58 protein-coding genes and 2 pseudogenes (2 of these 60 cut by a window edge) are annotated in these 56,057 nt (G+C 64.4%); 38 read left to right on the forward strand and 22 right to left on the reverse strand.

Annotated features, from left to right (window positions below; genetic code table 11):
• From QA609_RS07370 to QA609_RS07385, 4 genes are all read left to right on the forward strand, one after another.
• Positions 1 to 929, forward strand: the 3' portion of a protein-coding gene (locus QA609_RS07370; protein ID WP_278302016.1) for an MFS transporter. The gene continues 244 nt to the left of window position 1, outside the view; 929 of the gene's 1,173 nt are visible here — the last part of the coding sequence; its start codon lies beyond the left edge, outside the window; its stop codon occupies positions 927 to 929.
• A gap of 148 nt (positions 930 to 1,077) precedes the next feature.
• Positions 1,078 to 2,088 (forward strand): tripartite tricarboxylate transporter substrate binding protein, encoded by a 1,011-nt coding sequence (locus tag QA609_RS07375; RefSeq protein ID WP_278301952.1) that lies wholly within the window; start codon positions 1,078 to 1,080, stop codon positions 2,086 to 2,088.
• A gap of 51 nt (positions 2,089 to 2,139) precedes the next feature.
• On the forward strand, positions 2,140 to 2,655 hold the full coding sequence (locus tag QA609_RS07380) for a tripartite tricarboxylate transporter TctB family protein (protein WP_278301953.1): 516 nt from the start codon (positions 2,140 to 2,142) through the stop codon (positions 2,653 to 2,655).
• A gap of 1 nt (position 2,656) precedes the next feature.
• Positions 2,657 to 4,135 carry a tripartite tricarboxylate transporter permease gene (locus QA609_RS07385; RefSeq protein ID WP_278301954.1) on the forward strand — a complete coding sequence of 493 codons (1,479 nt, stop codon included), beginning with the start codon at positions 2,657 to 2,659 and terminating at the stop codon, positions 4,133 to 4,135.
• 224 nt (positions 4,136 to 4,359) lie between these two features.
• On the opposite strand, the gene QA609_RS07390 is transcribed toward QA609_RS07385, so the two are convergent.
• Both QA609_RS07390 and QA609_RS07395 read right to left on the reverse strand, forming a co-directional pair.
• The gene (locus QA609_RS07390; protein WP_278301955.1) at positions 4,360 to 4,809 is read right to left on the reverse strand and encodes a CBS domain-containing protein; all 450 of its coding nucleotides are present in this window, start codon (positions 4,807 to 4,809) and stop codon (positions 4,360 to 4,362) included.
• 346 nt (positions 4,810 to 5,155) lie between these two features.
• A complete protein-coding gene (locus tag QA609_RS07395; protein ID WP_278301956.1) occupies positions 5,156 to 5,512 on the reverse strand; it encodes a hypothetical protein in 357 nt (118 codons plus the stop codon).
• A gap of 280 nt (positions 5,513 to 5,792) precedes the next feature.
• On the opposite strand from QA609_RS07395, the gene QA609_RS07400 reads away from it, so the two are divergent.
• Positions 5,793 to 6,116 carry a hypothetical protein gene (locus QA609_RS07400; RefSeq protein ID WP_278301957.1) on the forward strand — a complete coding sequence of 108 codons (324 nt, stop codon included), beginning with the start codon at positions 5,793 to 5,795 and terminating at the stop codon, positions 6,114 to 6,116.
• 450 nt (positions 6,117 to 6,566) lie between these two features.
• On the opposite strand, the gene QA609_RS07405 is transcribed toward QA609_RS07400, so the two are convergent.
• Positions 6,567 to 7,763, reverse strand: a complete 1,197-nt coding sequence (locus QA609_RS07405; RefSeq protein WP_278301958.1) for an MFS transporter — start codon at positions 7,761 to 7,763, stop codon at positions 6,567 to 6,569.
• Between the two features lie 308 nt (positions 7,764 to 8,071).
• On the opposite strand from QA609_RS07405, the gene QA609_RS07410 reads away from it, so the two are divergent.
• The 6 genes from QA609_RS07410 (at position 8,072) to QA609_RS07435 (ending at position 12,508) form a co-directional block, all read left to right on the forward strand.
• The gene (locus QA609_RS07410) at positions 8,072 to 8,194 is read left to right on the forward strand and encodes a hypothetical protein (protein WP_278301959.1); all 123 of its coding nucleotides are present in this window, start codon (positions 8,072 to 8,074) and stop codon (positions 8,192 to 8,194) included.
• A gap of 124 nt (positions 8,195 to 8,318) precedes the next feature.
• Entirely contained in the window at positions 8,319 to 8,729 is a 411-nt protein-coding gene (locus QA609_RS07415) for a heme-binding protein (protein ID WP_278301960.1), read from the forward strand.
• Positions 8,730 to 8,783: 54 nt separating this feature from the next.
• Entirely contained in the window at positions 8,784 to 9,212 is a 429-nt protein-coding gene (locus QA609_RS07420) for a universal stress protein (protein WP_278301961.1), read from the forward strand.
• Positions 9,213 to 9,267: 55 nt separating this feature from the next.
• Positions 9,268 to 10,578: a cytochrome P450 gene (locus QA609_RS07425; protein WP_278301962.1), complete on the forward strand. Its 1,311-nt coding sequence runs from the start codon at positions 9,268 to 9,270 to the stop codon at positions 10,576 to 10,578.
• A 401-nt stretch (positions 10,579 to 10,979) separates the two neighbouring features.
• The gene (locus QA609_RS07430) at positions 10,980 to 11,408 is read left to right on the forward strand and encodes a universal stress protein (RefSeq protein WP_278301963.1); all 429 of its coding nucleotides are present in this window, start codon (positions 10,980 to 10,982) and stop codon (positions 11,406 to 11,408) included.
• Between the two features lie 581 nt (positions 11,409 to 11,989).
• Positions 11,990 to 12,508, forward strand: coding sequence for a helix-turn-helix domain-containing protein (locus QA609_RS07435; RefSeq protein ID WP_278301964.1), 519 nt, complete (start codon positions 11,990 to 11,992; stop codon positions 12,506 to 12,508).
• A gap of 64 nt (positions 12,509 to 12,572) precedes the next feature.
• Here QA609_RS07435 and QA609_RS07440 read toward each other — a convergent pair whose 3' ends face one another.
• Together QA609_RS07440 and QA609_RS07445 are read right to left on the reverse strand one after the other, a co-directional pair.
• A complete protein-coding gene (locus tag QA609_RS07440) occupies positions 12,573 to 13,766 on the reverse strand; it encodes an ATP-binding protein (RefSeq protein WP_278301965.1) in 1,194 nt (397 codons plus the stop codon).
• Positions 13,767 to 13,931: 165 nt separating this feature from the next.
• A complete protein-coding gene (locus QA609_RS07445) occupies positions 13,932 to 14,483 on the reverse strand; it encodes a metal-dependent hydrolase (protein ID WP_278301966.1) in 552 nt (183 codons plus the stop codon).
• Between the two features lie 202 nt (positions 14,484 to 14,685).
• Between QA609_RS07445 and QA609_RS07450 the strand changes: the two genes are divergently transcribed.
• From QA609_RS07450 to QA609_RS07490, 9 genes are all read left to right on the forward strand, one after another.
• Complete coding sequence (locus QA609_RS07450) at positions 14,686 to 14,892, forward strand: hypothetical protein (protein ID WP_278301967.1); 207 nt, start codon at positions 14,686 to 14,688, stop codon at positions 14,890 to 14,892.
• 172 nt (positions 14,893 to 15,064) lie between these two features.
• On the forward strand, positions 15,065 to 16,048 hold the full coding sequence (locus QA609_RS07455) for a carboxypeptidase regulatory-like domain-containing protein (RefSeq protein WP_278301968.1): 984 nt from the start codon (positions 15,065 to 15,067) through the stop codon (positions 16,046 to 16,048).
• A 117-nt stretch (positions 16,049 to 16,165) separates the two neighbouring features.
• Complete coding sequence (locus QA609_RS07460; protein WP_278301969.1) at positions 16,166 to 16,348, forward strand: HVO_0649 family zinc finger protein; 183 nt, start codon at positions 16,166 to 16,168, stop codon at positions 16,346 to 16,348.
• Positions 16,349 to 16,516: 168 nt separating this feature from the next.
• Positions 16,517 to 17,671, forward strand: a complete 1,155-nt coding sequence (locus QA609_RS07465) for an amidohydrolase family protein (RefSeq protein WP_278301970.1) — start codon at positions 16,517 to 16,519, stop codon at positions 17,669 to 17,671.
• Between the two features lie 15 nt (positions 17,672 to 17,686).
• The gene (locus tag QA609_RS07470; RefSeq protein WP_278302017.1) at positions 17,687 to 17,854 is read left to right on the forward strand and encodes an ATP-binding protein; all 168 of its coding nucleotides are present in this window, start codon (positions 17,687 to 17,689) and stop codon (positions 17,852 to 17,854) included.
• 137 nt (positions 17,855 to 17,991) lie between these two features.
• Positions 17,992 to 18,120, forward strand: a complete 129-nt coding sequence (locus tag QA609_RS07475) for a hypothetical protein (RefSeq protein WP_278301971.1) — start codon at positions 17,992 to 17,994, stop codon at positions 18,118 to 18,120.
• A gap of 82 nt (positions 18,121 to 18,202) precedes the next feature.
• On the forward strand, positions 18,203 to 18,598 hold the full coding sequence (gene tnpA / locus QA609_RS07480) for an IS200/IS605 family transposase (protein ID WP_278301972.1): 396 nt from the start codon (positions 18,203 to 18,205) through the stop codon (positions 18,596 to 18,598).
• The gene (locus tag QA609_RS07485) at positions 18,595 to 19,941 is read left to right on the forward strand and encodes a transposase (RefSeq protein WP_278302018.1); all 1,347 of its coding nucleotides are present in this window, start codon (positions 18,595 to 18,597) and stop codon (positions 19,939 to 19,941) included. Before tnpA ends, QA609_RS07485 begins: the two co-directional genes overlap by 4 nt.
• Before the next feature lie 54 nt (positions 19,942 to 19,995).
• Positions 19,996 to 20,865, forward strand: coding sequence for an ROK family protein (locus QA609_RS07490; protein WP_278301973.1), 870 nt, complete (start codon positions 19,996 to 19,998; stop codon positions 20,863 to 20,865).
• Positions 20,866 to 20,887: 22 nt separating this feature from the next.
• On the opposite strand, the gene QA609_RS07495 is transcribed toward QA609_RS07490, so the two are convergent.
• Positions 20,888 to 21,061 (reverse strand): hypothetical protein, encoded by a 174-nt coding sequence (locus QA609_RS07495; RefSeq protein ID WP_278301974.1) that lies wholly within the window; start codon positions 21,059 to 21,061, stop codon positions 20,888 to 20,890.
• Positions 21,062 to 21,623: 562 nt separating this feature from the next.
• Between QA609_RS07495 and QA609_RS07500 the strand changes: the two genes are divergently transcribed.
• From QA609_RS07500 to QA609_RS07510, 3 genes are all read left to right on the forward strand, one after another.
• Positions 21,624 to 21,920, forward strand: coding sequence for a hypothetical protein (locus tag QA609_RS07500; protein WP_278301975.1), 297 nt, complete (start codon positions 21,624 to 21,626; stop codon positions 21,918 to 21,920).
• Positions 21,921 to 21,926: 6 nt separating this feature from the next.
• A complete protein-coding gene (locus QA609_RS07505) occupies positions 21,927 to 22,229 on the forward strand; it encodes a HalOD1 output domain-containing protein (protein ID WP_278301976.1) in 303 nt (100 codons plus the stop codon).
• 423 nt (positions 22,230 to 22,652) lie between these two features.
• Positions 22,653 to 23,432 (forward strand): succinylglutamate desuccinylase/aspartoacylase family protein, encoded by a 780-nt coding sequence (locus tag QA609_RS07510; protein ID WP_278301977.1) that lies wholly within the window; start codon positions 22,653 to 22,655, stop codon positions 23,430 to 23,432.
• Positions 23,433 to 23,771: 339 nt separating this feature from the next.
• On the opposite strand, the gene QA609_RS07515 is transcribed toward QA609_RS07510, so the two are convergent.
• Positions 23,772 to 23,948, reverse strand: coding sequence for a hypothetical protein (locus QA609_RS07515; RefSeq protein ID WP_278301978.1), 177 nt, complete (start codon positions 23,946 to 23,948; stop codon positions 23,772 to 23,774).
• A 245-nt stretch (positions 23,949 to 24,193) separates the two neighbouring features.
• On the opposite strand from QA609_RS07515, the gene QA609_RS07520 reads away from it, so the two are divergent.
• From QA609_RS07520 to QA609_RS07550, 7 genes are all read left to right on the forward strand, one after another.
• The gene (locus QA609_RS07520; protein ID WP_278301979.1) at positions 24,194 to 24,589 is read left to right on the forward strand and encodes a hypothetical protein; all 396 of its coding nucleotides are present in this window, start codon (positions 24,194 to 24,196) and stop codon (positions 24,587 to 24,589) included.
• A 147-nt stretch (positions 24,590 to 24,736) separates the two neighbouring features.
• Positions 24,737 to 26,005, forward strand: a complete 1,269-nt coding sequence (locus QA609_RS07525) for a transposase (RefSeq protein WP_278301980.1) — start codon at positions 24,737 to 24,739, stop codon at positions 26,003 to 26,005.
• Between the two features lie 439 nt (positions 26,006 to 26,444).
• A complete protein-coding gene (locus QA609_RS07530) occupies positions 26,445 to 26,675 on the forward strand; it encodes a hypothetical protein (RefSeq protein WP_278301981.1) in 231 nt (76 codons plus the stop codon).
• A gap of 513 nt (positions 26,676 to 27,188) precedes the next feature.
• Positions 27,189 to 28,499 (forward strand): nucleotide sugar dehydrogenase, encoded by a 1,311-nt coding sequence (locus QA609_RS07535; protein WP_278301983.1) that lies wholly within the window; start codon positions 27,189 to 27,191, stop codon positions 28,497 to 28,499.
• Between the two features lie 534 nt (positions 28,500 to 29,033).
• Positions 29,034 to 30,098: a glycosyltransferase family 2 protein gene (locus QA609_RS07540; RefSeq protein WP_278301984.1), complete on the forward strand. Its 1,065-nt coding sequence runs from the start codon at positions 29,034 to 29,036 to the stop codon at positions 30,096 to 30,098.
• A 367-nt stretch (positions 30,099 to 30,465) separates the two neighbouring features.
• The gene (locus QA609_RS07545; protein ID WP_278301985.1) at positions 30,466 to 30,771 is read left to right on the forward strand and encodes an AbrB/MazE/SpoVT family DNA-binding domain-containing protein; all 306 of its coding nucleotides are present in this window, start codon (positions 30,466 to 30,468) and stop codon (positions 30,769 to 30,771) included.
• Positions 30,768 to 31,205 (forward strand): PIN domain-containing protein, encoded by a 438-nt coding sequence (locus QA609_RS07550; RefSeq protein WP_278301986.1) that lies wholly within the window; start codon positions 30,768 to 30,770, stop codon positions 31,203 to 31,205. Before QA609_RS07545 ends, QA609_RS07550 begins: the two co-directional genes overlap by 4 nt.
• Positions 31,206 to 31,296: 91 nt before the next feature.
• Here QA609_RS07550 and QA609_RS07555 read toward each other — a convergent pair whose 3' ends face one another.
• Positions 31,297 to 31,842 (reverse strand): hypothetical protein, encoded by a 546-nt coding sequence (locus tag QA609_RS07555; RefSeq protein WP_278301987.1) that lies wholly within the window; start codon positions 31,840 to 31,842, stop codon positions 31,297 to 31,299.
• 159 nt (positions 31,843 to 32,001) lie between these two features.
• On the opposite strand from QA609_RS07555, the gene QA609_RS07560 reads away from it, so the two are divergent.
• Complete coding sequence (locus tag QA609_RS07560; protein WP_278301988.1) at positions 32,002 to 32,580, forward strand: hypothetical protein; 579 nt, start codon at positions 32,002 to 32,004, stop codon at positions 32,578 to 32,580.
• Between the two features lie 64 nt (positions 32,581 to 32,644).
• Positions 32,645 to 33,481, forward strand: a complete 837-nt coding sequence (locus tag QA609_RS07565; RefSeq protein WP_278301989.1) for an aldo/keto reductase — start codon at positions 32,645 to 32,647, stop codon at positions 33,479 to 33,481.
• A 78-nt stretch (positions 33,482 to 33,559) separates the two neighbouring features.
• Here the strand turns inward: QA609_RS07565 and QA609_RS07570 are convergent, their stop codons facing one another.
• Complete coding sequence (locus tag QA609_RS07570) at positions 33,560 to 34,054, reverse strand: MaoC family dehydratase (RefSeq protein WP_278301990.1); 495 nt, start codon at positions 34,052 to 34,054, stop codon at positions 33,560 to 33,562.
• 484 nt (positions 34,055 to 34,538) lie between these two features.
• On the opposite strand from QA609_RS07570, the gene QA609_RS07575 reads away from it, so the two are divergent.
• The gene (locus tag QA609_RS07575) at positions 34,539 to 35,939 is read left to right on the forward strand and encodes a regulatory P domain-containing protein (RefSeq protein ID WP_278301991.1); all 1,401 of its coding nucleotides are present in this window, start codon (positions 34,539 to 34,541) and stop codon (positions 35,937 to 35,939) included.
• A 752-nt stretch (positions 35,940 to 36,691) separates the two neighbouring features.
• Here QA609_RS07575 and QA609_RS07580 read toward each other — a convergent pair.
• The 3 genes from QA609_RS07580 to QA609_RS24665 form a co-directional block, all read right to left on the reverse strand.
• Positions 36,692 to 37,213, reverse strand: coding sequence for a sugar-specific transcriptional regulator TrmB (locus QA609_RS07580; RefSeq protein WP_278301992.1), 522 nt, complete (start codon positions 37,211 to 37,213; stop codon positions 36,692 to 36,694).
• A 238-nt stretch (positions 37,214 to 37,451) separates the two neighbouring features.
• The gene (locus tag QA609_RS07585; protein WP_278301993.1) at positions 37,452 to 37,871 is read right to left on the reverse strand and encodes a hypothetical protein; all 420 of its coding nucleotides are present in this window, start codon (positions 37,869 to 37,871) and stop codon (positions 37,452 to 37,454) included.
• A gap of 36 nt (positions 37,872 to 37,907) precedes the next feature.
• On the reverse strand, positions 37,908 to 38,345 hold the full coding sequence (locus tag QA609_RS24665; protein ID WP_343233791.1) for a DUF6516 family protein: 438 nt from the start codon (positions 38,343 to 38,345) through the stop codon (positions 37,908 to 37,910).
• Positions 38,346 to 38,692: 347 nt separating this feature from the next.
• Between QA609_RS24665 and QA609_RS07595 the strand changes: the two genes are divergently transcribed.
• Complete coding sequence (locus QA609_RS07595; protein ID WP_278301995.1) at positions 38,693 to 39,187, forward strand: HTH domain-containing protein; 495 nt, start codon at positions 38,693 to 38,695, stop codon at positions 39,185 to 39,187.
• Between the two features lie 314 nt (positions 39,188 to 39,501).
• On the opposite strand, the gene QA609_RS07600 is transcribed toward QA609_RS07595, so the two are convergent.
• The 5 genes from QA609_RS07600 to QA609_RS07620 all read right to left on the reverse strand — a co-directional run bounded on the left by QA609_RS07600 (position 39,502) and on the right by QA609_RS07620 (position 45,639).
• The gene (locus QA609_RS07600) at positions 39,502 to 40,881 is read right to left on the reverse strand and encodes an FAD-binding oxidoreductase (RefSeq protein WP_278301996.1); all 1,380 of its coding nucleotides are present in this window, start codon (positions 40,879 to 40,881) and stop codon (positions 39,502 to 39,504) included.
• 210 nt (positions 40,882 to 41,091) lie between these two features.
• Positions 41,092 to 41,823 (reverse strand): UTP--glucose-1-phosphate uridylyltransferase AglF, encoded by a 732-nt coding sequence (gene aglF / locus QA609_RS07605; RefSeq protein ID WP_278301997.1) that lies wholly within the window; start codon positions 41,821 to 41,823, stop codon positions 41,092 to 41,094.
• Positions 41,824 to 42,126: 303 nt separating this feature from the next.
• The gene (thrC, locus tag QA609_RS07610; RefSeq protein ID WP_278301998.1) at positions 42,127 to 43,356 is read right to left on the reverse strand and encodes a threonine synthase; all 1,230 of its coding nucleotides are present in this window, start codon (positions 43,354 to 43,356) and stop codon (positions 42,127 to 42,129) included.
• Between the two features lie 561 nt (positions 43,357 to 43,917).
• Positions 43,918 to 45,297, reverse strand: coding sequence for an ATP-binding protein (locus QA609_RS07615; RefSeq protein WP_278301999.1), 1,380 nt, complete (start codon positions 45,295 to 45,297; stop codon positions 43,918 to 43,920).
• A 99-nt stretch (positions 45,298 to 45,396) separates the two neighbouring features.
• A complete protein-coding gene (locus tag QA609_RS07620) occupies positions 45,397 to 45,639 on the reverse strand; it encodes a hypothetical protein (protein WP_278302000.1) in 243 nt (80 codons plus the stop codon).
• Between the two features lie 299 nt (positions 45,640 to 45,938).
• Here QA609_RS07620 and QA609_RS07625 point away from each other — a divergent pair, with 299 nt between their 5' ends.
• Positions 45,939 to 46,538 carry a hypothetical protein gene (locus tag QA609_RS07625; RefSeq protein ID WP_278302001.1) on the forward strand — a complete coding sequence of 200 codons (600 nt, stop codon included), beginning with the start codon at positions 45,939 to 45,941 and terminating at the stop codon, positions 46,536 to 46,538.
• 506 nt (positions 46,539 to 47,044) lie between these two features.
• Here the strand turns inward: QA609_RS07625 and QA609_RS07630 are convergent.
• The 4 genes and pseudogenes from QA609_RS07630 to QA609_RS07645 all read right to left on the reverse strand — a co-directional run bounded on the left by QA609_RS07630 (position 47,045) and on the right by QA609_RS07645 (position 51,945).
• The gene (locus tag QA609_RS07630) at positions 47,045 to 48,172 is read right to left on the reverse strand and encodes a M14 family zinc carboxypeptidase (protein WP_278302002.1); all 1,128 of its coding nucleotides are present in this window, start codon (positions 48,170 to 48,172) and stop codon (positions 47,045 to 47,047) included.
• Between the two features lie 392 nt (positions 48,173 to 48,564).
• Positions 48,565 to 49,842, reverse strand: a complete 1,278-nt coding sequence (locus QA609_RS07635) for a S8 family serine peptidase (protein WP_278302003.1) — start codon at positions 49,840 to 49,842, stop codon at positions 48,565 to 48,567.
• Positions 49,843 to 50,088: 246 nt separating this feature from the next.
• Positions 50,089 to 50,343 (reverse strand): annotated as a pseudogene (locus tag QA609_RS07640) (UDP-glucose 4-epimerase); the annotation flags it as partial.
• A 258-nt stretch (positions 50,344 to 50,601) separates the two neighbouring features.
• Positions 50,602 to 51,945, reverse strand: a complete 1,344-nt coding sequence (locus QA609_RS07645) for a regulatory P domain-containing protein (RefSeq protein WP_278302004.1) — start codon at positions 51,943 to 51,945, stop codon at positions 50,602 to 50,604.
• Positions 51,946 to 52,740: 795 nt separating this feature from the next.
• Here QA609_RS07645 and QA609_RS07650 point away from each other — a divergent pair.
• Positions 52,741 to 53,019 carry a hypothetical protein gene (locus QA609_RS07650; protein ID WP_278302005.1) on the forward strand — a complete coding sequence of 93 codons (279 nt, stop codon included), beginning with the start codon at positions 52,741 to 52,743 and terminating at the stop codon, positions 53,017 to 53,019.
• Positions 53,020 to 53,206: 187 nt separating this feature from the next.
• On the opposite strand, the pseudogene QA609_RS07655 reads toward QA609_RS07650, so the two are convergent.
• Positions 53,207 to 53,368: pseudogene (locus QA609_RS07655) on the reverse strand (UDP-glucose 4-epimerase); the annotation flags it as partial.
• Positions 53,369 to 53,913: 545 nt separating this feature from the next.
• Here QA609_RS07655 and QA609_RS07660 point away from each other — a divergent pair.
• Both QA609_RS07660 and QA609_RS07665 read left to right on the forward strand, forming a co-directional pair.
• Positions 53,914 to 55,224, forward strand: coding sequence for a nucleotide sugar dehydrogenase (locus QA609_RS07660; RefSeq protein WP_278302006.1), 1,311 nt, complete (start codon positions 53,914 to 53,916; stop codon positions 55,222 to 55,224).
• A 1-nt stretch (position 55,225) separates the two neighbouring features.
• A protein-coding gene (locus tag QA609_RS07665) for a glycosyltransferase family 2 protein (protein WP_278302007.1) crosses the window boundary here: on the forward strand, positions 55,226 to 56,057 show its 5' portion. Its footprint extends 245 nt past the window's final position; only the first 832 of its 1,077 coding nucleotides appear in the window; its start codon is at positions 55,226 to 55,228; its stop codon lies off the right edge, out of view.

Consider the following 56,057-nt stretch of genomic DNA (forward strand, 5'->3'; position numbering starts at 1 on the left):
GCACGGCGCTGGCCAGCCTCCTGCTCGCGTTCGCGCCCGCGTTTCCGGCGTTCGTCCTGTTCGCCGTGATCCTCGGGCTGGTCGCGGGGCTGCACTACGCCGTCGCGACGACGCTGCTGTCGCGGACGTACGACGAACTCGGTCGCGCGGTCGGCATCCACTCGATCGGCGGTCCGCTCGCGGGCCTCGTCGCGCCCGTCGCAGCGGCCTGGGTCGGCACCCGGTACGGCTGGCGCCCGGCCGTCGCGCTCGCGCTGCTCGTCGGCCTCCCCGTGTTCGCCCTCTTCGCCCTGCGGGTGCGTCCGACCGAGCCGCGACGGCCCGATCAGCCGATGCGCGACCGGTTCGAGCTCGCGGCGCTTCGTGAACTGGTGACGCGGCCGGCTATCGCCTTCACGCTCGGCATCGCCATGCTCGGAACCTTCATCGTCCAAGGACTGCTCACCTTCCTTCCGACCTTCCTGATCGACTACCACGCCTACTCCGCGACGCTGGCCGGCGTCGCCTTCTCGGCGTTTTTCGTCGTTCGGACCGTCGGCCAGTCGATCCTCGGCGAGTTCTCCGACCGGTACGGGCGCGACCTCGCGATCGGGATCGCGATGCTCGCGGGGACGGTCGGCGTTCTCGGGATGGTCGTCGGACCGGGGCTCGTCACGGTCGGCGTCGCCGTGCTGTTGACGGGGCTGGGCTCGAGTTTCTTCGCGGCGCTCGATCCGCGCTTTCTCGACCAGTTCGGCGACACCGAACGCGGCGCGGGGTTCGGGCTCGTCCGCACGGTCTACACCGTCGTCGGCTCCGCCGGCTCGGTCGGCGTCGGCCTGTTCGCGGACCTGTTCGGCTGGGGCGTGTCGTTTCTGGTCCTCGCCGGCCTGTTCGCGCTGACGTTTTCGGCACTCGTCGCGAACTGGGCGCTCGAGCTTGGCTATTGAGATTTCGAACGGATTTCGGTTCGCGGCAACACCTTGAGTAGTAATCAACAATCTTCGCACTGTTCGGCGACAAATTTATTCAATCATGGTGGTGTTCGAACGGAGACAAAAGTATAATATAATTATAAACAGCACCCGTTCATAGAAGATGATAGAAGATAGTGGACGGCGGGAATTTCTCGCAACGGCTGCCGTTGGAACGACGGTCGGGGTAGCAGGGTGTACCGACGCGCTGACGCCGGACGACAACGGATCCGATTCGGAGGCTGCGGACTTTCCGTCGGACGATATCGAGATTATCTGTCCGTTCGACGAGGGTGGCGGAACCGACCTGACCGCGCGGCAACTGTCCGAACAGCTGGAAAACCAGCTGGATACGTCTTCGTTCGTGACGAACTCGACGGGCGGATCGGGCAGCGTCGGGTTCAGCGAGATCGCCTCCGCTTCCGCCGACGGTCACACGCTCGGGATCCTCACTGTCGAAATCTGCACCGTCTCCCACCTGGATATCGGAGACGTAACCCACGAGGACATGACGCCGATACTGCAGTACAACTTCGATCCGGCGGCGCTTACGGTCCACGAGGACGCACCCTACGACAGTTTAGAGGAGTTCGTCGACTACGCCGAGGACAACCCCGGCGAGATCAGCGTGTCGAACTCGGGGACGGGTGCGATCTGGCACCTCGCGGCAGCGGAGTTCGAGCAGGCCGCCGATATCGAACTCGACCACATCGGGTACGAGGGCGCCGCACCCGCGACGGAAGCGGTTCTCGGTGGCGAGGTCGAGGCGACGACCTCGAGCGCGGCGGAGGTTTCCTCACAGGTCCAGGACGGCGACCTCGAGATGCTCGCGTTCTTCGGGGACGAACGTCATCCGGCCTTCGAGGACGTGCCGACCCTGACCGAAGAGGGCTACGACGTTACGGTCGGTGCCTGGCGGGGCATCGGCGGCCCTGCGGGCATGGACGAGGAGATCGTCGAGACGCTTGAGGACGCGTTCGACGAGATCCACAGCTCCGAGGAGTTCGAGGAGTTCATGGAGAACAACAACTTCCAGCTCGAGCACCGTGACGCGGAGGAGTTCGGGCAGTTCATGGACGAGGAGTACGACCGGTTCGGCGAACTGATCGACGAACTGGGAATCGAAGGCGAGTAACCGGTCGCTCGAGTACGAACCACGGTTATTTACCGATACTGTAGGATCAGAATGGGATTACACGTACCACACACTGACAAACTCGGATCGATTCTCTGGCTACTGTTAGCGGTCGGGATCTTCGTCGTCTCCGCAGATTTGCCTACCGGCACCGGGGAGACCGGAGCGGCGTTTTACCCGCGCGTAATCGCCGTGCTCATCGCCCTCTTTGCCTGTATGCAACTCGGCCGTAGTTTCTACGACGAGGGATACCAAGTTCGCGACGTGTCGAGACAGCAGACACAGCGCGTCATCGCCGTCGTCGCTCTCGTTACGATCTACGTGCTCTCGCTCCCGTGGTTCGGTTTCGTCACCGGGACGGTGCTGTTTCTGATCGTGGGAATGCTCTACTCCGGAGCGCGTTCTCCGATCCGCATCGGAGTCGCCGCCCTCGGACTGACGCTGGTGCTGTACTACGTCTTCGCGGTGTTTCTCCGAATTCCCCTGCCAGAGAGCCCGTTCGTTCCGGTCGAAGCTGCGCTTCCTGGACTGATCCACGTCGGGTTGATTCCTGGGGTGATCGGCTAACATGCTCGCCGGACTGCTCGAGGGGCTCTCACTCGTTTTCCAACCGCTCGCGCTCGCGCTGATCGTCTTCGGCGTCGTCGTCGGCATCGTCATGGGATCGATCCCGGGAATGACGGCGACGATGACGGTTGCCGTTCTCGTCTCGTTTACGTTCGGGATGAATCCAACCGAGGGGATGATGCTTCTGCTCGGTATTTACGGCGGCGCGCTGTACGCGGGTTCGATCCCGGCGATTCTCATCCGGACGCCGGGGACACCGAGCGCCGCCGCGACGATCTTCGACGGGTTTCCGCTGTCGGAACAGGGGCAAGCCGGAAAGGCGATCGGGATCGCCACGATCGCCTCGTTCGTCGGCGGCGCCGTTAGCGTTCTCATCGTTACCGTTCTGTCCCCACAGATCGCCAACGTCGCACTCAACATCGGCTCGCCCGAGTACTTCGCGATCGCGTTTTTCGGACTGACGATCATCGCGAGCATCAGCGGCGATTCGATTACGAAGGGGATGCTGTCAGGACTGCTCGGGATGCTGATCGCGACGGTGGGGCTCGATCCGACGCTGGGTCAGCCCCGATTCACGTTCGGATTTCCCGAACTGAGCGCCGGTATCGAATTTATCGCGGTGATGATCGGTCTCTTCGGGCTGGCTGAGGGGGTCAACCGATACCGCGAAGGGATCGGCACGATCGACCTTCAGCAGGACCTCAGCGGTATCACTCCCTCCCGCGCCGACCTGAAGAGTATCCGAAACGTAACGCTCGGCTCGAGCGTCGCGGGCTCGATAATCGGCTCGATACCGGGCGCTGGCGGCGACATCGCGTCGTTCGTCACGTACAACGAGGCCAAACGCTGGGCAAAAAACGCTACGCCGGAGTTCGGGAGCGGGAACATCAAGGGCGTCGCCGCGGCCGAGTCCGGGAACAACTCGAGTACGGCGGGTGCGCTCGTCCCGACGCTGACGCTCGGTATTCCCGGGGACTCGGTCACAGCGATCCTGATCGGTGCGTTGCTCGTCCACGGGATTCAACCGGGTCCGGGACTGTTCGATAACGAACCGGGGCTCGTCTTCTCGATCTTCATCGGCTTCTTCCTGGTATACGTCGTGATCCTCGTTCTCGGCCTACTGGGTGCACACGTCTGGGTTCGCGTCATCAACTTCCCCGCAAAGTACCTCTGGCCGAGCATCTTCGTCCTCTGTGTCGTCGGCACGTTCGCGCTTCGCGGGAACCTCCTCGACATGTGGGTAATGGTCGCCGCCGGCGTCCTCGGCTTTATCCTCCGAATGGACGGCTATCCTCTCGCGCCGATCGTCCTCGGTATGATCCTGGGACCGATCGCCGAGGAAAACCTTCGACGATCACTCGAGCTCTCGAACGGGAGCTGGGACATCATCTATACGAGTCCGATCGCGATGGTGATCCTGCTGCTCGCGGCCGCGTCGCTCGTCGCTCCGATCGCGCTTCAGTATCGAGAGAGCGAGTAACCTCGAACGCGGATCAGATCGTCTTTTCGTCTCTGCCTTTGCCGTCCGAGACCGTCCTCTCGCCAGCTGACCGTGTCGTATTTCCGTGCGTCTACCGGCTACAACCGCTCGCGAACACCAGGTTCCGCAGCCCTGCAGAACTCGCTCCGCTCGAGGGGATCGATACCGTCGAAGGCTGGGGAGCCGCGGCCAATTCTGAGACGTGCCGGGTCCGACGGCCCGTGTCACCCGCTCATTCGAAACTCCCGGCCGTCCGGCGACTCGAGATTTAGTGATTCGCCGTGCCACTCGATCTCGAGCTTTCCGCGCGAGAGGTACGGTGAGAGGGCGTCGGCCGACAGCAGCCCGCGGTAGCTCCCGTCGCTGACGACGGGAAGGTGTCTGATGCCGGCGGCTCGCATCGTCTCGGTCGCCGTTTCCAGCGTCGCCGTCGGTTCGATCGTCGTCACCGGGGTCGACATGATCTCTTCGACGGTCGGCTCCTCGGTCGTTTCCGCGACCATCGCGACGATATCGGACTCGGTGACGATACCGGTGACGACGTCGCCGAGGCAGACCACGAGGGCCGGAACCGTGGGGCAGCGAAGGCGTTGTGCCGCCTCCCTCGCGGGCAGGTCGGGCGACACGGTCGGCGGGGCCCGAACCCCGAGGTTGTCGACTGTCATCTCTATCATGGATGATGGGTGGTAACACACAACATTATATAGAACTCCTGGACATACGGTTTCAGGATGTTAGAATTGCTAGTGGTCTTTGAACAAGATTCGGCAGGTTCCTGGGCAGCCGCTACTTTCCCAGGGCCGATAGCGGGCGGTGCTTCGTTCGACGTTGGGACGCGGACGCGGGCTCGAGCGGCGATCGTCTGGGGCGGTCGTCCGAGAAACGGTATCGATTCGGAAACGTCGACGTCGGTCTCCTCGGAACTCGAGATCGCGGAAGAGCGAGGTCGAACTCGGCGCGTTTCCGGAGCCCGGCGTCGCCGCGATTTCGACGTTCTCGCCGACGGGGGGTTCGGGGGTCCTACCAGCTTCGGGACGGGTATCCCAGGGACCCGTCGGGCGGCCAGCACTCGAGTTCCTCGGAGAGCCCGAACACGCGATTCGCGCGCTCTCCGTCCGCGAGCGATACCGAATCTTCCCAGTTCGGGTCGATGATCTCTTCGTCGGCGAGCTTCGGCAGGTGCGTGTGTCGAAGCCGATATCGGGCGCGTTCGATCTTTCTATCGTCGAGGTCCTCGGCCGGGATCTGGTGTCGCCGGGCGGCCACGCTCCGCGAGAGGCCCTCGACCGTCACCGTCCGATCCCGTTCGACCAGCTCGTGCAGGACGAGCTGGCGGTCGGCGCTGGCGAGCACCGCGAGTGCCTTCGTCCGGTCCATCTCTGGCGGGACCTCCGCAGTCCGGTCCAAAAACAGCTCGGTCAAATTACGTTGGAAAAGCTCGAGACAGCAGCCCGGAACTCGCTCGTCGGCTCTCGAGGACGGTTGCAACAGTAGGCTCCAGAACCGACCGAGTTCCGGGTTGCAGGGGGCGGCGACGAGAACTCTCGGACCCGAGCCTCGGTGCGGATTTTTCTGTCGGCATATATACATTAGTAAACGCTCTCGAGTTACGAAAGTAGCCAATAGAACAAAACCCTAGAAGTTCCACTAAAAAAACATGGTGGGGACATTCACCGTCGACCTGCGGGATGGACGGAGCGTTCCGTTCGACGAAATCGTGGTGCTGGAACGGAAGAACGGTACGTGGATCCGCTGTGTCAGGGACGAACCCAGTCCGCGTGAGCAGCTCCCGGAGACGACGAAGTACTACCGCCTCGAGACCGACGTCGAGCGCATCGTTATCGAACCCGACGGCGAGCCGTGTGAGGCCTCGCTCTCGTCGGGGGCAGAGACGGACACGCCGGACGGGGCTGTCGCCCTGCTCGAGGAAGCCGACGAGGAGCTCGCCGAAGACGGGACAGTTCGGCGGCCGCTCGAGTAGGACGACGAGGCCGCTTCCTCGACGCCGCTCCCTCGACGCGTTGCCGTCCGCTGGCTCGAAGGCCGACCGTCGTTACGGGCTCGGACGGCTCGTCGAACTCCTCCTCTCGATAGGCGACACCGGTCGACTCCCCGACCACCTCGAACCCGCTCGACTCGCAGCGACAGCCGTCCCTCGAGCCGATCGGCTGTACCGTCCCGTCCGACGCGATCCTGGCAGCGCAGGCCGATCCGCACGCGGTGCAGACCCCGATCCGCAATCGCACCTCCTCGTCCATGCGCTATCACACGACGCGGAGCGTAAGTAGATCGCTGATAGTTCGATACGGTCCTCGATCGGACGATTCCGGCCGTCTCGCGGTCGCTTTCGGCTCACCCGTTCGTCACCGGGTTCGTCGATGCACTCGCGAGACGTGAGTCGAGACCGACTCGAGGATCCGCCCGGTTCGAGTCACGCGTGTGACGGCCGAGCGGTGCCGACGGCCGTCGACCAGAGTCCGACGAGAATCGCGGCGAAGGTGAGAGCGATCGCGATCGTGAAGCTTCCGGTGTAGGCGACGCTCGCGGTTCCTAGCGGGGGCATCGCCAGCGCGGTTACGCCGATCGCGATGTTGAACACGCCGACGATGGCGGTGTCCTTCTCGGGGGAGTAGATCGTCATCACCAGCGGGATGTACAGCGTCGCGGAGCCGCCCAGCCCGAGCCCGATCAGGAAGATCGCGATCGGAAGCGTCGAGTCGGCCGAGGCGAACAGCAGGGCGATGCCGGCAGCCGCGGCGGTAAGCGACCCGAGGAAGGCCCGTCGGGAGCCGACGATGTCGGCGAGATAGCCCCCGCCGATCCGCGAGATGATGCTGACCCCGCCGATCAGTCCGAACGCGGCCGACGCCCCGGCTTCGGTGAGTCCGCGGGAGGCGAAGAGGTCGACGGCGTAGGCGGCGAGCAGCTGATACCACGCAAACGACAGCGCGATCCCGACGAACAGCAGCTGGAACGTCCGGGTTCCGCCGAGCCGAGCGAGCCACTCGAGGAGTTCGCCCGCGGTCGCGGTCGACTGTTCGGCCCACCGTGGGCGCCGACAGACCAGCCCGGCCAGCAGGAACGCGACCGCGGTTGTCGACATAACGAGGAGAAACCCCGGCCGGACGCCGAGCTCCGAGAGGACGAGCTGCCAGATCGGCGGGAGGACGGTCAGGCCGAGCCCGTTGCCGACGAAGATCAGCCCCGTCGCGGCGCCCCGTCGGCGATCGAACCAGCGCGGGACGACCGACGCGAGGAGGACGAACGCCGTCCCCAGCGCGATGCCGAGGAACGCGAAGACGACTGCTAGCCCGGCGACCGACTCCACGAGGTACAGCGCGGGCGCCAGCAGCCCCGTCACGAGCGAGCAGGCCAGTAACACGACTCGAGAGTCCAGCCGGGTGCCGAAGACGCCGACGAGCCCGGAGCCGATGAAGAACGTAAACAGCATGACGGCGAACACGCCCGACAGCGCGAGCGGCGAGACCCCGAAGGCGTCGCTGAACGGCGCGCGGAAGATGCCGTACGACAGCGGTGTGCCGAAGGTAAAGACCATCGCGACGGCGCCGACGATCGCCACCAGCCAGCTGCGGCGGCCGTCGGGACGTTCCTGGTCGTCGGTGCGCACGGCACTGTCTCGAGCGCGCTCGGTCGAAAGGATTCTGATCCACGGCTGGATTGCCGAGATCGGCTCGAGTCGGGCGGCCGGACTCCTGCTCTGTGGCCACGGTGGACGAGAGAGGGGAGGTCGGATTCGACCCCGCTCGAGTTGCCCGGCGACGACACACCGCGAAGCTACTTGCCCCCGCGTGGTGGAGTGACTCGCGAGCTGACGGACGGCCGTCCTCCAGCAGCCATGCTCGACCACCAGTCGCGGTTCGTAGTTCGGACACTACGGCGAGAGCCGACGACCGAACGGACGGAGGGAGTCGACCGATGACGCCGCTCGAGCCGATGCTCGCGGTCGTTTTCGGACTGTCCGCGACGTACCTGCTCGCCTGGTGGTACTGGTGGGACGTCCTCGTCGACGAGGGGATCGAACTCGAGTACGCCGAGTGACGGCGCCCCTCGAGCGCCCGATCCGACGGCGTGGCCGTGGCCGTGCGGTCGAGCACCGACGTATGCGGGTCGGTCCCACGGGTTTATTCGCTACGGCGATGAGTCCGTAGCTGGGTCGACACCAATGAGCAAACTGACGCTGGATACGGCAAAGGAGATCGTCGACGCGGCCGAAGAGCGGGCGGCAGAGATCGACGTCCCGATGTGTATCGCGGTGACCGACGAGGGCGGGAACCTCGTCGCGTTTCACCGGATGGACGACGCGCTGCTGGCGAGCATCGACATCGCCCGGAACAAGGCCTACTCGTCGGTGGCGCTGCGGATGGAGACACAGACCATCCAGGAGGTCTCACAGCCGGGCGAGTCGCTGTACGGACTGGGGAACACGAACGACGGCCGGATCGTCACCTTCGGCGGTGGGCTTCCGCTCGAGGACGACGGTGCTGTCGTCGGCGGCGTCGGCGTCTCCGGGGGCAGCGCGGACGAGGACGTAGACGTCGCGGAAGCCGGCGTCGACGCGTTCGACCGCAGCTAGCGTGGTCCGACTACCGTTGGAACGCGTCCTCGCGACGCGTCCCATAGGGCAGCGATGAGCGACGGGATCGTCGCCGTCGTGAGCGGCACCACTGGCCCCGAGCGCGTGCTGTTCGAGGCCGCGCGCCGGGCGGACGACTCCGGCGCGACCGTCTACGTCCTCTACGTACTGGGCGTCGAGTGGTACGCGAGCACGGAGCTCTGGCTGGCCGAACGGCTGCGGATTCCGACCGGTGCCGACACGATACGGACGATCTGTGAACGCAAGGCCGACCGACTCGCCGCGCCCACACTCGAGCGCTACGAGGCGGCCGGGCGGATCGGCCACCCGATCGCCGAGATCGTCGAGTACGCCACGGAAGTCGGGGCCGACACCGTCGTCGTCGACGGCGATCTGCGGTCGGGAACCGGTGCCTGGCGCCGGGCTTCGGATCCGCTCGAGGCGTTTCGCGAGCAGGGGCTGTCGGTCGTTCCGGTGTACTGATCCGAGTCAAGTGACAGCACACATCATTATTGCCCGACTGCGCGTACGACCGGTCGTGAACGACCCGGCCGCTCCGGCGGCGCCGAACCGGCTGCCAGTCGTCGGCCACGCGCCAGCGTTCGCCCGCGAGCCGTTCGCCGCGCTGGAACGGTGGGCCGAGCACGGGAGCGTCGTCCGTCTCGAGTTCCCGGGGGAGCGGTTTTACCTGGTGTCCGATCCCGAGATCGTCGCCACCGTGTTTCGCGACGGTGAACGCAGGTTCACGATCGCCGATCAGCAACGCCGGGCGTTCGCCGACGTCGAGGACCGCGCGGTCTCGACCGCCGTGGGCGATCGGTGGCGACGGCTCCGCGGGGCGCTTCGGCCGGCGTTTACCCGCGAGGCCGTCGAACGGTGTGCCGAGGGGATCGTCGAGCGAACGATCGCCCGGACCGAGACGTGGACCGATGGCGAGGAGATCGACCTCCACCGCGAGATGCGGCTCCTCACGCTCGAGATCCTCGCCGAGACGTTGCTCGACCTCGACCTGCGGGGCGACGAGGACGCGGTTCTCGCGGCGACCGACGCGCTCGTCGCCAGAAGCGATCCGCGACGGCTCGGAGCGGCGCTTCCAGAATGGATGCCGACCCCGACGGATCGGCGATTTCGACGGACCGTCCGCGACCTCGAGTCGGTCGTCGAGCGTGCCCTCGAGACGCCTCGCGGCGAGGGAGAGAACGCCCGCACCGTCCTCCTCGAGGCCCACGAGGCCAGCGAGCTAACGGACCGGGAAGTGCGGGACAACCTCGTCGCCCTGTTGCTCGCCGGCACCGATACGTCCGCGCTCGCGCTGACCTACGGCTGGTACCTGCTGTCCCAACGTCCGGCCGTTCGTCGGTCGCTCGTCGCGGCGTACGACGATCACGTCGGCTCGGGACGGCCGGCCCTCGGCAATTTTGACGGCCTCGAGGAGGTCGAGCACGTCGTCAGGGAGACGCTTCGGCTCTACCCCCCGACGTGGAACACCATGCGACAGTCGACCGAGTCGGTCGTCCTCGGCGGGCATCGGCTGCCCGAAGGAGCACAGTTCATGCTCCCACAGTGGGTGTTCCACCGCGACGAACGGTTCTGGGAGGCACCGACGGCGTTTCGCCCGGCACGGTGGGCCGACGAGTCCGACCGGCCGGAGTACGCCTACTTCCCGTTCGGCGGCAGACCGCGCCACTGCGTCGGGGCGCGGTTCGCCCGCCTCGAGTTGCGCCTCGCGCTGGCGGCGATGGTCGGTCGCGTCGACCTCGACGTCTCGGTCCCGGAGCCGCTGTCGTTCGTCCCGACGCTCTCGCTTCGGCCCGCGGTCGAGCTCTCTGCGACCGTTCGCCACCGGTGACGGCGGGCTACCGACGGCACTCGATCAGTTGAACCACTCGACGTACTCCTCGCAGGCGCCACACGACGCGTGCGTCACCCACGCGTCGCCGTGATCGTGTTCGGCCGGCGCGACGCGGGAGAGCTGGAGGTTCGTGGATCCGCACTCGGGACACTGCGGGGGGGATCGCTTCGCTCATTATATCCCACAATTCGATATATGATATTAAAAATTGTCAATGGAGTCTTGTTTTGGAACCGAGAGAGATCGGACGCGCTCGCGGTCGGGTTCGCGACGTGTCGGCGAGTTTCGCTCCGCAATCGAGTCGGTGAGCGACCGTACCCCACTGTGTCGGATCGGCCGATTCTCGCGGGGTAGGAACGACTGATAGCACTATCATCGCTCGAGAAGGACGATCCCGTATGAGGTATCTCATCGCAACCGACGGCTCCGAGGTCAGCGACACCGCGGTCGAGCGCGCGGCACGCGACGCGAGCGCGCTGGAGGCGTCCCTCGAGATCGTTCACGTACTGACGCCCGAAACGGAGCTCGTGGACGGAGCGCTCGTGTTGCCCGGCGAAGAGCGCGCCGTCGAGTACGGCGAGCGGACGCTTCGCCAGGCGACGGAGCTGGCGACCGAGACCGTCGGCGGCGGGGCCGACCTCGAGATCACGACCGAGCTGCTGGCGGGACGGCCCGCGGCGGCGATCGCCGACTACGCCGACGAGGCCGGCGCCGACGGGATCTACGTTGGTCACCGCGGCCTCTCGACGGAACACGAACGGGTCGTCGGCAGCGTCGCCAAAGCGGTCGTCGACAAGTCGACCGTTCCCGTGACGATCGTCAAGTAGCGAGGACCGCCCCCTCGCTCTCGTCGTCAGCGGGATCGTCCGTCGCGCGCCGCCGTCGACTCCGGTGGTTGCCGATCGTCAGTTCACCACGCTGATTCTCTCGGTCGAAGCGTACGATTGTAGTATATACTCTTCGTATATCTAAATATATGGTTTTCTTCCCGAGGTAGTGGGGTAATTACACCATCAGAAGGACTTATTACTGAACAGACGGTATCCGGAGTACGGTGGTGATGACAACGAATACCACACGATCCGTCAGTCGATGTGCCTGTGGCAATCCAGGTCGCGACCCGATCCCCTGAGATCGGGTACCGGAGACGCCTCGTCTGTTGCCTACTGTCATGCTTCCACCTTCGCGACCCGGTTTTTGGCCGATTTTCGTCCGCTCACTCGAGCCGATCGCTTCCAGCGCCCGGATCGGAGAGTAGTTTCCGTCGTACCGGCGAGCCGCGCCCGTCGCGGGCGTCCGTCGACGAGCGCCGAGTGCGGTAGCCGACCGCTACAGTTCCGGGTAGCCTCGGATGAACGGCTGCACCGGGCAATTACCCATATCCTCAGCGGGAGACGGCGACACGATGATGGGTGGCACAGGGGAAGGCGCATCGCCGATCGAAAACCCCTTCGTGGCGGGGTCGACGGCCGAACGGCTGTACGAACTGCTCGCCCGGACGGACGGGGAACGGACCGCCGCCGAACTGGCGACGCAAGCCGGCCGCGACCGCAGCGCGGTTCGGGAGACCCTCGAGTCGTTCGCCGCACTCGGGATCGTCACCGAACGGACGGGATCGCCCTCGACGTACGAACGAAACGACAGGCGGTTCCCCCGGACCGCAGACGGGGCGACGGTGCTCGCCCGGGAGCGCTCGCTCGAGGAACTCGAAGCGCGGATGGACGTGCTGGTCGATCGGGTGTGGCGCTACCAGTGCCGCTACGACGCCGAGACGCCGCTCGGTGTCGACTGTTCGGCCGTCGACGTTACGCCGGCGACGCTGGCCGACTGGGAGGCCGCCCGCGCGGAGCTGCAGCGTTGTGAGCGCGCGCGGCGGCTCCGACTGCGCGAGGTGGTGTCCGCGGTAGAGTCCGAAGAACAGGTCTGAGGCGACTCGGTCCGAGAACGCCCCGTCGTCGGCGGTGCTCGCTCGATCCTCGACCTGCTCGCGGTCATTCCGCGGGCGCTTCCTCGACGGGCCGAAGGAGGACCGAGAACGTCGCGCCCTCGCCGGGTTCCGAGTCGACCTCGAGGGTGCCGTCGTGGCGCTCGGCGATCCGCTGACAGAGCGCCAGGCCGATCCCCGTTCCCTCGTGGTCCGCCTGGGTGTGGAGGCGATCGAACACCTCGAAGATCCGGTCCTGATCCTCGGGATCGATCCCGATCCCCTCGTCTCGAACCGCGATCTCCCACCGATCGCCGACCCGTTCGGCGGAGACGTGGACGCGGGGCCGCTCGTCGCCGCTGTACTCGAGAGCGTTCGAGACGAGGTTCTGAAACAGCTGGCGCAGCTGGCTTCGGTCGCCCGCGACGCGGGGGAGCTCCTCGGTGGTGATCTCGGCGTCGGTCTCCTCGATCCGGACCCCCAGATCGGTCAGCGCGTCATCGAGGACGGCGTCGAGATCCACGGGCTCGAACGGGTCACCCCGCGTCTCGACCCGGGAGTACTCCAGGAGGTCGTCGACCATCACCTGCATTCGGTCGGCGCCGTCGACGGCGAACTCGATGAACTCCTCGGCGTCCGCGTCGAGCTCGTCGCCGTAGCGCTCCTCGAGCAGCCGGAGGTAGCTCGAGATCATCCGAAGGGGCTCCTGGAGGTCGTGGCTCGCTGCGGAGGCGAACTGTTCCAGGCGCTCGTTCGAGGCCTCGAGCTCTCGGACGGTCGCCTCGAGTTCCTGCTGTGTCTCCCGTAGTTCGTCGTTGCGCTCCTCGAGTCGGTCCTGAACCCGTTCGAGGGCGTCGTTTCGCTGCTCGATTTCCCGCTCCCGGGAGATCGCACGGGACTCGTGGATCCCGATCCCGAGGCCGGCGACCGAGCCGATCGCGAGCGCGACGGCTCGCGTGCCGAACGTGAACTCGGTCGGGATCCCGGGGTGGAGCGCTCGAAGGACGAGAAAGGCGAGCATGACCCCGACACCGGCGAGGCTCCACATCGCGACCCGCCGGTAGAGGTCGGGTTCGATCTCGGACTCCGAGAGCCAGCTTCCGACGTACAGAAACAGCACGCCCGTCAGTCCGAGCAACACGAAGTCGATGAGGGCCTCGAGGCTCGAGCCGCCGCCGGCGACCTTGAGCAGCGACTGGGCGGCCGCGACCGCGATGATGAGCACACCGAGCACGTGAACGTACCGGGACCGACTGACCATCTCCCTCGAGTACCCCATGCGTTGCTATGAGGGTTGCTGCGGGAGACCGTATTAGTAAGCGGTCGTTCAATCGTTATCCACGTTTGAACGGTGGTAAATTCGGACACATTCGCGTCCGAGACGGTCGTCCAAAAGCCACGGTCGGGTCCGCGGCGGGGCCGGCACTCAGCGGCGCGATCGAACGTAGTCGAGCCCGGGGCAGCCGTCGAGATACCAGAGCGCGAGCCCGGCGGCGAACAGCGGGATCTCGAGCAGGAAGAACATCCCCGGATGAGTAAAGGGAGTGACGACGAACTCGACGATCGCTGGCGGCTCGAACAGTCGCTCGTGGTAGGTGAACGTCGGGTGGGTGAGAAACGGCCAGAACAGGAACTCGGTGTCGTTGGGGTAGCCGAGGTAGGCCCGGGGCGGGATATCCGCGACGAGGTGAGAGAGATGCGCGAGGACGAACGCCGTCGCCGTCTCGAGGCGCTCGAGGACGATCGCTCCGGTGTAGACGACGAGCATCAGGACGCCGGTCGCGAGCAGGGAGTGGGCGAGGAATCGGCCGTGGGGGAACACGCCGAGCCAGCCGAGCGGTTTGTCGATCAGATCCGCGAACTGCGAGCCGAAGATAGCCGCGAGCGCGGGTTCGGGGCGGGGAGACCGCCCGAACCGACCGCGCGAGTACAGCGAGTAGACGATGTACGCGACGCCGAAGTGTCCCCAGGGCCACATGGATTAGCCTCGTCTATCCGTGTGTATACCTTTGTCTAAACCGATCGAGAGTAGTCGGGTATCCTTCGAGCCCGGTAGCCCCTCGAGGAAGCCAAACTCGTTGGGCAGAACCCGTCGCTCCGGCCCGGAACGACCGTCTGGTTGGCGATCGGACGGGTCGTGATGAAAACGTTTTTACAGTTGACCGGCCAGTCCTCAGAGGATGGAACCGCTCGTCTTCCCCATCCTCGCCGTACTCGTCCTCCTGCAGATTCCGATCTCGATTTTCGTCCGCTTCGACGCGAAACGTCGCAAGCTGAAACATCCCGACACCTACGAGTTCGGCGTTCTCGTGCCGCTTTGCGGACTGGTGGTTACCGTGGTCTATCTGTACAACCGACGGCGGCGGTCCGGGAAGGCCCTGGGTTGAGGCATCTCGGCGCGATGGGGTCGACAAACGACGGGCTTCGTGCGACAGCGGGTCTCTCCGCGGGTTTGGCTCGAGGAACTGCGTTCGGTCCGATATAAAACGTTATGCGCTCGAGAACCCTCTCTGCAGCAGAGATGTACTGGCACGAGATCGGGGATCGACGGGGGACGGCATGGATCTGAAGCGTCGCGAGTTCGCCGCCATCACGGGCGTCTCGCTGTCGGCGGTGCTGGCGGGCTGTGCCGACGCCGAGGAGGGGGGAGACGACTCTGGGTCCGAGACCGACGGGGCCGACGACTCTGAGGGAGAAGCCGAGGACTCGGCGGCCGACGAAGCCGAGGACGGTGGGAGCGACGATTCGGAGGCCGCCGAGACCGAAAGCGACGACGCCGGCGACGGGGACGACGACTCCGAAGACCCAGCCGAGGACGACGCGGCCGATCAGGACTCGAGCGAGGACGACGAGGAGCCGGCCGACAGCGAGTCGGGGGAGGCCAACGAGTCCGACGAGGACGACGGGGACGACGAGGCGGTCTACGAGGACGAGGCGATCGACGGGGCGGTCGTGCTCTCGGAGGCGGCCGAGCGCCACCTCGAGGTCGAGCGACACACGTTCACCTGGGCGGAGGCGCCGCCCAGCGAGCTGTGTCAGGTTCACGCGATGTTCGCGAACGCAAGCGGGGCGGAGCTCGCCGTCAGCATGACCGCTCGCGTGTTCGACGCCGACGGGAACGAGCTCTCCTCGACCACGAAGGCCGCTACCGAGGGGCCGGAGCCGGGCGCCGACGACGCCGTCTACTCCTTCGAGCTGAACAACTGCGCAGAGACCGCGGCGTACGAACTCGAGGTCACGGAGGTCGAGGCGACCGGAGAGGCGGAGGAGGTCGAGGAGGCGCCGGAGCGACACCTGCTGCGCGTGCTCGTCCAGGACGGATTCGGCGAGCCTATCGAGGATGCGACCGTCAGCGCCGAGGAGCGCGGTCTGGGTGGCTGGGGCGAGACACGGACCGTCGACGACCACGGCCAGGCCGAGTTCGAGTTCCAGGCCGGCGACTACCTGGTGACCGTCGAGGCCGAGGGGTACCCGACGCTCGAGGAGTCGCTCGAACTCACCGGGAACGTGGAGTACACGGCGACGCTTCGGGCGGGTGACTGAGCCCCGTTCCGCTTCGCTCCGACGCAGTGGGCCAGAGGCGCGTTCAGTCCCGGCGGACAGTCGTGCGCTCGGAACGCTCGAGCAGGGCTTTTCTCGTCGGGGTGGATACTATGACACATGCCAACAGCCCTCGAGCGACTCCGACGGCGGTACGAGACGACCGACAAGAAGTGCCCGGCGTGTGGCTACGTCGACACGGGACGGAACTGGGAGAGCCGAACCGACGGGAAGCAGGTCGTGTACCGCCACGTCTGTCCGAGCTGCGATGCGAGCCGCGAGCACACCTACCGGTTGACCTAATCTGGACTCCGAGCGGCTCCCGGGCTCGAGTCCGTCCCCGCGGTCGGATCCTCGAGTTCGAGCCGACGGCGACGGTCTCGCCGCTCGGCTTCGAACGGGACGACTACCGCGATTCAGGCGCTGGATACGCGCGATAACGATTTGGACCCCTTCGTGGAACCCCGGGCCATGGCCCGTCCCTCTGCGCCCGACGATTCGTCCGCCCGTCGCTCCGACCCGGTCGACCCGAACGCCGCGGATCCTCTCCGACCGGGCCCGACGCGCAGACGGTATCTCGCGGTGACCGCAGGCGTCGGTCTCTCCGGGGCGATCGCGGGTTGTGCATCCGTCGGGTCCGACGACTCGCGCCCGGAGCCCGAGACTCCGCCGTCGAACGATGAGCGGTCCGACGAGTCCGAACCGGTCGAGCAGGAGTCGAAGCCGACCGAAACGGAAGAGGAGGAGGAGAAGTCCGACGACGCGGAGATCGACGCCGACGCGGTCGACGACCTTCCGCTGTTCGACGCGCACACACACGTTATCCCGACGGCGGCGCGGGGCCACGATCCGCTGTCGGCCGACGAGCTCGTCGCCTGGATGGACGACCGGGGCGTGGACCGCGCCGTTGTCCTCCCGTTCGACTCCCCGGAGGGGTACCCGGTGCAGGCGCCGAGCTGGTGGGTGCTCGAGGAGGTCGCGGCCTACCCGGATCGGCTGGTCCCGTTCTGTTCGATCGATCCGCGAACGCTGGTCTACGGCGACGAGATCGTCGCGGAGGTCCTCGAGGGGTACCTCGAGCGGGGCGCCCGCGGCTTCGGCGAGCTGAAGGTCGGGATGGCAATCGACGACGAGCGCCTCGAGGGCATCTACGAGCTGTGTGCGGAGTACGGGCTGCCGATCCTCTTTCACACCGATCGGCAGTCGCTGACCGACGACGTCGGGCTGCCGGGACTCGAGGGCGTGCTCGCCTCGTATCCGGAGGTCGACTTCGTCGCACACGCCCACGGCTGGTGGGCGCACGTGGCTGCGGACGTGGAGTCGGGGGATCTCGGCGGGCTCCCCGAGGGATCGATCGACACGCGTGGGCGCGTCTGGGAGCTGCTCGCGGCGTACGACAACATCTACGGCGACCTCTCGACCCGCGCCGGGTGGAACGCGCTGACGCGCGATCCGGCGGTCGGACAGACGTTTCTCGAGACCCACCACGATCGACTCGTGTTCGGGACCGACTACCTCTACCCCGGCCAGGCGGTCCCCCAGTTCGAGCTGTTCGAGCGGTTCGACCTCGAGCTCGAGGCGTGGGCGGATCTCCGGTATCGAACCCTCGAGGGGCTGCTGCGGTGAGCTGGTAACTGGGGGATTCCCGATCAGTACCGGGGCGACGTCTTCGACCACGGGTACACGACGAGTGTCGACGGGACGGGACTGGGCCTCTCCATCGTGGACGCGATCGCCGAGGCACACGACTGGACCGTCTCGGCGGGTGAAAGCGACGACGGTGGCGCCCGGTTCGAGTTTCTCTTCTGATCCCCGACGGTCGTCCTCGAGCCGTCCGACGACTCTCCCCGAGGGACCGACGCCGTTCCCCGTTCCGATTAATAAATTCTTGGTGCGGAGTTAGTGTTACAGCGAACAGCTAAGTAACGACCCACGGAATCTCGAGTATGAACGCCGTCGGAGTCGTCGATGTCGGCAGCACGAACCTCAGCTACGTCGCGGCGACGCCGACCGGCGAGTTTCTGACGTGGTTTTCGAGCGCAAGCCTTGCTCTTCAGGGCGGGGTTGAGCGGTAGGCCCGCCCAGACAGTCCACCGACGTTGGCAGGGATGGGGTTCGGCCGGAACGCTTACCACCATGCTAACTATGGTATACACGATGGTAAAGAGTACCCGTCACGCTGTTTACGAGCTCTACTATCACGTAGTGTTCATCCCGGAGTACCGGGAGCAGCGCCTCACGGGTGCGACCGCCGACCGGCTTCACTCCATCTTCGAGGAAATCTGCGACGACAAGGGCCTCGAACTGGTCGAAGCTGAAATCATGCCCGATCACGTTCACTTGTTCATCGGCAGCCCGCCGAAGAACGCCCCGTCGCTCATCGTCAACTGGGTCAAAGGCATTTCCGCCCGGTGGTACAATGAGCGATCCGACGACCGCATCAAGTGGACGCGCTCGTACTACGTTGGGACTGCCGGCAGCGTCTCGAAAGACGCCGTCGAGCAGTACATCCGCGAGCAGAAGGACAAACAGGACGGGGAGTGGTCCGCATGAGGCGCGTCAACACGTTCACTGTGGTTCCGCGCTCCGACGCCGACGAGGAACTGCTTCGACGGTTGTTGGACGCCTCTGCGTCCCTGTGGAACCAACTCACCTACGAGCGTCGGCAGAACTTCACCGACCCAGACATCGATAAGTCGGTGTGGGAGACCGAGGACTATCGCAAGCACTACGTCGGTGTCCTTGGGTCTGCCACCGCCCAACAGGTGATTCGGAAGAACGATTCTGCATGGAAGTCGTTCTTCTCGCTCAAGGAGAAAGGCGAAGCCAACGGCCTGCCAGGTTACTGGGGCAACGAGGAAGAGGGGCGGGAGTTGCGGACCTACATCCGCAACGACCAGTACACGCTCCGCTGGGGCGACCGTTCGACCATTGAAATCACGGTCGGTAGCGACCTCAAGGACGAGTACGACCTAGGCTACCGCGAACGGCTCACGCTCGACGTTCGTGGGAAGCCGACGTGGTCGGGCGACCAAGGTCGGTTGGAACTGTACTACGACGAGTTGAGCGACCAATACAGGGCCATTCAACCTGTCACCGTGGACGATTCTCGACAGGACTCACCACTAGCCGACGAAACGGCTGCTCTGGATATTGGCGCGAACAACATCGTCGCCTGTACGACCACGACCGGCCAGCAGTATCTGTACGAGGGGTACGATCTCTTCGAGCGGTTCCGCGAGACGACCCGCCAAATCGCCGAACACCAGTCGAAGGTGAAGCGCGAAGAGGGGCGGTACACGTCGAAGCGGATTCGACGCCTGTACCGCCGACGGACTCGACGGCGCGACCACGCCATGGACGCACTTGCCCGCGACCTCTTCGAGCGACTGTACGAAGTGGGTGTTGCGACGGTGTACGTCGGCGACCTCACCGACATACTGGAGACGCACTGGTCGGTGCGGACGAACCAGAAGACGCACAATTTCTGGGCGTTCCGGGCGTTCATCGACCGATTGGCGTGTACCGCCGAGGAATTCGGCATCACTGTCGAGGTCCGCCCCGAAGCGTGGACGAGTCAGACGTGTCCGCAGTGCGGTTCGACCGACCGCACGACTCGGCACCAAGACACGCTCACCTGTTCGTGTGGCTTCGAGGGCCACGCGGACCTCACCGCGTCGGAGACGTTCCTCCGACGTCATCAGAACTCGAAGAGTTCTGACTGGCGGACGAGACACAAGGTGTCTCGTCAGCGCCACGAATCGAACATACCACGGCCGATGGCACGGCCCGTATGCCTCAAGTGGGACGACCACCGATGGTCGGCGACACCACGCGCTCACCGTCCCAACGAGGAGCATACACACCCGCAAGTTACCGCCGGGGAATCGGCGTAGCCGAACCCCCATGGTGGAATCCTCGCGCTTTAGCGCGGGGAGGATGTCAAGCCGGTGGAGTCCGAGCCGACGCGGCCCTACGAGTTACGCGCACAACTCGGGCGAGCAGTCGAGACGCTGACGGACGCAACTCCTCTCGACGCGGTTTCGGTCGTCGTTCCGGGACTGGTCGACGCCGACCGGGGCAGCGTTCGGCGGTTCGACACCGCCGACGGCGACGTGATCGACCACATCGAGATCGCGACACCGCTCCGGGAACGCTGCGGGCTCCCAGTGTTTCTCGAGAACGACTGCACCGCGTCGGCGTTGGGTGAGTGGCAGTTCGGGGCGCGCGAGGAGCAGGCGTGCGTGATCCAGCTCACCGTCGGCACGGGGATCGGCGGCGGGGTGGTCGAGCGCGGACGACCGTGTCGGGGCGAAACGGGCGGCGCGGGCGAGTTCGGACTCATCCCGGTCGCTCCCGACAGCATCCTCGAGAGCGCCGGCGTCACCGGCGCCTGGGAGGCGTTCTGCTCGGGTCGGGGGATCCCGTCGTACGTCCGCCACCGGTATCGCGTCGACGAGGTGTGGGCGCAAGACGCCGTCAGCGAGTTCCGCGAGACGCTCGCGGCCGGCGACGAGTTCGGCGCCCCGGCCGTCTTCGAGGCGGCCGACGCGGGCGATCCGTTCGTCCAGGCGTGTCTGGATCGGGTCAGCCGGTACAACGCCGTCGGGATCGCCGCGCTCTGTAACGCGTACGAGCCCGGCCTCGTGACCCTCGGGGGCAGCGTCGCGCTCGGCAACGTCGACTGGTTCCTCGAGGGCGTCGATCGCTACCTCGAGGAGTACCTGTTCGTCGATCGACCGACGATCCGGGAGAGCCCGCTGGGCGAGGAACTCGGACTGTACGGCGCGTTGAGCGTCGCGCTCGAGCGCGGGGAGTAGGAGTCAGCTCGCGAGCTCCGTTTCAGCGAAACCAGTCGGCGTACTCGTCGCAGTCGGCCCACTCGACGCGAGTCACCCACTCCTCGCTTCGATCGTGGTCGTCCGGAGGCGCCCGCGTAACGCGAACGTTCAGCGATCGACACCCCGGGCACTGCAACGGGATCGGCCGGCTCGTCCCGACCGCTCGGCTCGCCACCAGCCACGCCGGGGGACAGTCACTGCGGGGGCGAGTGAGGCTTATGACACTGGCTACCAAAGGACGAAATGGTGGTCAACCGTGCCCTACGCCCCACTCCACGAGGCGGACGAGGACCTCGAGTGCCCCGACTGTCGCCGGGAGATCCCCGAGCGGTCGATGGTGTGTCCGTACTGCGAGATCTCCCTGCACTGACCGCCGCTTCGTGCGCCGGTTCCGTCCGCTATCCGTCGATCGACCGTCGTGGACGGAACCGGCGCTTCCCGCGGCGGGGAACCGCCCGATCGGCTCGAGCGGGCTCGGTGTAGGCACCGACTCACCGCAGACGGGACTCGACTAACGGAGTGTTTACCGGATTCGACCGTGGTAGTCGAGAGTTACCACACCAGCGGCGGTTGATATCCCGTCGGACAGCCAGCCATTGTCTCTCCGGAGAGTAAGTTGTATATCTGAACAAATTTCACAAAATACACTCAATTCGTTCTCATATCTATCTAATTCGTCCCAATACACCGTTACTTCGACAGAAAACACTAAGTTGTCCTGTTCTCTCGTCAGGTGTATGGCACGCGACGCTGCGATCCTGAACGAAGACGCCCCGAACGATACCCCTGCCCTCCCCAACTGCGTAACGATCGTCGGACACGGCGTTCCCGCGAGCTTCGAGATCACCGTCGACGGGACGATCGAGGCCGCGGACGGCGCCGGAACGGCCGTCGTCTCGGAACACGCCGCCGAAGGCGCGATCGAGGCCGGCACCACCCGGTTCCGGTTCTCCGGCGACATGGCCAACGCACACGTCCTCGACCGATCCGAGTCCCAGTCGCCGACGATTCACGTCGAGTACGGAGCCCACTGACCGCCGATGGCCGCCAGCGACACCGATCCAGACACGGCCGGAGCGACCAGCATCGAACGCGAGTACGCCCCCGATACCGCGCCGACCGTCGCCGTCCTCGAGGCGATCGCGGCCCTCGAGGGCACCGACGCGACCGCGCTCGGCGACGAGTTCGGGCTCGTCCTCTACGACCACCTCGACCCGCAGGCGCTCGACGCGCTGTTCGCGAGCGATGCCGCGGCCGCGCGCGTAGCGGTAGAGCTCGAGGCCGACGCGACCTACACCGCGACGGTCACGCCCGATCGCGTGACGGTCGCGCGTGACGAGTAGCGCGCCCGTCGACGGCGACGCGTTCTCTCGTGACTCGAGCGCCCTCCGACCATCGAGTAACCGTTCTGTTTCTGCGGCCCCCGCGGTGGTTCGTGTCCCCCGACGGCGACGGGCACGTCCGTCGATCGACCTCGCGGGCGGCGTCCCGACACGGAAACCGTTCGCCGCGTTTCTCCTCGAGACGAGTCGCCGGCACGGACTCTCGGTCCCAGTAGTCATCTCCGAGTAACGGACGGCCCGTCCGCCACGCCAGTCGGAACGGACGTCGGCAGTCCCGCCCCGTGCAGGGTTATTTTATATAAATTTTATTGTATAATTTTATATAGTAAGCGTAAAATCATTTCAAAAGCGAAAATGGTAGAGAAAGCCTCACCCGGTCGATCGGCGTCACCACGAGGAACAGTCACGCGACGGTCCCTGCTGTTGGGGGCAGCGGCAACGACGGTGGGCGGTGGCCTCGTCGGCACCCGGTCGGGACGCGCCGCCGAGTCGCCGGCGATCGCCGAGGAGACGCGAACGCTGCGTTCGGGGACGAAGTACGAGACGCCGGCGTACGTTCGCGACGCACCGGACGACGGCGAGACCGTGGTCGTCCTCGGCGGCGTCCACGGCAGCGAGACCGCCGGCGTCGACGCCGCCCACAGCGTTCGCGAGTGGACGTTCGACCGCGGTACGCTCGTCGTGATCCCGGAGGCCAACGCCCCCGCGGTCAGAGATCGGACCTACAGCGGCCCCGACGGCGACCTCAACCAGCAGTTCCCCTCGGGGCGATCGCCGACGACGCCGATCGCCGAGGCGATCTGGTCGCTGATCGCGGACGTGGATCCGGCGGCCGTAATCGATATGCACAGCTCGATGGGGATCTGGGGCTCCTCGCGGGGCCCCAGCGGGTTCGGCCAGGCGATCTTCCCGACCGAAGCCGGCAACGCCCGGACGGTCGCTGCCCGCGCGAACGACTCGCTCAACGAGCGCGAAATTCGGCCCTCGAGCCGTTACGGCGGTGCCTACAGCTTCACGCGGGGCAACACCCTCGACGGCTCCCACCCGCGGCTGATCCACAAGGTCTCGGCCGACCTCGAGACCGCGGGCTACCTGACCGAGGTCACCCGCCACGACACCGCCCTCGAGACGCGAACCGAGTGGTCCGAGGCGGTCGCCGCGACGCTGCTCGCACACCACGGGATCGACGTCGCGCTCGAGTGAGCGGGTCGGTCGCTTGCGAGTTCGTGGCGACCCAACCCACTTTGGAGGAATCGTTTTTATCGTGTCGCCGGTAGGGCGTACTGGCGGAATCCCGCCTCCCCACCCCTACCCGGGTCGTCGCCGCGGCGCCGGCCACCCCACTCGGCACCGCAGCGACGACCACCTACCCCCTTTCGGACCGTCGCTCCCGTAGCGACGGCGTTCTCTCGAGATATCGCGAACAGCTTGCTCTCGCCCTCGAGGACGACCCGGCGCTCCCGCGACTGTCGGTACGCTCCGGATCGCTCGAGGAGGGCTCTCGGTCCGGAGTGTACCGTACCCTCGCGGCGCCGAGAGCGGTCAGCGAAGCGGTTCCTCCGCGTCGTCCCACTCGCGTTTGATCCGGCGGAGTTCGGCGATCTCGCCGGCGTACCCCGGCAGGATCACGCCCCGCTCGCACCACAGCTCCCAGGCCAGCAGGAGCTCCGGATCGTCCGCGGCCGCCAGCCGATCGGCCAGATCCCGGTCCGGGGACATACCTTAGCTAGGAGCCCCCCGAACTAGTGTCCTTCGCCGTTTCAGGGCTCGAGACAGTCAGTTCCGGATCGGTTTCGTCGGTCGCTCGGCGGACTCGAGGCCCGTCGACCGTGCCGGTCGGGTCGACCACGATGCGAGGCCGTCGGGACGCTCCGTGCCGGCGGTCCCGCGGCCAGCGGTGCGCTCGGCTGTAGCTATTACCCACTCTAATAAAAATCAGATAATATGAAAGAAGGCTGCGATGGGTGTTCCTGCTGATCGGGATCGGGTACGGACTGGTGGTTTTCGTGCTCGTTCGCGAGGCACTTCGAGCGGTCGTCGATCCCGCAGCCCTCGTCCCGCAGCTCTGGGTTATGCGAATCGTCGTCAACCTCCTAGGACCGCTGGTCGTGCCGTTGCTCATCGGCGGAACGAACCGACTACTCATCGAGCGCCTCGGAATCCACGGGATGGGGGAGCGGTCTCCGATCGGTCCTCTCTCTCTTTCAGTCGTCGCGTCGCGTTCGCAACGTGAATCCCCCTCGAGTCGGGTACGGCTCGGTCGGTCGTTCGGCTTGCCCTCCGTGGCGCTCGAGGGGATGTGTCTCGAGCGGGTAGGGGATCGGCAGAACTCGCCCGCAGGCCACTCATTTATGGGATGAGCAGGCGCAAAACCTCGCCGTTTACGGCGGGGATACGCGCCGTCACTGGATGACACCAACCACCGATGACTGCACGGCTGGATATTCCACGTTCAACCACTATCTATAATATTGACTAATCCATAAGCACTTATGAACACAGTTTGGATGCTGAAGACAACCCGCACATATCGAGCGAAAATCGTCAACCACTCCCAAGTGAGTGACGACCTCGATAACTGCGGACACTCAGCATCCAAACTGTGGAACGTCGCCCGCTACCACACCCAACAAAAATGGGATAAAACCGGGGAAATACCGTCCGAAGCCGACCTCAAGCGCGAATTAAAAGACCACGAACGATACAGTGACTTACATTCTCAGTCAAGTCAGCGAGTTCTAGAAGAGCTTGCTGAGTCGTTCAATGGCTGGTTCAAAAAGCGCAAGAACGGCGACACAGACGCGAATCCACCCGGCTACCGAAAGCGAGGCGACAACCACCCACGCTCCACCGTAACGTGGAAACAAAACGGAATCAAACACGACGCCAAGCACAACCAACTCCGCCTGAGTAAGGGCTTCAACCTGAAGAACCACCGCTCGGACTTCATCCTTGCAGAGTACGAGGCGCGACCGGACGTGACCGTGGAGAACATCCAACAAGTACGCGCCGTGTGGAACAGCGACTGCTGGGAGTTCCACCTCGTCTGCACAGTCGAAATTCCCGTTGAGGACGCCCCCGGCGACAACACGGTGGGTATCGACCTCGGCATCAAGAACTATCTCGCCATCGCATACGATGATGGGGATGTGGACTTGTATCCGGGGAACGTGCTGAAACAGGACAAGCACTACTTCACTCGTGATGAGTACGACACTGAAGGAGAGAACGGGCCGTCGAAGCGTGCGCTTCGCGCTCGGCAGAAACTCTCGCGTCGGAAAGACCACTTCCTGCACGCCCTCGCCAAACACATCGTCGAGAGGTGTATCGACCATGATGTTGGTCGTATCGCTATCGGTGACTTGAGCGAGATTCGTGAGGACGAGAACGGTGAATCTCGGAACTGGGGCAAGCGTGGCAACAAGAAGCTCCACGGATGGGAGTTTGACCGCTTCACCAAGTTGCTCGAATACAAGGCGGAGGAACACGGTATTCTCGTTGACCGAACGAGCGAGCGCGACACGAGTAAGACGTGTTCGTGTTGTGGCCGGAAGCGTGACGCGAACCGAGTGGAGCGTGGGTTGTATGTCTGTGGGTCGTGCGGTGCGACGATGAACGCGGACGTAAATGGTGCGGTGAATATTCGCAGAAAGATAACTCAGAATCATCCTACGGGGGATATGAGTAACGGTCGTTTGGTACGGCCAGTAGCCTACTTGTTCAATCAAACCTCGGGGCGTTTCGCACCGAGCGAACGGGTAGGTTGCAAACCTTAATATCCCAACGCTCGGGAATCCTCGCCCTTCAGGGTGGGGAGGATGTCAACTATTCCAGAAACTAAACTCGCCTTCTATCTCCTCGTTCAGTATCTCACAAACGCTTTTAGTGAGACCGATCGGCTATTACGGTCGAGAACTCGACGTCTCGTTCTTCGTCTTCCCCCGTCGTTCGCTCGAGTTCGGTTCGTCGGCGACTCGAGCGAACGCGGCAGGCGAGTCGCGACGTCACCGATCGGACTCCGGGCCGGTTCACAGGCGGTACGAGGCGGTTGACTTGCGGGTTCGATCACACCGTTTTGATTGGTTAGATACATTATAAATTATCCAAAGTCCCGACTATACAAGAAAATAATCGCAGTACTGCACCACCTTCCCCAGAACATATAGAGTTTCTTGAGAGAATAGACTTATGATAATTGAGTGCTAACGGTTGTCCATGCAGCTCTACTGGCCCCGACCGACCGCACCCGGCGTTCCCAACGACTGCTACCAGTGCGGTGCGACGATCGACGGCGACGCACGCACCGGCGTCTGGCTCGAGCGCGAGCAGTGGCAGGGCCCGAACCGCCACGAGCTCACGTGCCTCGATTGCTGTCCCGAGGAGACCAACGAGGCCGCCGTAGGCGACGACGCGACCGAAGAGATCGACCAGCCGCTGTACCCCTGAATCTGGACGACTGTCTCTCGAGTCGGGACGGTCGAGGCGACGGTTCGACACCGCCCGCTCGACCGACGGACGCTGCGCGGACCGAATTACCGATCGGCTATGCGGCGTTGCTACAACTGCAACCGTCGCGTTCCGGTTTCGGGATCGGCCGCGCGGATTCCCGCCGTGAGGACGACGTCGATAGCCGGCCTCGAGTACGCTCACCGCGGCGCCCGATGGGCATTTCGCCCTCGACTACGTGCGCTGGCGTCCCCGATCGAGCGATCGCCGCGAATCGAAATCGGCAGAGAAACCCATCGCTTCCACACTATCACAGCGTATTACTTATTACGACTCCGTCAGCTATTTATCGCCAGTGCAAAAACGTTTACGCGACTTGACTATCAGCGGAGCCGGCACATACAGTGCGACAAATCATGACCGACCAACCAATAACTCGGAGTCACGAGTACCTCTCATGAAACGACCGTCCGCCCGACCGACAACACGAGTCTCCCGCTCGAGGGGGAATCTATGACCGAATACCAGTACGAAGATCCCGTCCAGTCCCCCGCCAGCGTCTGTGTCGTCGGCCTGGGCTACGTCGGCCTCCCGCTGGCCGCAGCGTTCGACGCAGCGGGGAACAGCGTTACGGGATTCGACATCGATCCCGACAAAGTCGACACGCTCGAGTCCGGCGTCGACCCCACCGGCGACGTCGGCGACGACGCTATCGCGGACGGCGAGATCGAGTTCACGACGGACAACGAGGACATCGCGGACGCGGAGTTCGTCATCGTCGCCGTCCCGACCCCCGTCGACGAGAACGAGAAGCCCAATCTCGGGATCGTCGAGGGCGCTGCCAGGACGGTCGGCGAGAACATGACCGAAGGGACGACCGTCGTCCTCGAGTCGACGGTGTACCCGGGTGCGACTCGAGAGGTGTTCCTCACGGCCCTCGAGGAGGCCTCCGGGATGACCGCTGGCGAGGAGTTCGGCGTCGGCTACTCGCCCGAGCGCATGGTACCGGGGGATACCGAACACGGTCTCGCGAACGTCGTCAAGATCGTCAGCGGTCTCACGGACGAAACCCGCGAGGACCTGGTCGATCTGTACGGCTCGGTCGTCGACGCGGGGCTCCACGAGGCGCCCTCGATCGAGACCGCCGAGGCCGCAAAGTGCGTCGAGAACACCCAGCGCGACCTGAACATCGCCCTGATGAACGAGCTCGCGATGCTCTGTGAGGAACTCGGGCTCGACACCGACGCCGTCCTCGAGGCCGCGGGCACGAAGTGGAACTTCCACGACTACGAGCCCGGACTGGTCGGCGGTCACTGTATCCCCGTCGACCCCTTCTATCTGCTGTACGAAAGCGAGCGCCAGGGGTTCGACCCCGAGCTCATTCGAACGGGCCGGGAGGTCAACGAGTCGGTGTCGGACCACATCGCGGATATGACCGTTCGAGCGTTGAACGAGAGCGAGAAGGTGCTCAAAAACAGTCGCGTGCTCGTCGCAGGACTGGCGTACAAACCCGACGTCGAGGACATCCGCACCTCGAAGATCGGCCAGGTGATCGAAGAACTCCAGAGCTACGGGATCGAGGTCATCGGCTACGATCCCCACGCCGACGACGACGCCATGCGCGACGAGTTCGGCATCGAGATCCAGGAAGCACTGTCGGTCGCCGACTTCGACGCACTCGTTTTCGGCACTCCTCACAGTGAGTTCCGCGACCTGACGCTTGGCACCCTCGCCGCCGACATGGCCGACGACCCCGTCCTCGTGGATATCGACGGCCTGTTCGACGAGGATACGGCCGACGGGTTCGTCTACCGCTCGCTCTAACGTTCTTGCACGGCTCCGGTCGCGGCGTTTCTCGCGGACATGAGCGTTCTCCGATAGTTCACCGCCCAATATCGGTTAGTAAAACACTCACTCGTTGAGATCGAATCGTATCGTATAAGAACTATATCGTTTCGGAGTGAGTTTTCACGTTCGATTCGCTCGACGGTCGTCCCCCCAGTTCTGGCCGCCAGCAGTCGCCAATACCTGGTTACCGGTTGCTCGGATACGAAGTGGGCGTCGGCTTCGCGCGGTAGCACGTGGTTAACTACTCGGATCGGTGTCAGTTTCCAGTTCGGAAGCTTATTGCGGCTCGGATCTCTGACTCAGTACCAAGAGGGACTCGAGATGGACGACCCTATCTGTCGATCACGACCGCGATCGAGTCCCCGCGGTTCGAATCGATCCTCGGTTCGATTCCGGGGAGTAACCTCGGCTTTCGGCACTGGCTCGGCCGGGGCCGACCCGACGGCTCACGGCCCTGACGGCGTTCACCGAGGCGCGATTCGGCCAGATACACACGACTAGTACGCATCCATGTACCGAGAACACACCGTCGGTGTCGTCATTCCGGCCTACAACGAGGAAGGGTTTATCGGCGACGTGATTCGGGCGATGCCCGAGTACGTCGATCGAATCTTCGTCATCGACGACTGCTCGACCGACGACACCTGGACCGAGATTCTCGAGGCCGCCCGGCAGGACGCCGACCGCGACTTCGAGGACGAACCGACTCGAGCGACCGACAGGCTCCACAGCGACGGCGGTCGGTCGCTGCTTTCCGAGCGCGCGACCGTCCACGAACCCGTGGGTCGGGTCGTCCCCGTCGAACACCGCGAGAACCTCGGGGCGGGCGGGGCGATCAAGACCGGATATCTGGCGGCACACACCGACGGCGCCGACATCACGGTGACCGTCGACGGCGACGGACAGATGGACCTCTCGCAGATGACGCGGCTGCTGGATCCGATCGTCGAGGACGAGGCCGACTACGCGAAGGGCAACCGGCTGCTGAACGGCGAGTACCGCGCGGAGATGCCCCAGTTCCGGCTCGTCGGAAACTGGATGCTGACCGTTCTGACGAAGATCGCCTCGGGGTACTGGAAGACGATGGACCCCCAGAACGGGTATACGGCGATCTCGCTCGAGGCGCTCGAGGCCGTCTCGCTCGAGGAGCTCTACGAGTACTACGGCTACTGCAACGAGTTGCTGATCAGACTGAACGCCCGGGGGATGCGCGTCGCCGACGTCGCCATGCCCGCACAGTACGGCGACGAGGAGTCCAGCATCGAGTATTCAGACTACGTCCCGAAGGTCTCGGGGATGTTGCTTCAGGGCTTTCTCTGGCGGCTCAAGACGAAGTACCTCGTGACCAACTTCAACCCGCTCGCGCTGTTTTACTACCTGGGTGCCGGCAGCGTCGGCGTCGGGCTACTTGCGGGGCTACGGTCGCTGTACACGCGACTCAAAGGCGAGACGCCGCTGCTCGAGCGCGGGCTCTCGAGTCTCCTTGTGGTGTTGGTGGGCTGTTGTTCCCTGCTGCACGCGATGTTCCTCGACATGCGCGAGAACGAGGAGCTGGAGACACAGCTCGAGGAGTGAGTCGGGCCGTCGCTCGAGGGGCGATCGGGATCCGTTCGGACGTGTTTGCGGTGTCGCCGTGAGTGCTGTCTTGATTTGTAGCCGGGGCTCGATCGCGTCGTATAGGAGGGTATCCGTAGGGAAGCTCGCGGTCGGAGCAGTACGCCGTCGTCCGGTTCCGGAGAGCCCGACGCTTTGAGACGATCGGAAGCGTTCTCGACGGGTTCCGGATCGCTACAGAAGCGCCGCTTTCCGACCCCCTTACGGATCTTATCGACGGCTTCCTTCGCGGAGGAGCTACCCCCCGAACGGACGCCGATCGCTCGAGGCGGCTCGAGTAATAAGTGCCGATAGATAGTAGTACTTCGGCCGAATAGTACAACGTAGAATGGCAAGTAGTACACGGGATCCGGAGATCGTCCGCATCTCGCAGAAGGGGCAGGCGACGATTCCGAAATCGTTGCGCGAGAAGTACGGGATCGACACACCCGGAGAGGTGTTCATCTACGAGGAAGACGAGCGCATCGTCGTCGAGCCCGTCTCGTCGCTCGAGGAACTGAACGGAATCCACGCACCCGACGACCGCGAACCCGGTGACGTGACCGAAGACGTCCGGGAGATAAAACGCAATGAACGCCAGCGCGAGCAAGAGCTCGCCGACCGCCTCCGGCCCGAGGACGCTGACGACGAATGATCGAAAGGTACGTTTTCGACACCGAGGCGATCATCGCGTACCTCTACGACGAGCCGAGCGGAGACGTCGTCGCCGAGTACCTTACCGACGTCCGGAACGGTGCTACAGACGGGCTGCTGGCCGAAACGAACGCAGCCGAAGTGTTGTATCTCGTCGCTCGGTTCGAAGGGATCGACGACAAACCGACCGCGGACTCGCTTCGGACCGCCGACCGCGATCTCCGTGCGCTCGAGCGATGGGGACTCCAGCTCGAGTCCGCCGACTGGCGGGTCGCTGCCGAGGTGAAAGCAGACGGCCACATTTCGCTGGCGGACGCCCACGCGGTCGCGCTCGCTGCCGAGACAGACGCTACTCTCGTCGTCGGCGCCGACGACGACTTTGGCGATCTGCCGATCGAGGTCGACATAATCCGGTTCCGTGAGAAGGGCGTCTAGATAGGGTACGGTACGTTCGAGACTGAGACCCTCGTCCGTGGATCACTCGAGTGCGGAAAAAGCGGTCCGTGTCGATCGCCGACTCGAGCGGTTACAGCAGTTCGATCCCGTTGCGGGACGCCGCGATCAGGTCGTCTTCGGTCAGCTCGCCGTCCGCGTACGCGCGCAGTTTGTCACCGTCGAGCCGGGCGGTGGCGAGTTCCGTTCCCGACGTGTATGCGAGCGTGGTCTCGACCGTCTCGATCTGGCTGAAGAACCCCTCGCTGTCCACGATCCCCTCCTCGACGGCGGACGGGAGTTCGTCGAGGTCGTTGCGGAGCTCCGCCAGGTCTTTTGTCGTCGTGGTGAGCTCGACCGTCAGCGTTCGACCGCGGCGCCGGAACTCCTCGATGGAGACGACGGCGCCGCTCTCGAGTTCGACCTCCTCGGGGACGAAGTCGGGAACGCCGTTCGGGCCGCCCTGTCCTCGGCCCTGGCCAGGGTCGTCGTTTCGGTTGCCCTGGCCACCGCTGTTTCCGGGATGGTCGTCGTTCGCGCCACGCCCCGCACTGGTCTCCGACTGGAACTCGCCGACACAGCCGGCGACGAGCGTCGTGAGCACACCAGTACCACCGAGAAGGACTTTTCGTCTGTCCATGTCTGAAAGTAACTCTTTTCCACTCATTAATGCATTTCTACATCCACATCATTTAGTGATATAAAATATAAGATATCGTGAACCATATTCAGCTAATAGAGAGAGTCGATCCCGTGTGAGAACGGGAGCCTTCTACTGCCTCGAGGGCGCGGTTCGGGTATGGACGAGACGACGCGACGGAAGGCCGTCCTCGGTATCGGCAGCGTACTGGTGCTCAGTGGCTGTTCGGACGCTGTCGATTCCGACGACGAGGACGAGGTAAACGGGACCGAGGGTGACGATGGGAACAACGCATCGGGGGACGAACCGGAGGGCAACGAGAGCGACGAGGACGTCGGCGACGATGCGGACACTGCCGAGGCGGACGACGAGGACGAGACGACCGAAGACGATCGGATGTCGGCCGACGAGTTCGTCGCGCAGGTCGCGGCCGTCTACGACGGCGAGGTAGCCGCCTACGACGAGGACGAGACACACGGCGATCTGACGCTCGTCGGCGACGCCGACGTCTCACGACTCGAGCTCGCGCGGGACGTACAGGACGTGCTGGCGGTCTACAGCTCCTACGTGGAACGGGGCGACGCGCCCACCGAACAGCTCGCGGGCGAGGTCGAAACCGACGACGGTCAGGTGATCGGCAGCGTCACGGTCCGGACCGAGTGGGTCGAGGCGTACAACCGCGGCGAGATCTCCGAGGGAGAGCTGCGGGACCGCGTCCTCGGAACGGTCGAAACCTGAGCGAGATCCCGAATTCACCCGCCAGAAACGGTAGGTTCAATCACCGACCTCGTGAACGAACCGTGTGAGCATCCCTACACGAACCCTCCCGAGCGGCGACGAACTGCCCGCGCTCGGCCTGGGCACGTACGGTCTCGACGACGAACAGACGGCCACCAGCGTTCGTACGGCGCTCGAGGCTGGCTACACCCACATCGACACCGCCGAGGGGTACCACAACGAGGCGGTCATCGGTGACGTTCTCGCGGAGTACGACCGCGAGGACGTGTTTCTCACGTCGAAGGTCCTGCCGAAGAACCTCGACTACGAGTCGCTGATCCGGGCGTGTGAGGCGTCGCTGGAGCGACTCGGGACCGACTACCTCGATCTCTACCTGATTCACTGGCCCAACCCCACGATCTCGCTCCGGGAGTCACTCCAGGCGATGGCTCGACTCCACGATCGCGGGCTCGTTCGTAACGTGGGCGTCTCGAACTTCAGCGCGTATCAGCTGAGCTGTGCCCACCACATCACGGACGTTCCGATCGCGGTCAACCAGATCGAGTTCCATCCCTGGTTCCAGCGGCCCGATCTCGTCGACTACTGCCAGGAGTCGGACACCGTGATCGAGGCGGCGGCGCCGTTCGCGCGGGCGGACGTGTTCGACGACGAGGTCGTCCGCGAGCTCGCCGAAACGTACGAGAAGAGTCCCGCCCAGGTGACGCTTCGGTGGCTGCTCGACCGCGGCACGGTCGCGCTGCCGCGGTCGGCGACGCCCGAGCACGTGCGGGCCAACGCCGACCTCGACTGGTCACTGGACGAGGCCGACCGCCGACGGCTGGACGAGCGCGATCGCGACCGACCGGTGTACGACACCCCGACGCGTGACTGGACGCGCGAGGTGTACGGGATCGAGCGCTGAGGCGGGTCGCTGTCGCTGCGTCTCGTCAGTGGGGACACCTGGCTGACCAGTTTCGAGCGCTCGTGAAACGAGATCGGCCTACTCGTCGGCGGGCGGCGGGTTGATGACGACGACAGCCTCGCCGGCGATCACCGTATTCTCGGCCTCGTCGACCGCGGTCGTCTCGAGTCGGTACCGGTTCTCGCCCAGCGCCTCGACGATCTCGCAGGTCGCGGTCACCGTCCCCCCGATCTCGACCGGGTCGCGGAACTCGAGGTCCTGGGAGAGGTAGATCACGACGCCGGGGAACTGGGCCAGCGCCGCCGAGATCGTGCCCGCGACCAGCCCGCCGTGGGCGATTCGGCCGTCGAACATCGTCTCTTCGGCGTACTCCTCGTCGAGATGCAGGGGGTTCAGATCGCCGCTCGCGTCGGCGAACGCGGAGACGTCCGCCTCCGCGATCGGCTTGTTGAAACGAACGAGATCCCCCACCTCGAGGTCGGGGTAGCGCTCGACGGATCGCTCGAGGGTCCAGTCGTCGCCAGCACTCTCGGGTTCTGTCTCGACGGGGTCGGCGGCCGGTGAGCTACTCATCTCGGCCGAGATCGGGGCCGCCGACACTTGAGGGACCGGCCTTCCATGGCGTATGCTACCGAGAGACGATTCTCGAGCAGTCGTGAGGACGGCGTTCACCGCGGCCCCCTCGAGTTCGGGCAGACCCGGAAGAGCGGGATCTCGACTCGACCGTTGCCGTGAAGACGGCTCCGTGGGGCATGCGCGTTCGGGTCGGCGACTCTGACCTCGAACCGCAGTTCGTCGCACGAAGCCGGTGTCCGGTTCCAACTCCGATACTGCTGTCGACGCCGGTCCCCGCGTGGACCGAGCGTCGGTCCGCCGGAGGACGTACGCCCGATTCAACCCTACTCACGGGGCCGCCTTTACTTGAGTAAACGGATGCTCTCCTGAAAGCAACGTATAACTCTTCCCTTCTCTTTCGATGATTGAACCAGTCACATACTGATACAATTATTCGTCCAGTACTCGGAACGGTCTCGGTTTCGAGACAGAGTAACCCATCATGAGCGACACACCACGCCGGACGCTGCTGAAACGGATCGGAATCGCCGGGCTGACGACCGCCGCGGTCGGGACGGGGACGGCAGCCGGACGCGGACCGAACCACAACACGCCGAACACGCCCGGTCAGGCGAACGCGCGGACCCGCGGTCGTACCGACCTGCTCGGGCACGAGTTGCCCGAAGGCGAGAAGCCCCGCTACACGTTCGGGACGACCAGCCCCGACGGGATGTGGGGCGGGGTCAGCAGCTTCCCCAGCAGCACCGGCACGAGCGGGAGCGACAGCAACGTCGTCGCGACGCTGTACGACCTCTCGGACCTCGAGAACCCGACGGTCGCCCACGAACTCGAGTGGCCCGAGGAGAACTACCGGTCGAACCACATGCGGTTCGACGGCACCCGCGACGGGCTCTACTACGTCACCCACGAGCGTGACGACGACAGCCTGGAGCCGCTTGGCATGTCGGTCGTCGACTTCGGCTGGGAGGAAGGCACCCCCGAGGACCCGGAGGTGCTGGCGACGGTGGACGCGCCGAACACCGGCTCACATACCAACGCCGAACACCCCGAGGACACGGTCATCTACATGATTGACAAAGCCAGCAGCGAGCCAGGCGTCATCCCCGTCGACGTCGACGACCCGGAAAACCCGGTGCGCCACGACGCAGCCGGCCCCGACGGCTACTGTCACGCCCTCGAGGTCGACCCGATCCGGGACGTGCTCCACTGTGCGTACATCGGCGGGGACTTCGTGGGCTACGTCATCCTCGATATCTCCAAGGACTCGTTACATCCCGAGGAGATCGGCCGGTTCGACTACGACGACCACCCCGACTACACCGAGGTCGGCGAGCCGGGGTTCGAGGACTGCCACCAAGCCCACTTCGATCCGAACCGCGACATCGCCATCGTCGGCGACGAGCTGTTCGGGGAGCTCCCCGGCGGGAAACACGTCTTCGACATCGGCTGGGGCGAGGGGAGCCTCGATGATCCACGGCCGATCAGCCACTTCTACTCGCCCGATGCGAGGGAGCAGGACGTCGGCGTCTGGACGACGCACTTCCACGACATCCTCACGGACGGCGACGAGACGCTGCTGGTCGACGGCGGCTACTCCCAGGGCTTCTGGGTCGCCAACATCACCGATCCCGAGAACCCCGTGGCGACCGAGCGCTTCGCGACCGACCTCGAGCTAGATCGAGCCGACACGCGCCACTCGCCGGGGACGGCCCCCTACAACTGGTCGGCGGTGTGGAACGACGAACGGGAGTTCGCCTTCTCGAGCGACACCATCACCGGCGCCTACACCTTCTCGGTCGACGCCCGCCCTGCCCGCGGGAAAGACGGTGGGGGTCCGGGCTCGCACTACGACCTCGAGAAAATTCTCGAGCGGTTCAGTTGAGCCGTTCGCGCGAGTGCCGTGCGTCCGAGCACCCAGCACTCGTGCACAAAGCGGACCGATAGCTCGAGGCGCCGGCTCCCACAGTCCGGGTGACATCCTCCTCGCCGCAAACGGAGCGGCATCGGAGATCCCTCAGACAGTCGGGCTACGCCCGACGACGGCGAGGATTCCCACGCACGGGGAATACCAGCTAGATCAACTGTTTCGAATCGGCAGTGTTGAGACAGTTCCTTGGTCGGCGAGTTCGGGTCGTGCCACGGGAGGGAGAGCAGGGCGAGTATCCTCGAGCTTGCTCTCGAGGCGGTTCACGCCGACCACAGATCTTCCATTCGCGTTTCGACTGCAGCAAGGACCGTCGAGTACACTTCAAGTGGGTGAAGCGAAGGCAGGGAGAGGTCGGTTACCTCTTCAGCAGTTGGTGGGCAATGAAAGTGCAAGCGAGTGTTGTGGGAGTTCGGATGGCGATCCCAGCGACACTCCCACCGCGTCCCGTCGAGCGGTTCTTCGACGTAGTGTACCGAGAAATCACCGGTCGTGAACCACCGGATATCGAGTCGAGCAGTGGCGATTGACTCCGGATACTGGTTTTCGTCGAGCACTGCACGGAGGAGTCGCGGTTCGTGGCTGTTCGGATCGAACCTTGTCTCCGTAACCAACGAATCTGACCCGAGCTGTCGCTCGAGCAGCTGGAGGGTCTGTCGGTCGGGTGGTCCAACCGAGTCTCGTGGCTCGTCATCCGGTGAGGGACCCATTTATGCTGGAATGAGGTGACCGTCGTTCTGCGAGAGCTGGCGAGCAAGCTCATAGAGGCGCATATCTCGACGTACACCCTGCCAGTCGCTCACTGCGGCCATCCGTTCGTGGTGAGTCTCGTGATCGCCTCGATCGAACACGGCCACGTCCGTCGGATTCGTGACTCCGAACTGCTCCTGGAACTCCGCGTGCCGTTCCTCGAGCGCTCGGACCCGATCGATGATCTCATCGATGGTTAGATCCTCTGCGATTCGGCTTGCGTCCTGCCACTCGAGGTATGCCTCGTTCCGTTCGTACTGTGGGGGACGACTGCCAGTGTTCGCTCGAACGATTCCCATCTCGGACAACCGATCCAGGTGCTTTTTCGCGGCGTTTGGAGAGCAGTCTGCCAATTCTGCAATCTCCGTGTGTGGGGTGGGTGAGGTAACGCCAAGCGCGACCTCGTAGACTCGACCGAACGTATCAGTTCCTGCCTGCCATCGTTGGCGATCGGGTTCTGGTGCCGGGTCGAACTCGGTCATGGGTGTCTATACACGGCTACGTTCAATATATCTTTGTATCTTTCACATATTTGGTGGCAGCTGTGATTCAAGCCATGTAGCGAAGCTGATGTAAAATACCATTCGCCTGTGCCAAGCGGTTGCCCCTTTACACCGGTCGCGCTCTGTGTTCAACAGAGCGTTCGTACCAGTTGCTGAGGATGCATCGTCGCCGCTGATAGATATACTACCTTTTAGCCGGGTTTGAAACGCGCCGTGTTTACGGCGCGGCGGTGGCCGTGTCGCCAGTCTCTGGATCGAACGGGAGGTCAATAACGAGTTTGTCGAACCAGACGACCGGACGCTTACTCTGGCCGTCTTCCTCGAAGAAGATGATGCCCAACTGGGCGAGCCGGCTGAGTTCCTCGTGGACGTTCTTCACGTCTCGGTCAACGACCCGTGCAGTCTCGTTGATGCTGGCTGGCTCTTCCTGGCGGATGGCTTCGATGAGATCGAGGACGCGCGGCGTCAGCGTCTCCATGAGATCGTCGTAGCTGGTGAACGAGAGCGTCGGCGTAGAATCCACCGCATCGCCCTCTTCGAGCGCCTTGATCCCATTGGTGACGTCATCGTGGAACTCACTTGACGACTTCACGGTCACGACGAGGGTCGATTCGACCCGAAGCTGTTCGCGCTCCATCGGGTGCAGCGGCGGCGTGGTATCGTTCATGGGTTATCACCGTGGTGTGATGGCGTCACTTGACCTCGAACTCGGCTTTCGGGATCTCGCTCCAGAACCGTTCCAGAGTTCGATCATCCCAGGGAACGTGATGATGTCTGGGTCCGGTTCTGGTGCGACGTGCAGTTCGTGCCCTTTGGTGTCTTCGTGCGAGTTATCGTACCGACGAATCGTCCCGTCATCAAGCGTGCGGGGTGGGTCCGGCTCCGTCTCGCCGTAGTGGAGCTTGTAAGCCCATCTAGACGGGTACGCGTTACGGTCCGTCCGCATGCAGAACACACGGATGCAGTCCCGTCGGGGTACTTCCTCCCCTCGCTCACGCCATCCAGGTCGTCTTCGGTCAGTGCAGCCATCCTCATCTATTGGTACATAGGCCAATAGCATAGGGCTATTGGTCAGAAAAACAATAGCAGTCGTTGCACTCACAATACTCATACGATTGCTCTTCACCGGTCCATGTCATCACGTCGTGTCTCACATTCCCCTGATACCTCGTACACCCCGTGCTTGCTTCGTCGGGAACGGGAAACTCGCCGAAACAGTGCCTCCTCCGTACGTGTCACCCTCATAAACCGTGAGTTCGATTGTCTTTTGCTCGGCGAGTTCGGATTGTGCCGAGGTAGGGAGTATCCTCGGGCTTGACCTCGAGCGGTACAGCTGAGTCGTCGATCGTCGTGCGTTCGGTGCCCTCCGAAGGGGCGACCGATAGCTAGCGGCGTCGACTCCCCGCAGTCGGGATAGCTGGTTCCTTTATTTGTCTCAGTGATGAAATTAGTACTACAATGGATCCGCCAGACCGGCCATCGGAGCGACGAGTCGTGCTCTACCTCCGCCAGCACGCGTCCGTGGCGCTCGTCGATAGGCTGTGCCGGCTCGTCGAGCGGGTCCGACGCCTCGAGGCCGACGGCGTCGCCGCCGTGGCCGTCGCGACCTGGGGGCCCGTGACGCCCGCTCTCGAGCGGCTCGGCGACACCGGGCCGTCGGTCTCGTTTACGATCGACGCGTTCCAGGCGTGGGCCGAGCGCGAGGGGTACACGCTCGGGCCGGCGTTCAGCCGTCACGAAACCACGTCGTTGCTTGAGTCCCGGCCGCGCACCGAACTCCGGGTGCCGACCGCGTGTCTGGCCGTCTACGCCGACGGCGAGCTGATCTGTGTCGTGCCTTGTTCGGACGGGGAGCGAACCTACAGCGTCGGGGCCTGTCTCGACGCGCTCGAGGCCGGGCGGAGCGACCCGTTCGCGGCGTCCCGCGAGGACGCGACGGCGTTCCTCGAATAGGCGGGCGGTGACACGGTGAGGACGTTGTGTCGGTGTCGACGGCGGCCCGGCGGGGGAGGCGGCCGCCGACGGAGTCCTCGAGGGCCAGTCGATCGCGCCGTCGTCGGTCCGCGATCTCGCCGGAGGCGGTCGTGCTGTCGCGAGGCGTTTCGTCCTACGGGGGGCTTCCTCAACGAGGAAGGCCGCGTCAGCGCGTTCGTGTTGGTGACGGACGCCGTCCTCGAGTGTTCGATAGAAGGTGCGACAGCCCGATAGCGCATACTTCCGTCCTCAGGTGCGGGAAGCGGTCGAGGGTCGGTCACCGCCGACGTGGCTCAGCCGGCCGGCTCGATGTTCTGGTTGATGCGGAAGAGGTTGTCCGGATCGTACGTCGCCTTGATCTCACGGAGGCGCTCGTAGTTGTCGCCGTAGGAAGCTCGGATCCGATCCTCGCCTTCGTCCATCATGAAGTTGACATACGAGCCCCCGACCGTGTGCGGGTGGACCGCCTCCCAGTAGCTGCGGGCCCAGTCCGTGATCGCCTCCGCGTTGCCCGGGTCCGGATCGACGCCGACCATCGCCATCGAGTAGGTCGCCTCACGATGGCCCCACGCGGTCTCGTCCCCGTCGACCGCGTGGACGGCCCGGTCGATGGGGTAGAGATGCATCCCGGACTTCGGCGTCGGGACCTCGGCGAAGCGTTCGTGCTCGGCGATAGCCTCATCGGTCAGTTCGTACACGAGGTCTCCCTTCCAGTACCAGTGGTCGCCCGGCGGGTAGAGCCCGTCGAACATGCTCTGGACTGCCGGGTATGGCATCGGATCGACGTGTTCGAAGAGCGGCTCAGCGACGTCTCGCGCCGGCTGAATCACGTCCTCGGCCTCGTCTTCCGGTCCCAGATAGCACCACATCAGGCCACAGACGTTCTCTCCGTGGATCGCTTCCGGGAAGGGGTCACCCGGTACCTCGTGGATCAGGTAGAAGGCGTAGACGTCCGCCGGTTGGGCCGGCAGCCACTCGCGGTACCACTGCATCGTCTCCTCGAGGGCGTCGATCGGCCAGAACAGCGGGCCGGCGACGACGGTCTCGACCGGGTGCAGCTCGAATTCGAACGCGGTGACCACGCCGAAGTTGCCGCCGCCCCCGCGCAGCGCCCAGAACAGGTCCGCGTGTTCGTCCTCGCTCGCGTGGACCAGGCGGCCGTCGGCCAGCACGACGTCCGCGCCGACCAAGTTGTCGATCGTCAGTCCGTGCTTGCGGCTCAGATAGCCGTGCCCGCCGCCGAGGGTGAGTCCACCGACACCCGTCGTCGAGATGATACCGCTGACCGTCGCCAGCCCGAACGCGTGGGTGGCGTGATCGACGTCACCCCAGGTGCAGCCGGGTTCGACGTGGACGGTCCGCGCCTCGGGATCGACACGGACCCCGGTCATCTCCGAGAGGTCGATCACCAACCCATCGTCGACTGTGGCCAACCCCGCGCCGTTGTGGCCCCCGCTCCGAATCGCCGTTTCGAGGCCGTGGTCGCGCCCGAAGCCGACGGCTGCGATCACGTCGGCGACGTCGGAACACCGGGCGATCACCCGCGGGTGTTTGTCGATCATCGCGTTGTACACGGCGCGAGCGTCGTCGAACTCCTGATCGTCCGGTCGGATCAACTCGCCCCGGAGCGTGTCCCCGAACTGCTCGAGTTCTGTGTCGTCTGTCGTTGCCATGGGTTTTCCTCCCTGAAAACGGGGTAGTGCCCTCGGCAACACGGCTGCGATGCGCTACCAAGTGCAGGTTCCGACTATCACTGCCAGCGGAAAATAGGCATCTCCCGACGTGCCGGCAGTCACTGACCGGTGTGCAGACGCTGACGTCCTCCCTCTCGCTCGATACCTGGTTGCCAGAGTCGGTCGGTTAGGCTGCGGTGGCAGCGGGCGTCAGTCGGCCGTCGCCGGAACCGTCTCCTGGAGGCGCTGTTCGGCCTCCTCTCGGTCCTCCGGGTAGCCGACGTCGATGCGCCAGCCCTCGAGGCCGATCGCGTCGATGGTGCGTCCGCTCTGGATCAACAGGTCGACGGCGTCGCTGATCTCGTACTCGCCGCGGTCAGAGGGCTGAACGAGGTGACAGGCGTGGAAGATCGCGGGCGTAAAGGTGTAGAACCCGGTCATCACGAGATTGGATGGCGGGTCGTCGGGCTTCTCGACGACGTCCGTGATCTCGCCGTAGGCGTTGGTGTCACAGACCCCGTAGCGGGACGCCTCGTCCCAGGGGACCTCCTCGACGAGGAAGGCCGCGTCCGTGCGGTTTTCCTGTTGACGGCGGACGACGTCCTCGAGGTTCGCCTCGAAGACGTTGTCGCCCAGGATCAGCATGAAGTCGTCCTCGATGTGGTCTTCGACACACAGCAGGGCGTGGGCGAGCCCGTCCTGTTCGCGCTGGTGGGTGTACGTGATCGGGACGCCGCGGTACTCGTCGCCGTAGTGGTCGATGATTCGTTCTTTGAGGTAGCCGACGACGACGATCAGTTCGCTCGCGCCCAGCTCGACGAGCTGATCGAAGCAGTGCGTGAGGATCGGCTCCTCGTCGATCTCGACCATACCCTTCGGTTTGTCCTCGGTCAACGGTCTGAGTCGGGTTCCCTCTCCGGCGGCGAGTACGACAGCTTGCATAGTCCCGACGGATGTGTTCATGATATAATAGGTTTTTGGACTGATGAAAGTTTCAGCAGCGGGAACGTCGGCGGCGATTTCGACGTTCGGTTTCGTCGATGCAACTTCCGAGAGTCGGCACCGACTTCCGGGGAGTTCAGATCGAGGGCGCGAGTCCCGAAGCGCGCGGGTCGAGAGTCGCGCTCGAGCGGGTCGTCCGGTCCCGGTCGATGCGCTCCCGACCGCCCCCGCTGCTGTCGACGTACCACGGTCATCGCGCGACGAAGCCCTGGGTGCTGGGGCCCGCGCCCGACCGGGAGCGCGTTACTCGTCGACGCGATACCGCCGTTGAACCTCGCCGAGGTCCGGCTGGATCTCCGTCGGACTGCCGGCTGCCTCCATCGCACTCGTCGTGTCTTTCAGTCCGGAGCCAGTGACGACGGCCAGGACCGACTCGTCGCCGTCGATGATCCCCTCGGCGAGTGCGGCCCGAATCCCGGCGATCGGCGTCGCTCCGGCGGGTTCGGCGTAGAGGCCCTCGGTGCTGCCGAGCGTTTGCGCTGCGTGCAGGATCTCCTCGTCGCTGACGACGACCGACGTCCCCCCGCTCTCGTGGAGCGCTCTGGTCGCCTTCACCGTGTTGCGCGGCCGGCCGACGGCGATACTGTCGGCCAGCGTCTCCGCGACGTCGTCGCTCGAGTCGTGCTCGTGGAAGGCGTCGTGGATGGCGCGTGCGCCCTCGGCCTGGACGCCGAGCATCTTGGGGGTGTCGTCGACGTAGCCCAGGTCGTAGAACTCGCGAAAGCCCTTCCAGCCGCCGGCGATCGTACAGCCGTCGCCCATCGAGAAGACGAGCCAGTCGGGGACCGCTTCTCGTGTCTGCTCGGCGAGTTCGTGGCCGACCGTGCGTTTGCCCTCGACCTGGAAGGGGTTGATCGCCGCGTTGCGGTTGTACCAGCCGTACTCCCGGGTTACGTCCATGCTGAGGTCGTAGGCCTCGTCGTAGCTCCCCTGGACGGCGAGGACGTCGGCCCCGTAGACGAGCGGCTGGGCCAGTTTTTCTTCGGGTGCATCGCCCGGTACGAAGATCCGACAGTCGAGCCCGCCGCGGGCGGCGTAGCCGGCGAGCGACGCCGCGGCGTTGCCCGTCGACGCGCAGGTCACGATCTCTCGGCCGGCGTGGGCGGCCTTCGTAACCGAGACGCTGGTGGCCCGATCCTTCAACACGCCCGTCGGGTTGCGGCCGTCGTCTTTGACGCGCATGTCGACGCCCAGCGCCTCGCTGAGTCGCGGGGCGTCGTGGAGCGCCGTGCCCCCCTCCTGCAACGTCACCGGCTCCGCATCGTCGGCGACGGGCAGGAACGCCCGATACTTCCACTGGTTCTCGATTCGGCCGTCGAGCGGTTCGTCGAAGCGCTCGTCGATAACGTCGTAGTCGTAGGTGACCTCGAGGATCCCCTCGACGCCGGGATGGTTCGAACAGGTGTAGATGAGTTGGTCGGGCTCGTACGTCTCGCCACAGCGCGTACACTCGAGCGCTCGGACGTGTTTCATGGGTGGAACACGAACGGCGGGCGGGAGAAGGTTTCCCTCCTGTGGACGGTCCTGTCCCGCCGAGAAGGCGCTCGTTCCGTCCCTCGATCGGCGGCTCAGTATTCGGGTGACGCGGTCGACGGCAACGGATCGACTCGATACGCCCCGGTCACGGCGGCCGCCGCCGAGGCAGGTGTGAGCCGCCCTCTCCCGGTGGAACCGCGGACGCCCGGCGGGGCGCTCGAGCGGACAGGCCCCGGCGGTGCACCGAAGAGACTGTTCCCCCTCGAGGATCGCCTCGAGGTTGTCGAGCAGCCGGCGAGAACGACTGAAACTGCGTTTCCATACCCCCGATGGCCACCTTCGGGGCAAAAGCCCACGAGAACCGGCCAGTGGTGTCGGCGTCGCCGACGCGTCCGTGCAGGTTCGGGTCCCGTCCGATACCGATCGGCTCTTCTCTCGGTGGCGCTGCTCGAGTCGCCACTGCGGGAACGGTCGCGCTCGGTCGGCGATCAGTGGCCCGATCGGCACCGTCGATCGACGAAGCTACCCACAAGATCGGCCAGCTCCTGCCCGCTCTTACTACGAGTCAGTGATATCAGACAATCTAAATAATCGGAGATCGTCACGCTCGGACACAGCTTCCTGTACTGATTGTGTTGCACCACTCCGTGTGAACAACGCGTATTCCGCGTCAACTTCGCCGGATTCCGGCGTCCAGCGAATCTCCGACGCGTGGTCTTCGAGTGAGGACAGCGCACTGTAATCCAGTGGCGAGTTCGTGAACTTGCACTCTCCCACGACCATCGTTCCGTCCGTGGTGAACCCAACAACATCCACTTCATGTTCCTTATACCACCAGCGGCCGATATTGAGGAACAGTTTCTCTGGATACAGGCGTGGGAGGGCATCCTGGCAAAGCGTTTCGAACTCTTGACTGACGAAATCTGGGAGTTCTGGCTCGATAACCGCTTCGTAGGCGTCTTCACCTAGACGTTCGTATCGATCCTCGTTGCCGTAGACGAAACGGAACCAGAAGCGAAAGAGTGGATCCAGGAGTCGATAGCGTCCGCGGCGTGACGTCGCTTTCTCCTCGGTGATCGGAACTTCTCGTTCAATGAGCCGCAACCGTTCTAACTTCTGCGTGTACGTCGAGATCTGTTTCCCGTCGATTCCCACCGTTTGGGCAATCTCGTTCGATGTCGTCTTCCCCGCGGCTATTGCGGTGAGAATCGCGAAGTACCGATTCGGGTCCGTGAGCTCGGTCCGGAGGACGTATTCTGGTTCGTTGTGGAGATATCCTTTCTGAGAGAGCACCTCCTTCGTGAGGACTGTCCCGAAGTTTCGGTTGAGATCGATACCGTCGAGATAGTACGGCACACCACCAAAAATCCCCCACGCGAAAACCCGCTCTTCGGGGGAGTACTCGTCCGGGAGGAACTCTTGTGCAGCGGCAACGTCGAGTGGTCGGACATCAAGTTTCTCGGTGAAGCGCCCGTACAGGGGGCTGTTCCCGAGAAGCGTCGCTTCTTCCATCATGCTGATCGATGACCCAACCAGAACGAGTGTTCCCGACGTGTTCCGGAATCGCTGGTCCCACAGTCGCTGAATGGCCGAGGGAAGACTCTCCTCGGCGTCAATCAGGTACGGAAATTCGTCGAGGACGACGATCCCGTCTTGGTCACCGAGATACCCCAAGAGGGCTTCCCAGTTCTGCTTGATATCCGTAATTCCTGGAAACGTGTCGGCAGCGACGTCGACGAACTCGTCGAGTTGTATCTGTGACGTGGTTTCCGTAGCCTGGTAGACAACGGCGTCATCGCACTCGGCAAGCGAGTGCTGGACGAGTTGTGTTTTCCCAAGGCGCCGCCGGCCGAAGATGACGACCATCTCAGCGTCGTCGGAGTCGTAGCACCTGCGGAGCCGTGAGAGCTCATCTTCCCGGTTGACGAAGCGCTCCATGTCTACCGGTTATCACACCAGAGGATAATACTTCCGAGTAGCCTATTTCAAAATAGGCTATTCTGAAATTGGTTAGCCACTCAGCAGTGCTGCTCTTCCTCAGACTCGTTCGACTCGAGGGAATCGGAGCTCCGCGACCGGAACAGCGATCTGGCCGCGGTCGGAACCGCCCAGCCCACCAGGCGAGGGGTCCATCTCGTCGGCACGGTCGTCGGACTTCCCCTCGTCTGCGTCGGCAATCGACCGCTCGTCGATGCCGTCGTAGTCGTGCGTGACCTCGAGAATCCCCTCGACGCCGGGACGACGTGTAGCGGAGTTGGTCGGGCTCGTCCGTCTCGCCACGGAGCGTCCACTCGAGCGCTCGGACGTGTTTCATGGGTGGAACACGAACGATGGGCGGGAGACGGTTTCCCTCCCGTGAGCGGTCCTGTCCCGCCGAGAAGGCGCCCGTTCCGTCCCTCGGTGTGTCAGTATGCAAGTGACGCGGTCGACGGCGACGGATCGACTCGAGACGCCCCGGTCACGGCGGCCGCCGACGAGGCAGATGTTGCATGTCTCTCGGTGGAACCGCGGCCACGACGCTCGGCGGGCAAGGCCCTGTCGGGCACAGAGCTATCAGACTCGAGGGGCAACCTTCCGGTATGGCAGACGATAAACGCGGTCGAAACAAGCAAGCACGCAACGCCGAGAGACGCCAGCGAGAGCGCGAGGTCGCGGCGGAACTGGAGCGCGGGGACGAGGCGGAGCCACCGGTGGACGCGGGGGAGCTCGCCGATTTCGAGGCGGAGCTCGAAGCGGTGACGTTCCCGGCGACGGGGACCGAGGTCGTCGCGGCGGTCGGCGACCGCGAGATCGAATCGGTCGACGGGAGCTACCGTCTCGAGGAGCTGGTCCCGGAGACGGACGAGGAGACGTTCGACGCTCCAGCCGCCGTCCTGGTGCAGGTACAGCGACCGACGGTTGCCGGGGCCATGAAACAGGTCCTCGAGGCCAGCACGACGCTTCGGAATCCGGCGTTCAGTCCGGCACAGCGCAAGGCGTACGAGAAGACCTTCCGGGCGCTCGCAGCGGTCGACGCCGTCGACGACGACGAAGGGATCCAGGCCATCAGCGACTGGATCGTCGAGCGAATCCACGACAAAGAAGCGCTCCCGTCGTCTCGGGCGGTACGCCGAGAAGCGGCGAAGTTCTGCCGGGCGAACGGCTACGAGGTCCGAAACGACGAGTGGCTCGGGATCTAGACGGGCGGTCGGTGAACTGATACGCGCCCACTAGCCGAAACCGGGATTTTTCTCGCGGGAAGCGGCTCGTTCGGTGGTGGAACCGCGACGGGAGTTATCGTGTTCCTCGAGCGGGACGACGAGGCGTCCGACTACGGGTGGGGTGAGGACACGTCCGGGAACCGCGAGGAGTGATTCCAGTCACTGCAGCCTGCTTGGACCTCCGAGCGACAGCGTTGTCGAGACGCAATCGCCTCCGCTCCTCGATTGCGGTGGACCGTGTGCCGTCTGTTCGGCAGACTACTGAACTCCGACACCTAGTGTTCAGCAACTCTCCAGTGCTTCGCATCCGCGGTCGGTCACCCCCGTACTCGGCGGTGCACGTCAGCGATCGACCGTCGGGACGCCCTCCGGCTCCAGGTATTTCAGCGGGAGTCTCCTGGAGTCAGCCTCTTTACCCCTCCACTGGGTGTCTGGTTCGTCCGGTCGTGAAACCGACGGAGGGTAGTTGAACGCGCTCCGTCGGCTTACTCCGGTTCGGGGCGGTACCCTTCGTCCCACGGCCACCACCACGCGTCACCTCGATCCGGGATCTCCTCGACGCGGTCGGGATCGAGATCGTCGAGCGAGCCGTCAGCAGTTCCTTCGAGCAGGGCCGCGTTTTCCTCGCGCATGATGCGGACCATCTGGCCCTCCATCCGATTCCCTCGGTCGTCGATCTGGCCGGTCATCTCGTTGAGGATACTCCCGTAGCCGTACGCGCCGTGGGCGTTCCGTGCGATGTTGAGCGTGGTCCCACCGGGATAGACGGTTACCGCCGCGTTGGCGAAGCCGTCGGCCCGGTCGTACATCGCGACGTTCATCCGTCGGGAAAGCTCGTGTCCCTCCGGGTTTCTGTCGACCGCCCCCTCGTTGATGAACCAGTAGTTCGACGAGTGGTGCATGTCGCCCGGGTTGTAGTCGCCGCCGTGATACATGAACGACTGCGTGTGGAGGTCGGCGACCCACTCCGGCTCGAGGGGGACGACGTAATCGAGCATCGCCTGCGTCTCCGGCGACGGGTTTTCGTCCGGAATGCCGACATCCGGATCGAACTCGTCTTCATCGGCGTCGGCGAGAAACTCCTCGTCGAGATTGAAGTAGTGCTGTCGGTTCGGGTCGGCCGGTCCGGACTGTTCTCCGAAGTACGGGTCTTCCCAGGTGTAGTCGTCGGGACGAGCGTTGCGTCGCTGGTTGCGCATCGCGCCGTCCGGATTGTGCATCGGGAGGACGTGGACCGTCAGGTTCTCACGGACGGTACGCGCGAGGGGCGTGTTCGTCGTCGCGATCTCACGGAGGTCCTCGAGAATCGCGTTGGTCCCGGTCGGCTCGTCACCGTGCTGTTCGGTCGTAAAGAACACGTCGGTGTCGCCGCTCCCGACGCGGGCGACGGTCAGCTCGCGTCCCTCGAGGCTGTCACCGATGTCCTCGAGCTCGAACGCCCCTCTCGCCCGCCGCTGGAGGGAATCGAGTTCGTCCTGAACGTCTTGATGGGTGTAGAATCGTTTCGTCTCCTCGCGTGGCAACGGGTCGGACGCGCTGACGACGTTCGTCGCGAACGCACCGGTTCCGACGATCCCGCCCAGCATCTTGAGTGTATTTCGTCGTGTTCTCATGGTTCACACCTTCCGAAGATGTGGTAGGTTGTATTATAACGCATCTTATGAAGTTAATTGATAGCTGCAGCATCTAAAAATCCATAGGTAGTTATCTACACTAATTTTTGCAGAACGGTCATGCATCGATCCGGTGAACCGTGCCGTCAGTCCGACTCTCTGCCCTTCTCTACACTGACGTAATCGGTGTGGAACTCGTTGGTTCTGTACTTTCTCGCCGGCGCTGTAGGCCGATTCACTGGCCCATCGGCAAGGGTCGCACGCGATCACAGCGACTCACCGAACCGGTCTCGATCGTCCGTGTTCTTCGAAAGTCAGAGCGGACCACCCACCTTCGAGTCGTTCGGTTCGAAATAACCAGCAGGATCGATTCGAGCCCGGTTCCGTCCGTCTCAGAACCGTTCGACCGTGTTCAGCGCGTTGACCCGGCCCGCGCCGAGTTGGGCGTCGCCGCGGTTTTCCGCGACCTCCGCCCCCTGTCGGATCGCCTGGAGCACCTGCTGTGGGTTCGCGTCAGGGTCGAGTTCGCGGACGAGCGCGGCGAGGCCGGTGACCTGTGGCGCCGCCATCGATGTCCCAGCCAGCCACGTGTACCCGTCAGGGTACGTCGAGAACACGAGGTTGAGCGGGTACGGCCACTCGACGTCTGCGTCGGGATCGAGGGTTTTCTCCTCGGTTTCGTAGCCGCCGCCGGGCGCGCCGACGTCGACGTCGTTTCGGCCCCAGTTCGAGTAAAACGTGAGTTCGTCGTTCGGGCCGGTCGCGCTGACGCCGATCACCCCCGAGAGGCCGTTCCAGAGCCGGAGCCAGCCGCCCTGCAGGTCGGTCTCGTCGTTGCCGGCCGACCCGACGTACAGCGTCCCCTCGCGTCGCCCGGCGTTTGCGACCGGTTCGAACATCCGTCGGTACATCCCGACGTTCTCGTCGAGGTCGGCGAACTCCTGTGGGGCCATCATGAAGCCGAGGCTGATGTTGGCGGCGTCCGCGCCGACGTCGGCGGCGTGCTCCATCCCGACCATGATGTCGCCGAACGTGCCGGTGCCGTAGCCCAGCACGTCCACGGAGACGAGCGTCGCGTCGGGGGCCGTTCCCGTCATGTGGGCGTCGCCCGTCGCCGCGACCGTTCCGGCGACGTGCGTGCCGTGCCCGTTCGGGTCGCCCTGGTGGTCGACGATCTCGCCGTCGACGACGGCGGCGCTGGCGTCGGTGTCCAGGTTCGGGAGATCGGGGTGGGCCTCGTCGACACCGGTATCGATGATCGCAGCCGTCGTGCCATCTCCTGTAGCGTGTTCCTGGGCCTCACGTACGTCCTGTCGCTGCTTGTCCCAGAGGAGCTCGTCGTAGACGCTATCGGGGTCGTCCGGAATCGCGTCGTGGTCGTCCTCGAGCACCGGGCCGAGCTCGAGCGCAAGGTCCCGCAGGGTAGCCGTGACGCCGGTGACGTCCTCGAGCGTCTCGGCCGCATCGTCCGGGCCGGTAACCAGCAACACGTCACCACCGGCGAGTTCGTTCAGCACGTCGAACCCGGCGGACTCCACGTCGGCTCCGTTCCCGTTCGTCCGTGCGATGTACCGTGCCCGACCGTCGTCCGCAGATGCCACTCCGGCGACCGCGAGCGTCGCGCTTGCTGCTCCGATTCCCCTGATCACGGACCGTCTGTCGAGTTTCATGCTGCGATCGAATTCCCAACAGACTAGTTATTATTCGTTCCTGTGAACTTCATTAATCGAAATAATGGGAACAATTAGGTTCGGTCGTGAGAAGCGAGGCCGAGGAACTCCTCCAATCAGTTGCGACTCGAGCCGGAGCAGTCAGCGAGGCGTTCCATCGGCCGTCGACGGCTCGAAGGGCACTTCGTCGCCAGCGAGTCGATCGCGAGCGAACTGATTCCGGGGTCGCCAGCGAGGTCGACGGCGTCAGGACCGACGCACGAGCGGTTCGTACCACTCGCGGTTGGTTTGGTACCAGTCGATGAACTCACGGACGCCCTCGCGGATATCCCGCGTGGGCTCGTCGCCCAGCAGCTCGTTGGCTTTCGAGATGTCGGCGTGGGTGTGTTCGGCGTCGGCCTTTCGAGGGTTGGTGTACTCGAGCTCGAGTTCGGACGCGAGTTCGTCGCGGATCACTTCGGCAAGCGTCTCGATATCGATGCTGTCGGTGCTGCCGACGTTCCGATCGGACAGTCCAAGCTCAATTTCTCCTCCGCTGGGAACTCACCTGTTCCGTCCCTCAATCGGTATCTCAGTATACTGATCACGTGAAGAGGTCGACGGCAACACGGATTGAACCGGTCGCACTCCGGTCACCACGGCTGCCGACGAGGCAGGTGTCGAATCCGAGCCGACCCCCACCGGTCGAACCGCGGCTACGACGCCCGGTAGGGCGCTCCAGCGAGCAGGCCAGTCCACCGGTGTTGCACTGGAGCGACCTTACCCCTCGAGGATCGCCTCGAGGTCGTAGTAGTTGCCGGGACCGCCGCCGTCCCGGCCGCGGGCGGCCTTCCCCGAGACGCTGAACGTGTAGACGCCGGTGTTGCTGTCGGTGACGAACGCAAAGTCCCGGGCCTCGTTGTAGAACGCGCCCCAAGCGTACGGCGTGACGTCATCGATCCCGTCGTCGGTCGCATACCGCTCGGTCGGCGTCGGCTCCGTGGGGTCAGTGATGTTGGCGACCCAGGCACCCTGGCTGTAGCCGCCGTCGACTAACAGGACTTCGCCGCGGTCGTAGACCACATCGTGGAAGTGGGTCGTCCAGGCCCCTGGATACTCCTCCTGGTCGCGCGCGTCGGGCGAGTGCGTGAACCCGATCGGCTGGGGGTCCTCGAGGCTCCCCTCGTCCCAGCCGGTGTCGAAGACGTGTTTGCCGCCGGGGATACCGCCGAACTTCTCGTCACCCATAATCGCGAGCTCGCGTTCAGGCTCGGGGTGGATCTGGTGGGCCAGCTCGAACCCCGGCTCGCCGATCGCGGTGTAGTTGGGCTGCTTTTCGTAGTCGAAAAAGCCCAGCTGGGTCGGGTCCCGTGGATTGGAGATATCGAACGTGACGTAGCCGACGGTCTCGCCGATGATGTAGGCGGCGTGCAGCGCCTCGCGGCCGGCCTCGACCTCGCAGTCGTGGCAGTACCCCGGCGGGCCGAACGGTTTGATAATTTTTGGGTTGCGGGGGTCACTGATGTCGACCGCGATGAGTCCCGGCTCGTCGGTCACCTTGTCGATCAGGTACAGCACCGGCTCCTCGGGATGTTCGGTGAACTTGTGGACGCCCATGTTCGGGGTCTCGAGATACGCGAGGACCTCGGGGTCCTCGGGGGAGCCCTCCTCCCAGTCGAAGTCGACGATCTCGATGCCGAACTTCCCGTCCGGGTCCGGTTCCGGATCGAAGAACGACCCCTCGTCGTTGGCCTCGAGGGCCCGGACGTAAATCCCCTCGTGGTTCGGATCGAACTTGACGTCGTTCGAGCGGGTTTCCTCGTTCGGCGGCGCGAGCTCGTGGACGAGTTCGGGATTCTCGAGATCCGAGAGGTCGTACAGCGAGCTGATGACGGCGCTCTCGCCGGCGAAGCTACTGGCCCCACCCCAGGTGCCGTCCGCGTTGACGTGTCCGAACGTGTACGTGACGTGGTCCGGATTCTCCGCTGGCGGGAGCGCCTGGCCGAGCGGCGTGAGCCGACCCCGCGTCCGGCGCCGATCGTGGCCCGGCGGATCCGTGCGGGCGGCTGTTACACTGCTTGCGAGCCCCGTCGCGGCCAGTCCGGCGATTCCCGTTCGCTTCATGAACGTACGGCGTGGTGTGTCTCTCATGATCGCTTACCGGTGTTGTCCCGGTAGCGGGCATTTCACACGGAAAATAATAACACCAGGATACTCTCTTCAATACTTGAATTAAGGACGAAGGATTATCGAATACGGTCTCGAAGATTTGAAACTCAGATGCAGCCGTCCGCTCCGTCGACGGTGGTCGCCTGGGCTGGCTGGGCTTGCGGGCGGTACCCACTCCTGTCTGGGCGGGAGTCGCCAGTGCTCGCGGTGATCAAAGCGGGTCAGTGCCGCTCCCGGCCACGCCCGGCGATCGCCAGACTCGGGGTCGACGGCGGGGAGGCCCCCGGATGGCTGGACCAGGTCGTTCCGTGCCGGCTGTCGCCGACGCCTCGATGCCGGCGCGGTACGGCGACGGGGACCCCCCGCCTCGAGTACGCTGGCTCTCTCGACGATCTCGGTGATGCTGCCCCAGGGCTTTCTCTGGCGGCTCGAGCGGACGGGACCTCGAGGACCTGCTCGATCGAGACGCTCCCATCTCCGGTGGTTTCACGCCTGCGCTGACTCCCACCGGGATCGATACGACCCCTCGAGAGCCGGTCACCGATGAGAGCGATGCGCGGGGAGCGGGGTGCAGGTCACCATTCGCTTGCTGTCGCCCTCTCCAGTGGAATCACTGAAGCGACCGAATTATCCACGCATTATTATACAGAAATTTTATAAGTAGAGAGAACAATAACATGATTGGAAGGGTGCCACAATGAATTCGACTAATTTCCGACAGCCAGCAGGGAGAGGACGCGACCGTGGGTGGTGGTCCACATCGGAGACGCCGTGGACGACCCGCCGACGAACTACGCGGGACGGTTGCAGACCCAGCGGGACGAGAGCATGACCGGGGACGCGTCCTCAGAGGGGTACGACCGGCGCTCGCACCTCCGGGCCCGGGCGACGGACGCGCTCGCGGAACTGGCGTTCGTCGCGCCCCAGCTCGCTCAGGTGGATTATCCGGCCATCGCGCGGCAGTTCGAGGACGAGGACCTGCAGGCTATCCAGGAGGCCGCCGAGCAACTGCGGGAGCGCGCGGACTGACAGAAAGCTAGCGGAAGCCCACCCGTTTACGGGTGGGTCAGAGCGGTAGGCACAAACCGCGAAAATCACGTCGGTGATCTCGCGGACCCAAGCCGATAGCAGGGAGAACGAGCTTCGAGAACAGCCGTCAGTCCCATCTCATCTGGCGTCGCCGTTCGAGTCGAAGAGGCGAGCCGCGAAGGTCGCGTTAGGAGCGACGCACGAGCGGCTCGTACCATTCCCGATTGATCTGGTACCAGTCGATAAACTCGCGGATATCCCGCGTGGGCTCGTAGCCCAGCAGGCCGTTGGCTTTCGAGATGTCGGCGTGGGTGTGTTCGGCGTCGGCTTCTCTGGCTTCGGTGTACTGTGCGCGAAAGCGCTCGTGGATCGCGTGAAACGCCACTGATTCACACACGGCGGAAGGACGATACCTCGGTTCGACGGTGGGTGTACGGCTGGTTCGGTCGTGGCCAGAGTTGTGGGCGTCCCCCGGAAGTAGATCGACCCCTCGAGGTCGCGGGGACCAAATGGTCGATCCCGGCCGTAGCTGGAGAGCGCGCCTCGGTCGACACGACCGGGCTCGGGTCCTCGTCCTCGCATCCCGGTCGTGTTCGCTCTCCTTGTCGGTTCGGGCTTCGCCCAGTCGTCTCAGTTTCACTGAACGATCGATCAGCCAAAATCGCGTCCAACGAGGAGGTTTCGTCCGGAAAGGACTCTTTCTGTGACTCTCTTGAAACACTAGTTATTTGTGCTTCGCCAGCTATTTGCTCTTCGTCTAAGAACATTGGTTCGACTTGACTGTCGCTGGAATCGATCTTATCTCGGAACGCAAATGAGCTCCCCACACAGCACCCTTGAAGACGCACCGAGCATCGAGACGACGACCACCGGGCACCCACGGAGGGTCGAGACGTGAGCGAGTATCAGTACGAGGGGCCGCTCAAAACGACCACTAGCGTCTGCGTCGTCGGCCTGGGCTACGTCGGCCTCCCGCTGGCCGCGGCGTTCGACGCCGCGGGCAACGACGTCACCGGGTTCGACATCGACCCCGAGAAGGTCGAGACCCTCGAGTCCGGCGTCGACCCTACCGGCGACGTCGGCGACGCGGCGATCGCGGACGGCGAGATCGAGTACACCGCCGACAGCGCGGCGATTGCGAACGCGGAGTTCGTTATTGTGGCGGTGCCGACCCCCGTCGATGACAACGAGAAACCGAATCTGGGAATCGTCGAAGGGGCGGCACGGACCGTCGGCGAGAACATGACCGAGGGGACGACCGTCGTCCTCGAGTCGACGGTGTATCCGGGCGCGACTCGAGAGGTGTTCGTCCCGGCCCTCGAGGAGGCCTCCGGGATGACCGCGGGCGAGGAGTTCGGCGTGGGGTACTCGCCCGAACGGATGGTGCCCGGCGACACCGACCACGGCCTGGCGAACGTCGTCAAGATCGTGAGTGCGTTGACCGACGAGAGCCGCGACGAGCTCGTGGAGCTGTACGGCACCGTCGTCGACGCGGGCTTACACGAGGCGCCGACGATCGAGACCGCCGAGGCCGCCAAGTGCGTCGAGAACACCCAGCGCGATCTGAACATCGCGCTGGTGAACGAGCTCGCGATGATCTGTGACGAGCTCGGCCTCGACACTGAGGCCGTCCTCGAGGCCGCGGGCACGAAGTGGAACTTCCACGACTACGAGCCCGGCCTGGTCGGGGGCCACTGCATCCCCGTCGATCCGTTCTATCTGCTGTACGAGAGCGAGCGTCAGGGCGTCGACCCCGAACTCATCCGCACGGGCCGCAAGGTCAACGAGTCGGTACCCGACCACGTCGCCGACATGACCATCCGGGCGTTAAACGAGAGCGAGAAGGTCCCGAAGAACAGCCGCGTGCTGGTCGCGGGCCTGTCGTACAAGTCCGACGTCGGCGACATTCGCACCTCGAAGATCGACCAGGTCATCGAGGAGCTGCGGGGGTACGGGATCGAGGTCATCGGCTTCGACCCCCACGCCGACCCCGAGGCGACGCGGGCGGCGTTCGACATCGAGATCCAGGACGCGTTCGACGTCACCGACTTCGACGGGCTCATCGTCGGCACGCCACACAGCGAGTTCCACTCGTTGTCACCGGTAACGCTTGCCGATCAGATGGCCGACGACCCCGTCATGATCGACATCGACGGACTGTTCGCAGCGCAGGCAGCCGAGCTGTTCACCTACCGGAGGTTGTAACATGTACCGTGAGCACACGATCGGCGTCGTCATCCCGGCGTACAACGAGGAAGGGTTCATCGGCGACGTGATTCGGGCAATGCCCGACTACGTCGACCGCATGTTCGTTATCGACGACTGTTCAAGTGATGGGACGTGGGACGAGCTCCTGCAGGCCGCCCGCGAGGACGCCGGCGTCGGCGAGTCGTTCGTCGAGGCCAGCGGGGAAGAGCTCGAGTACGCCAAGGAGGCCCGCACCGACGGCGGCGGGATGCTCGCCGAGCGCGCGATCGTCCACGACCCCGTCGGACGGGTGGTGCCGATCGAACACCGCGAGAACCTCGGAGCGGGCGGGGCGATCAAAACGGGGTATCTGGCCGCTCGAGACGCAGGTGTGGATATCACCGCCACGGTGGATGGCGACGGCCAGATGGACCTCGAGCAGATGACGCGGCTGCTGGATCCGATCGTCGACGACGAGGCCGACTACGCGAAGGCCAATCGGTTGCTGTACAAAGAGTTTCGGTCGGATATGCCGCCGTTCCGGTTCTTCGGGAACTCCATCCTGACGTTCCTGACGAAGATCGCCTCGGGCTACTGGAAGACGATGGACCCACAGAACGGGTATACGGCGATCTCGAGTTATGCATTAGAGAACGCCGGGCTTGAGGAGCTCTACGAGTACTACGGCTACTGCAACGACCTGCTGATCAAGCTCAACGCGAAGGGGATGCGCGTCGCCGACGTCGCAATGCCCGCACGCTACGGCGACGAGGAGTCCTCGATCTCGTACCCGAGCTACATCTGGAACGTTTCGGGGATGTTGCTGCGGGGCTTCCTCTGGCGGCTGAAGG

It is taken from the genome of Natronococcus sp. A-GB7, assembly GCF_029688865.1.
GTDB lineage: Archaea > Halobacteriota > Halobacteria > Halobacteriales > Natrialbaceae > Natronococcus.

Coding starts and splice junctions, on each gene's coding strand:
- QA609_RS07635 (WP_278302003.1), bottom strand. CDS start 49,842: ATGAAACTCGACAGACGGTCCGTGATCAGGGGAATCGGAGCAGCAAGC.
- QA609_RS07535 (WP_278301983.1), top strand. CDS start 27,189: ATGACCGAATACCAGTACGAAGATCCCGTCCAGTCCCCCGCCAGCGTC.
- QA609_RS07560 (WP_278301988.1), top strand. CDS start 32,002: ATGGACGAGACGACGCGACGGAAGGCCGTCCTCGGTATCGGCAGCGTA.
- QA609_RS07445 (WP_278301966.1), bottom strand. CDS start 14,483: ATGTGGCCCTGGGGACACTTCGGCGTCGCGTACATCGTCTACTCGCTG.
- QA609_RS07555 (WP_278301987.1), bottom strand. CDS start 31,842: ATGGACAGACGAAAAGTCCTTCTCGGTGGTACTGGTGTGCTCACGACG.
- thrC (WP_278301998.1), bottom strand. CDS start 43,356: ATGAAACACGTCCGAGCGCTCGAGTGTACGCGCTGTGGCGAGACGTAC.
- tnpA (WP_278301972.1), top strand. CDS start 18,203: ATGGTAAAGAGTACCCGTCACGCTGTTTACGAGCTCTACTATCACGTA.
- QA609_RS07645 (WP_278302004.1), bottom strand. CDS start 51,945: ATGAAGCGAACGGGAATCGCCGGACTGGCCGCGACGGGGCTCGCAAGC.
- QA609_RS07545 (WP_278301985.1), top strand. CDS start 30,466: ATGGCAAGTAGTACACGGGATCCGGAGATCGTCCGCATCTCGCAGAAG.
- QA609_RS07390 (WP_278301955.1), bottom strand. CDS start 4,809: ATGATAGAGATGACAGTCGACAACCTCGGGGTTCGGGCCCCGCCGACC.
- QA609_RS07395 (WP_278301956.1), bottom strand. CDS start 5,512: ATGGACCGGACGAAGGCACTCGCGGTGCTCGCCAGCGCCGACCGCCAG.
- QA609_RS07435 (WP_278301964.1), top strand. CDS start 11,990: ATGGGTGGCACAGGGGAAGGCGCATCGCCGATCGAAAACCCCTTCGTG.
- QA609_RS07580 (WP_278301992.1), bottom strand. CDS start 37,213: ATGACCGAGTTCGACCCGGCACCAGAACCCGATCGCCAACGATGGCAG.
- QA609_RS07385 (WP_278301954.1), top strand. CDS start 2,657: ATGCTCGCCGGACTGCTCGAGGGGCTCTCACTCGTTTTCCAACCGCTC.
- QA609_RS07550 (WP_278301986.1), top strand. CDS start 30,768: ATGATCGAAAGGTACGTTTTCGACACCGAGGCGATCATCGCGTACCTC.
- QA609_RS07375 (WP_278301952.1), top strand. CDS start 1,078: ATGATAGAAGATAGTGGACGGCGGGAATTTCTCGCAACGGCTGCCGTT.
- QA609_RS07460 (WP_278301969.1), top strand. CDS start 16,166: ATGCCAACAGCCCTCGAGCGACTCCGACGGCGGTACGAGACGACCGAC.
- QA609_RS07600 (WP_278301996.1), bottom strand. CDS start 40,881: ATGGCAACGACAGACGACACAGAACTCGAGCAGTTCGGGGACACGCTC.
- QA609_RS07585 (WP_278301993.1), bottom strand. CDS start 37,871: ATGGAGCGCGAACAGCTTCGGGTCGAATCGACCCTCGTCGTGACCGTG.
- QA609_RS07465 (WP_278301970.1), top strand. CDS start 16,517: ATGGCCCGTCCCTCTGCGCCCGACGATTCGTCCGCCCGTCGCTCCGAC.
- QA609_RS07410 (WP_278301959.1), top strand. CDS start 8,072: ATGACGCCGCTCGAGCCGATGCTCGCGGTCGTTTTCGGACTGTCCGCG.
- QA609_RS07505 (WP_278301976.1), top strand. CDS start 21,927: ATGGCCGCCAGCGACACCGATCCAGACACGGCCGGAGCGACCAGCATC.
- QA609_RS07615 (WP_278301999.1), bottom strand. CDS start 45,297: ATGGAGCGCTTCGTCAACCGGGAAGATGAGCTCTCACGGCTCCGCAGG.
- QA609_RS07440 (WP_278301965.1), bottom strand. CDS start 13,766: ATGGTCAGTCGGTCCCGGTACGTTCACGTGCTCGGTGTGCTCATCATC.
- QA609_RS07500 (WP_278301975.1), top strand. CDS start 21,624: ATGGCACGCGACGCTGCGATCCTGAACGAAGACGCCCCGAACGATACC.
- QA609_RS07515 (WP_278301978.1), bottom strand. CDS start 23,948: ATGTCCCCGGACCGGGATCTGGCCGATCGGCTGGCGGCCGCGGACGAT.
- QA609_RS07415 (WP_278301960.1), top strand. CDS start 8,319: ATGAGCAAACTGACGCTGGATACGGCAAAGGAGATCGTCGACGCGGCC.
- QA609_RS07400 (WP_278301957.1), top strand. CDS start 5,793: ATGGTGGGGACATTCACCGTCGACCTGCGGGATGGACGGAGCGTTCCG.
- QA609_RS07455 (WP_278301968.1), top strand. CDS start 15,065: ATGGATCTGAAGCGTCGCGAGTTCGCCGCCATCACGGGCGTCTCGCTG.
- QA609_RS07540 (WP_278301984.1), top strand. CDS start 29,034: ATGTACCGAGAACACACCGTCGGTGTCGTCATTCCGGCCTACAACGAG.
- QA609_RS07575 (WP_278301991.1), top strand. CDS start 34,539: ATGAGCGACACACCACGCCGGACGCTGCTGAAACGGATCGGAATCGCC.
- QA609_RS07380 (WP_278301953.1), top strand. CDS start 2,140: ATGGGATTACACGTACCACACACTGACAAACTCGGATCGATTCTCTGG.
- QA609_RS07450 (WP_278301967.1), top strand. CDS start 14,686: ATGGAACCGCTCGTCTTCCCCATCCTCGCCGTACTCGTCCTCCTGCAG.
- QA609_RS07420 (WP_278301961.1), top strand. CDS start 8,784: ATGAGCGACGGGATCGTCGCCGTCGTGAGCGGCACCACTGGCCCCGAG.
- QA609_RS07530 (WP_278301981.1), top strand. CDS start 26,445: ATGCAGCTCTACTGGCCCCGACCGACCGCACCCGGCGTTCCCAACGAC.
- QA609_RS07595 (WP_278301995.1), top strand. CDS start 38,693: ATGGATCCGCCAGACCGGCCATCGGAGCGACGAGTCGTGCTCTACCTC.
- QA609_RS07525 (WP_278301980.1), top strand. CDS start 24,737: ATGCTGAAGACAACCCGCACATATCGAGCGAAAATCGTCAACCACTCC.
- QA609_RS07625 (WP_278302001.1), top strand. CDS start 45,939: ATGGCAGACGATAAACGCGGTCGAAACAAGCAAGCACGCAACGCCGAG.
- aglF (WP_278301997.1), bottom strand. CDS start 41,823: ATGCAAGCTGTCGTACTCGCCGCCGGAGAGGGAACCCGACTCAGACCG.
- QA609_RS07475 (WP_278301971.1), top strand. CDS start 17,992: ATGAACGCCGTCGGAGTCGTCGATGTCGGCAGCACGAACCTCAGCTAC.
- QA609_RS07630 (WP_278302002.1), bottom strand. CDS start 48,172: ATGAGAACACGACGAAATACACTCAAGATGCTGGGCGGGATCGTCGGA.
- QA609_RS07430 (WP_278301963.1), top strand. CDS start 10,980: ATGAGGTATCTCATCGCAACCGACGGCTCCGAGGTCAGCGACACCGCG.
- QA609_RS24665 (WP_343233791.1), bottom strand. CDS start 38,345: ATGAGTATTGTGAGTGCAACGACTGCTATTGTTTTTCTGACCAATAGC.
- QA609_RS07485 (WP_278302018.1), top strand. CDS start 18,595: ATGAGGCGCGTCAACACGTTCACTGTGGTTCCGCGCTCCGACGCCGAC.
- QA609_RS07570 (WP_278301990.1), bottom strand. CDS start 34,054: ATGAGTAGCTCACCGGCCGCCGACCCCGTCGAGACAGAACCCGAGAGT.